The organism is Vibrio sp. Vb1755 (assembly GCF_033338635.1).
Lineage (GTDB): Bacteria > Pseudomonadota > Gammaproteobacteria > Enterobacterales > Vibrionaceae > Vibrio > Vibrio alginolyticus.
Genome location: NZ_JAWOTA010000028.1, coordinates 1 through 55,674 on the forward strand (window position 1 = coordinate 1; position 55,674 = coordinate 55,674).

The 55,674-nt window shown below is 45.3% G+C and carries 55 protein-coding genes; 18 read left to right on the forward strand and 37 right to left on the reverse strand.

Annotated features, from left to right (window positions below):
- The first annotated feature begins 37 nt into the window (after positions 1-37).
- The 4 genes from R7E00_RS18845 (at position 38) to R7E00_RS18860 (ending at position 2,146) form a co-directional block, all read left to right on the forward strand.
- Positions 38-133 (forward strand): hypothetical protein, encoded by a 96-nt coding sequence (locus R7E00_RS18845; protein WP_005381084.1) that lies wholly within the window; start codon positions 38-40, stop codon positions 131-133.
- Between the two features lie 86 nt (positions 134-219).
- Complete coding sequence (gene pyrB, locus R7E00_RS18850; RefSeq protein WP_005381085.1) at positions 220-1,149, forward strand: aspartate carbamoyltransferase; 930 nt, start codon at positions 220-222, stop codon at positions 1,147-1,149.
- 15 nt (positions 1,150-1,164) lie between these two features.
- Entirely contained in the window at positions 1,165-1,626 is a 462-nt protein-coding gene (gene pyrI / locus R7E00_RS18855) for an aspartate carbamoyltransferase regulatory subunit (protein WP_005381086.1), read from the forward strand.
- Between the two features lie 130 nt (positions 1,627-1,756).
- The gene (locus R7E00_RS18860) at positions 1,757-2,146 is read left to right on the forward strand and encodes a RidA family protein (protein ID WP_005381087.1); all 390 of its coding nucleotides are present in this window, start codon (positions 1,757-1,759) and stop codon (positions 2,144-2,146) included.
- Positions 2,147-2,231: 85 nt separating this feature from the next.
- Here R7E00_RS18860 and R7E00_RS18865 read toward each other — a convergent pair whose 3' ends face one another.
- The 8 genes from R7E00_RS18865 to mlaF all read right to left on the reverse strand — a co-directional run bounded on the left by R7E00_RS18865 (position 2,232) and on the right by mlaF (position 7,673).
- On the reverse strand, positions 2,232-2,957 hold the full coding sequence (locus tag R7E00_RS18865) for a 1-acylglycerol-3-phosphate O-acyltransferase (protein ID WP_005381088.1): 726 nt from the start codon (positions 2,955-2,957) through the stop codon (positions 2,232-2,234).
- A 155-nt stretch (positions 2,958-3,112) separates the two neighbouring features.
- Positions 3,113-4,369 (reverse strand): UDP-N-acetylglucosamine 1-carboxyvinyltransferase, encoded by a 1,257-nt coding sequence (gene murA / locus R7E00_RS18870; protein WP_005388419.1) that lies wholly within the window; start codon positions 4,367-4,369, stop codon positions 3,113-3,115.
- A 9-nt stretch (positions 4,370-4,378) separates the two neighbouring features.
- Positions 4,379-4,633 (reverse strand): BolA family iron metabolism protein IbaG, encoded by a 255-nt coding sequence (ibaG, locus tag R7E00_RS18875; protein ID WP_005381092.1) that lies wholly within the window; start codon positions 4,631-4,633, stop codon positions 4,379-4,381.
- A gap of 3 nt (positions 4,634-4,636) precedes the next feature.
- Positions 4,637-4,957, reverse strand: coding sequence for a lipid asymmetry maintenance protein MlaB (locus R7E00_RS18880; protein ID WP_005381093.1), 321 nt, complete (start codon positions 4,955-4,957; stop codon positions 4,637-4,639).
- The gene (gene mlaC, locus R7E00_RS18885) at positions 4,957-5,595 is read right to left on the reverse strand and encodes a phospholipid-binding protein MlaC (protein WP_005381098.1); all 639 of its coding nucleotides are present in this window, start codon (positions 5,593-5,595) and stop codon (positions 4,957-4,959) included. The genes R7E00_RS18880 and mlaC overlap by 1 nt, the downstream gene beginning before the upstream one ends.
- Before the next feature lie 2 nt (positions 5,596-5,597).
- Complete coding sequence (gene mlaD, locus R7E00_RS18890; RefSeq protein ID WP_005381099.1) at positions 5,598-6,086, reverse strand: outer membrane lipid asymmetry maintenance protein MlaD; 489 nt, start codon at positions 6,084-6,086, stop codon at positions 5,598-5,600.
- 2 nt (positions 6,087-6,088) lie between these two features.
- A complete protein-coding gene (gene mlaE, locus R7E00_RS18895; protein WP_005381100.1) occupies positions 6,089-6,880 on the reverse strand; it encodes a lipid asymmetry maintenance ABC transporter permease subunit MlaE in 792 nt (263 codons plus the stop codon).
- Positions 6,870-7,673 carry a phospholipid ABC transporter ATP-binding protein MlaF gene (gene mlaF / locus R7E00_RS18900; RefSeq protein WP_005388422.1) on the reverse strand — a complete coding sequence of 268 codons (804 nt, stop codon included), beginning with the start codon at positions 7,671-7,673 and terminating at the stop codon, positions 6,870-6,872. Before mlaF ends, mlaE begins: the two co-directional genes overlap by 11 nt.
- A 374-nt stretch (positions 7,674-8,047) precedes the next feature.
- Here mlaF and R7E00_RS18905 point away from each other — a divergent pair, with 374 nt between their 5' ends.
- The 11 genes from R7E00_RS18905 (at position 8,048) to mgtE (ending at position 16,810) form a co-directional block, all read left to right on the forward strand.
- On the forward strand, positions 8,048-9,013 hold the full coding sequence (locus tag R7E00_RS18905) for a calcium/sodium antiporter (protein WP_005381102.1): 966 nt from the start codon (positions 8,048-8,050) through the stop codon (positions 9,011-9,013).
- 29 nt (positions 9,014-9,042) lie between these two features.
- Entirely contained in the window at positions 9,043-10,014 is a 972-nt protein-coding gene (gene kdsD, locus R7E00_RS18910; RefSeq protein ID WP_005381104.1) for an arabinose-5-phosphate isomerase KdsD, read from the forward strand.
- A gap of 86 nt (positions 10,015-10,100) precedes the next feature.
- On the forward strand, positions 10,101-10,664 hold the full coding sequence (gene lptC / locus R7E00_RS18915; RefSeq protein WP_005381106.1) for an LPS export ABC transporter periplasmic protein LptC: 564 nt from the start codon (positions 10,101-10,103) through the stop codon (positions 10,662-10,664).
- Entirely contained in the window at positions 10,645-11,139 is a 495-nt protein-coding gene (gene lptA / locus R7E00_RS18920; RefSeq protein ID WP_005381109.1) for a lipopolysaccharide transport periplasmic protein LptA, read from the forward strand. The genes lptC and lptA overlap by 20 nt, the downstream gene beginning before the upstream one ends.
- A gap of 1 nt (position 11,140) precedes the next feature.
- Positions 11,141-11,866, forward strand: a complete 726-nt coding sequence (gene lptB / locus R7E00_RS18925) for an LPS export ABC transporter ATP-binding protein (RefSeq protein WP_005381111.1) — start codon at positions 11,141-11,143, stop codon at positions 11,864-11,866.
- Positions 11,867-11,916: 50 nt separating this feature from the next.
- Entirely contained in the window at positions 11,917-13,386 is a 1,470-nt protein-coding gene (locus tag R7E00_RS18930) for an RNA polymerase factor sigma-54 (protein ID WP_005381112.1), read from the forward strand.
- A gap of 24 nt (positions 13,387-13,410) precedes the next feature.
- Positions 13,411-13,698 carry a ribosome hibernation promoting factor gene (hpf, locus tag R7E00_RS18935; protein WP_005381114.1) on the forward strand — a complete coding sequence of 96 codons (288 nt, stop codon included), beginning with the start codon at positions 13,411-13,413 and terminating at the stop codon, positions 13,696-13,698.
- 2 nt (positions 13,699-13,700) lie between these two features.
- A complete protein-coding gene (gene ptsN / locus R7E00_RS18940; RefSeq protein ID WP_005381116.1) occupies positions 13,701-14,147 on the forward strand; it encodes a PTS IIA-like nitrogen regulatory protein PtsN in 447 nt (148 codons plus the stop codon).
- A 14-nt stretch (positions 14,148-14,161) separates the two neighbouring features.
- A complete protein-coding gene (rapZ, locus tag R7E00_RS18945; RefSeq protein ID WP_054577138.1) occupies positions 14,162-15,025 on the forward strand; it encodes an RNase adapter RapZ in 864 nt (287 codons plus the stop codon).
- Between the two features lie 2 nt (positions 15,026-15,027).
- Positions 15,028-15,303, forward strand: coding sequence for an HPr family phosphocarrier protein (locus tag R7E00_RS18950; RefSeq protein ID WP_005381120.1), 276 nt, complete (start codon positions 15,028-15,030; stop codon positions 15,301-15,303).
- Positions 15,304-15,451: 148 nt separating this feature from the next.
- On the forward strand, positions 15,452-16,810 hold the full coding sequence (gene mgtE / locus R7E00_RS18955) for a magnesium transporter (RefSeq protein WP_005381121.1): 1,359 nt from the start codon (positions 15,452-15,454) through the stop codon (positions 16,808-16,810).
- A gap of 64 nt (positions 16,811-16,874) precedes the next feature.
- On the opposite strand, the gene pmbA is transcribed toward mgtE, so the two are convergent.
- The gene (pmbA, locus tag R7E00_RS18960) at positions 16,875-18,218 is read right to left on the reverse strand and encodes a metalloprotease PmbA (RefSeq protein ID WP_005381122.1); all 1,344 of its coding nucleotides are present in this window, start codon (positions 18,216-18,218) and stop codon (positions 16,875-16,877) included.
- Positions 18,219-18,328: 110 nt separating this feature from the next.
- Here pmbA and yjgA point away from each other — a divergent pair, with 110 nt between their 5' ends.
- The gene (yjgA, locus tag R7E00_RS18965) at positions 18,329-18,856 is read left to right on the forward strand and encodes a ribosome biogenesis factor YjgA (protein ID WP_025767614.1); all 528 of its coding nucleotides are present in this window, start codon (positions 18,329-18,331) and stop codon (positions 18,854-18,856) included.
- Between the two features lie 89 nt (positions 18,857-18,945).
- On the opposite strand, the gene R7E00_RS18970 is transcribed toward yjgA, so the two are convergent.
- On the reverse strand, positions 18,946-19,908 hold the full coding sequence (locus tag R7E00_RS18970; protein WP_170894148.1) for a D-2-hydroxyacid dehydrogenase: 963 nt from the start codon (positions 19,906-19,908) through the stop codon (positions 18,946-18,948).
- Between the two features lie 103 nt (positions 19,909-20,011).
- The gene (gene rluA / locus R7E00_RS18975) at positions 20,012-20,764 is read right to left on the reverse strand and encodes a bifunctional tRNA pseudouridine(32) synthase/23S rRNA pseudouridine(746) synthase RluA (RefSeq protein WP_054575320.1); all 753 of its coding nucleotides are present in this window, start codon (positions 20,762-20,764) and stop codon (positions 20,012-20,014) included.
- A gap of 342 nt (positions 20,765-21,106) precedes the next feature.
- On the opposite strand from rluA, the gene R7E00_RS18980 reads away from it, so the two are divergent.
- Positions 21,107-22,372 carry an NRAMP family divalent metal transporter gene (locus R7E00_RS18980; RefSeq protein WP_054575321.1) on the forward strand — a complete coding sequence of 422 codons (1,266 nt, stop codon included), beginning with the start codon at positions 21,107-21,109 and terminating at the stop codon, positions 22,370-22,372.
- 107 nt (positions 22,373-22,479) lie between these two features.
- Here the strand turns inward: R7E00_RS18980 and rapA are convergent, their stop codons facing one another.
- On the reverse strand, positions 22,480-25,389 hold the full coding sequence (gene rapA / locus R7E00_RS18985) for an RNA polymerase-associated protein RapA (protein ID WP_025767610.1): 2,910 nt from the start codon (positions 25,387-25,389) through the stop codon (positions 22,480-22,482).
- Positions 25,390-25,950: 561 nt separating this feature from the next.
- On the opposite strand from rapA, the gene R7E00_RS18990 reads away from it, so the two are divergent.
- A complete protein-coding gene (locus tag R7E00_RS18990; RefSeq protein WP_005381133.1) occupies positions 25,951-27,327 on the forward strand; it encodes a PhoH family protein in 1,377 nt (458 codons plus the stop codon).
- Between the two features lie 66 nt (positions 27,328-27,393).
- On the opposite strand, the gene tldD is transcribed toward R7E00_RS18990, so the two are convergent.
- The 25 genes from tldD to R7E00_RS19115 all read right to left on the reverse strand — a co-directional run.
- Positions 27,394-28,839, reverse strand: coding sequence for a metalloprotease TldD (gene tldD / locus R7E00_RS18995; protein WP_206949688.1), 1,446 nt, complete (start codon positions 28,837-28,839; stop codon positions 27,394-27,396).
- Positions 28,840-28,850: 11 nt separating this feature from the next.
- On the reverse strand, positions 28,851-29,672 hold the full coding sequence (locus R7E00_RS19000) for a carbon-nitrogen hydrolase family protein (protein ID WP_104979749.1): 822 nt from the start codon (positions 29,670-29,672) through the stop codon (positions 28,851-28,853).
- Between the two features lie 33 nt (positions 29,673-29,705).
- Positions 29,706-33,587, reverse strand: coding sequence for a YhdP family protein (locus tag R7E00_RS19005; RefSeq protein WP_225455786.1), 3,882 nt, complete (start codon positions 33,585-33,587; stop codon positions 29,706-29,708).
- Between the two features lie 12 nt (positions 33,588-33,599).
- A complete protein-coding gene (rng, locus tag R7E00_RS19010; RefSeq protein WP_005381138.1) occupies positions 33,600-35,069 on the reverse strand; it encodes a ribonuclease G in 1,470 nt (489 codons plus the stop codon).
- Positions 35,070-35,087: 18 nt separating this feature from the next.
- Complete coding sequence (locus R7E00_RS19015) at positions 35,088-35,657, reverse strand: Maf family protein (protein WP_170894152.1); 570 nt, start codon at positions 35,655-35,657, stop codon at positions 35,088-35,090.
- A 4-nt stretch (positions 35,658-35,661) separates the two neighbouring features.
- Positions 35,662-36,150, reverse strand: a complete 489-nt coding sequence (gene mreD, locus R7E00_RS19020; protein WP_005381141.1) for a rod shape-determining protein MreD — start codon at positions 36,148-36,150, stop codon at positions 35,662-35,664.
- On the reverse strand, positions 36,140-37,036 hold the full coding sequence (mreC, locus tag R7E00_RS19025) for a rod shape-determining protein MreC (RefSeq protein ID WP_005381142.1): 897 nt from the start codon (positions 37,034-37,036) through the stop codon (positions 36,140-36,142). The genes mreD and mreC overlap by 11 nt, the downstream gene beginning before the upstream one ends.
- 149 nt (positions 37,037-37,185) lie before the next feature.
- A complete protein-coding gene (locus R7E00_RS19030; protein ID WP_005381144.1) occupies positions 37,186-38,229 on the reverse strand; it encodes a rod shape-determining protein in 1,044 nt (347 codons plus the stop codon).
- 151 nt (positions 38,230-38,380) lie between these two features.
- Positions 38,381-42,304 carry a DUF6701 domain-containing protein gene (locus tag R7E00_RS19035; RefSeq protein WP_262606367.1) on the reverse strand — a complete coding sequence of 1,308 codons (3,924 nt, stop codon included), beginning with the start codon at positions 42,302-42,304 and terminating at the stop codon, positions 38,381-38,383.
- 6 nt (positions 42,305-42,310) lie between these two features.
- A complete protein-coding gene (locus R7E00_RS19040) occupies positions 42,311-42,748 on the reverse strand; it encodes an MSHA biogenesis protein MshP (RefSeq protein WP_213877784.1) in 438 nt (145 codons plus the stop codon).
- On the reverse strand, positions 42,738-43,466 hold the full coding sequence (locus R7E00_RS19045) for a PilW family protein (protein ID WP_213987487.1): 729 nt from the start codon (positions 43,464-43,466) through the stop codon (positions 42,738-42,740). The genes R7E00_RS19040 and R7E00_RS19045 overlap by 11 nt, the downstream gene beginning before the upstream one ends.
- Complete coding sequence (locus R7E00_RS19050) at positions 43,466-44,050, reverse strand: type II secretion system GspH family protein (protein WP_262606368.1); 585 nt, start codon at positions 44,048-44,050, stop codon at positions 43,466-43,468. The genes R7E00_RS19045 and R7E00_RS19050 overlap by 1 nt, the downstream gene beginning before the upstream one ends.
- Positions 44,047-44,526: a type II secretion system protein gene (locus R7E00_RS19055; RefSeq protein WP_017636197.1), complete on the reverse strand. Its 480-nt coding sequence runs from the start codon at positions 44,524-44,526 to the stop codon at positions 44,047-44,049. The genes R7E00_RS19050 and R7E00_RS19055 overlap by 4 nt, the downstream gene beginning before the upstream one ends.
- 115 nt (positions 44,527-44,641) lie before the next feature.
- Complete coding sequence (locus R7E00_RS19060) at positions 44,642-44,875, reverse strand: hypothetical protein (RefSeq protein WP_017821316.1); 234 nt, start codon at positions 44,873-44,875, stop codon at positions 44,642-44,644.
- A 74-nt stretch (positions 44,876-44,949) separates the two neighbouring features.
- A complete protein-coding gene (locus R7E00_RS19065; RefSeq protein ID WP_130545228.1) occupies positions 44,950-45,432 on the reverse strand; it encodes a type II secretion system protein in 483 nt (160 codons plus the stop codon).
- Positions 45,433-45,723: 291 nt separating this feature from the next.
- Positions 45,724-46,185: an MSHA biogenesis protein MshF gene (locus R7E00_RS19070; RefSeq protein ID WP_171343297.1), complete on the reverse strand. Its 462-nt coding sequence runs from the start codon at positions 46,183-46,185 to the stop codon at positions 45,724-45,726.
- 3 nt (positions 46,186-46,188) lie between these two features.
- Positions 46,189-47,412, reverse strand: a complete 1,224-nt coding sequence (locus R7E00_RS19075; protein ID WP_005381186.1) for a type II secretion system F family protein — start codon at positions 47,410-47,412, stop codon at positions 46,189-46,191.
- Positions 47,413-47,420: 8 nt separating this feature from the next.
- Positions 47,421-49,145, reverse strand: a complete 1,725-nt coding sequence (locus tag R7E00_RS19080) for a GspE/PulE family protein (protein WP_005381188.1) — start codon at positions 49,143-49,145, stop codon at positions 47,421-47,423.
- On the reverse strand, positions 49,142-50,236 hold the full coding sequence (locus tag R7E00_RS19085) for a tetratricopeptide repeat protein (RefSeq protein ID WP_262606369.1): 1,095 nt from the start codon (positions 50,234-50,236) through the stop codon (positions 49,142-49,144). Before R7E00_RS19085 ends, R7E00_RS19080 begins: the two co-directional genes overlap by 4 nt.
- On the reverse strand, positions 50,233-51,078 hold the full coding sequence (locus tag R7E00_RS19090) for an ExeA family protein (RefSeq protein ID WP_053303467.1): 846 nt from the start codon (positions 51,076-51,078) through the stop codon (positions 50,233-50,235). The genes R7E00_RS19085 and R7E00_RS19090 overlap by 4 nt, the downstream gene beginning before the upstream one ends.
- 44 nt (positions 51,079-51,122) lie before the next feature.
- Complete coding sequence (gene mshL / locus R7E00_RS19095) at positions 51,123-52,763, reverse strand: pilus (MSHA type) biogenesis protein MshL (RefSeq protein ID WP_258513925.1); 1,641 nt, start codon at positions 52,761-52,763, stop codon at positions 51,123-51,125.
- Positions 52,764-52,783: 20 nt separating this feature from the next.
- Positions 52,784-53,116: a hypothetical protein gene (locus R7E00_RS19100; protein WP_005381196.1), complete on the reverse strand. Its 333-nt coding sequence runs from the start codon at positions 53,114-53,116 to the stop codon at positions 52,784-52,786.
- On the reverse strand, positions 53,109-53,759 hold the full coding sequence (gene gspM / locus R7E00_RS19105; protein WP_005381197.1) for a type II secretion system protein GspM: 651 nt from the start codon (positions 53,757-53,759) through the stop codon (positions 53,109-53,111). Before gspM ends, R7E00_RS19100 begins: the two co-directional genes overlap by 8 nt.
- Positions 53,756-55,201 carry an MSHA biogenesis protein MshI gene (locus tag R7E00_RS19110; RefSeq protein ID WP_167415479.1) on the reverse strand — a complete coding sequence of 482 codons (1,446 nt, stop codon included), beginning with the start codon at positions 55,199-55,201 and terminating at the stop codon, positions 53,756-53,758. Before R7E00_RS19110 ends, gspM begins: the two co-directional genes overlap by 4 nt.
- Before the next feature lie 11 nt (positions 55,202-55,212).
- Positions 55,213-55,674: EAL domain-containing protein (locus R7E00_RS19115; protein WP_318124459.1), on the reverse strand; the 462-nt coding region annotated here is incomplete at its 5' end.

The following is a 55,674-nucleotide window of genomic DNA, read 5'->3' on the forward strand; positions in this document are numbered from 1 at the left end:
GCGTATAATGCTCGGCAATTTGTCTGAGGATTAAGAAATGACCACGCTGATTGCTGACGTAAAAACGCGATTTGCTCTCGCTAAGCGACTACGCTTACGTGGTGTTATTTTCGTTAATTCTATTGAATTTTAAAACCTCCCCATTGGGGAGGTTTTTTTATGTCCAAAATTCCTTTCGGTTATTTGGATGTAGTCATCAATGTTATAGGGAAGAAGATCATGGCGAACTCGCTTTACCAGAAGCACATCATCTCTATTCCAGAGCTTTCACGCGAAGAACTGGAACTTATCGTAGAAACAGCAGGTAGCCTTAAAAAAGCACCTCGACCAGAACTGATTAAAAACAAAGTCGTTGCAAGTTGTTTCTTTGAACCATCAACACGTACACGTTTATCGTTTGAAACAGCGATTCAGCGCATTGGTGGTGACGTGATTGGCTTTGATAATGATGGTAATACCTCTCTGGCGAAAAAAGGCGAAACACTCGCAGATTCAGTACAAGTCATCTCTTCTTACGTCGATGCCTTTGTGATGCGTCATCCACAAGAAGGCGCCGCTCGCTTGGCCTCTGAATTTTCAAATGGCGTGCCAGTGATCAACGCGGGCGACGGTGCAAACCAACACCCAACTCAAACGCTACTCGACCTATACACCATCGCGGAAACACAAGGGCGTCTAGACAACCTGAACGTCGCATTCGTAGGTGATCTAAAATATGGCCGCACAGTGCACTCACTGACTCAAGCCTTAGCAAAGTTTAACAACATCCGCTTCTTCTTTGTTGCACCAGATGCGCTAGCAATGCCAGATTACATCTGCGAAGAACTAGACGAAGCTGGCATTCAATATAGCCTACACACAGACATGGAAAGTGTGATTCCTGAACTGGATATTCTGTACATGACACGCGTACAGAAAGAACGCTTTGACGAATCGGAATACGCACATATTAAGTCGGCTTACATCCTAACGGCGGCACTACTAGAAGGCGCACGTGAGAACTTGAAAGTACTGCACCCACTACCACGTGTGGATGAAATCACAACTGATGTTGATAAAACGCCTCATGCTTACTTCTTCCAGCAAGCTCAAAATGGCGTGTATGCTCGCCAAGCACTGCTGGCGCTTGTTCTAAACGAAACACTGTAATCGAGGGGAAAAATCATGGCTAAAGAAACTCAATTGCAGGTAGAAGCAATCAAAAATGGTACGGTCATCGACCACATCCCTGCGCAAATCGGCATCAAAGTATTAAGACTGTTCGATATGCACAATTCATCACAACGCGTAACGATTGGACTGAACTTGCCATCATCAGCACTCGGTCATAAAGATCTACTCAAAATCGAAAATGTGTTTATCAATGAAGAGCAAGCGAGCAAGCTAGCGTTGTATGCTCCTCACGCGACCGTGAATCAAATCGAGAACTATGAAGTGGTGAAAAAGCTCGCGTTAGAGCTTCCTGAGCGCATCAATGATGTATTTGAATGCCCGAATTCAAACTGTATTTCTCATAATGAACCAGTAGAAAGCAGCTTTAGCGTGTTCGAGAAGAAACAAGAAATCCGCCTAAAGTGTAAATACTGCGAGAAAGTGTTCTCACGCGAGATCGTAACCGAGCGATAAACACGCCGCACGACTAGGCTGTGATACGTTTAAAATACCCTGCAATGTCAGGGTATTTTGCTCTTTACCTACCGAGGGTTTAGAGGCAAACTGAGAATCTTTATTCCCTACAACTGATGGAAAAAATCAAATGACGAAAGTACTTCACACTGAGTCTGCACCAGCAGCAATCGGTCCTTACGTTCAAGGCGTAGATCTAGGTAACATGGTTCTTACTTCAGGCCAAATCCCAGTAAACCCAGCGACAGGTGAAGTGTCTGCTGATATCGCAGAACAAGCTCGTCAGTCTCTAGAAAACGTAAAGGCTGTAGTTGAATCTTCAGGTCTTAAAGTATCTGATATTGTAAAGCTAACGGTTTTTGTTAAAGACCTAAATGACTTTGGCACAGTGAACGAAGTTTACGGCAAGTTCTTTGATGAGCACGGCGTAGCAAACTACCCTGCACGCTCTTGTGTAGAAGTGGCTCGCCTACCAAAAGATGTTGGCATCGAGATTGAAGCAATCGCTGTTCGCAAATAATTGCACTTGCTGACAAACATAAAAAAACGGGTAGCTCAGGCTACCCGTTTTTTATTGTCTTTTCGTGATGATATCGCAGTAAAACTTAAGCAGCGTTGCGCTGTTTGACTTCTTCATCTAACGATTCAAGCTTCTCTTTCATCTGTTCACGACAGATATTCGCTAACTCGCGAATGCCCTCTTTACCATAGCCTTCAGTGCTGATTGGAGGTAGCATTTCAACAATCACATGACCATTGTTCCAACGGTTCAGCTTAATTTTATTCGTCGAGCTACATACGATAGGAATGATTGGCACACCTGCACCAATTGCCGCATGAAAAGCACCTGTTTTGAATGGCAGCAAACCACGTCCACGAGAACGCGTGCCTTCTGGGAACATCCACACCGAAACATCACTTTCTTTCATGCTGCTCACGACCTGATCGATAGTACCTTTTGCTTTAGAACGATTCGCTCGGTCAATCAGAATGTTACCCGTAAGCCAGTAAAGCTGACCAAACAGTGGCATCCAAGCCAAGCTCTTTTTACCTACTGTCACAACTTTCGGAGTCACAGCCGCAGAAACAGTAAACATGTCCCAGTTGTTCTGGTGGTTAGCAATGTAAACATGTTGGCCGCGTGAATACGCATCTTCAGGGATACGCAACTCTAACTTAATCCCAAACACACGAGACATCTTGGCAAACAAACGGCCAAAAGTGAAAACGTGCTTAGGGTTTCTAGGGCTTAATAGGCAGTAACCACAACCACCAATAAACATAACAATCGCAAAGATAGCGACAGCAAATACACGTAACAGTGCAATCATTCTTGTTCTCCAGGAACCGGCTTTTGCCAGATACAGCTATTAATATCTCTCTTTCCATAAAGGGAAAATATGGTCATGAGAGTGATATAAAAAAGCCGAAACTCAGGTTTCGGCTCTCTTGATATCCAAGTTACCTGCGGTGCAGTTTAACTTGCCTAGCTCACTCGCTCAATATTTGCGCCAAGTGCAGCCAGTTTATTTTCGATTTTGTCGTAACCACGGTCGATATGGTAAATACGATCAACGACGGTTTCGCCTTTAGCAATGCAACCTGCAATAACCAAACTAGCCGAAGCTCGTAGATCGGTTGCCATCACTTGCGCACCGCTAAGTGACTCAACATCACCACAGATAACCGTATTGCCTTCGATCTCAGCTTTAGCGCCCATACGCATGAGTTCTGGTACGTGCATAAAGCGGTTTTCAAAGATAGTCTCAGTGATTACGCCGCCACCTTTCGCCATCATGTTCAGTAGCGTAAATTGAGCTTGCATATCCGTCGGGAAACCAGGATGTGGCGCAGTACGTACACTTACCGCTTTTAGCTCGCGGTCGGTCATATCAACGGAGATCCAATCTTCACCCGTTTCGACAAGCGCGCCAGCTTCTTCCAGCTTGGCGAGAACCGCTTCAAGCAAATGAGCATTAGTGTTGCGACATACCACTTTACCGCCAGATACTGCTGCTGCGACAAGGAATGTTCCCGTCTCAATACGGTCAGCAACCACGTTGTGTTTACAACCGCCTAAGCGCTCAACACCTTCAATCGTAATGGTATCTGTGCCAGCGCCAGAGATTTTTGCGCCAAGCTTATTTAGGAAATCAGCGGTATCGACGATTTCAGGCTCACGCGCAGCGTTATCTAGTGTTGTTGTGCCTTCCGCCAGCGCTGCGGCACACATGATGGTGATCGTCGCGCCTACGCTGACTTTATCCATCACGATGTGCGCGCCTTTTAGACGACCATCCACTTCTGCTTTCACATAACCATCTTCTAATGTAATGGTTGCGCCAAGCTGCTCTAAACCAGAAATATGCAGATCCACAGGACGGGCACCGATGGCACAACCGCCTGGTAAAGAAACCTGACCTTGACCAAAGCGCGCCACCAAAGGACCTAAAGCCCAAATAGAAGCACGCATGGTTTTCACTAAATCATAAGGCGCGCAGTATTCTGTAATACTGCTTGGATCAACATGAACAGAGCCATTGCGGCTTACTTTCGCGCCTAAACGCTTAAGCAATTCCATAGTTGTGTCGATATCACGAAGGTGTGGTACGTTTGCCACTTCTACTGGCTCTTCCGCCAAGATAGACGCAAATAAAATCGGCAGTGCTGCGTTTTTTGCACCTGAAATGGTCACTTCACCAACTAGTGGTTTATCTGACCCAATAACTCGAAACTTTTCCATCAATAAACCTTAAAGCGACATCAATTTCTTATCACGAGCCCACTCTTCTGGTGTGAACGCTTTGATTGATAATGCGTGAATGTCGTTACGCTGGATGTATTCCATCAGAGGAGCATAAATTAGCTGCTGCTTCTTAACGCGGCTCATTCCATCGAAACAAGCATCAACAGCAACCACTTCATAGTGGCTACCTTCACCTTTCACATGCACTTCTTGAAGGTTTAGTGCTTCTTCTAATAACTGTTGTACTTTTGCGCTATCCACAATTTACCCCTGATAATTCTGTATGTGTTTGGCCACTAAAGATTCAACATTGCTCAGTTGAAACAAAGTGCGCAGTTGCGCCGGCACGAAACTGAGCATTATATGACAGTTTTGCTTTTTTGCATGCTCTAATAAGTGGATTAACATCACCATTCCTGCAGAGTCGACGCGCTCTATCTCTTTTAGCGAGCATTCCAGCTCCGATTGAGCAGGTTGCCATTGCTGTGCATACGCCCACAATGAAGGCACTGTATCTCTATCAAGTGCCCCTGTTAGCTTAAGAATGTTTTGATCCAATTGCCACTGAGCGGGAGTCTGGGCCATTATTTCTTCGCCTCGAAGCGGATCGGTTCTGCGGCCAATTTTTCTAGGTCTTTAGCAACAGATAGAATACCTTCTTGACGAATTTTACTGTTCCATTCGGATTGTTTACTAGAAAGCAAACTAATGCCCTCTGCAATCATATCGAATGCTTCCCACTCACCAGACTGGTTGTCTTTACGCAGTTTAAACTCAAGTTTGATGTTTGGACGCGGAGTATCGATGATATCAACTTTAATGCTTGTAATACGCTTAGAGTCATCAATGCTAGGCTCAGGACCAAACTCAATTTTTTGGTCAGAGTATTGCGTCAACACTTGTGCATAAGACGCAATCAGGTAAGCACGAAATGCATCGATAAACTCAAGTACATCTTCACGCTTAGCACCTTTTAAGTTTGGACCAAGAAGTTTTAACCCTGCATAGCGGTAGTTGACGTAAGGCATTAGCTCTTCTTCAACGATCACTTTAAGTAAATTTGGATCTTGTTTGATTTTCGGCTGTTCGGCTTTCAATCTTTCGAACGTGACTTCAGCTACCTGCTTCATCATCTTATAAGGTTCAGTTTTATCCACCTCTGCTGCTGTTGCTCCAAAGACGCTAAACACAGCACAAACTGAAAGTAGTAATCTCGCTAACATAGTTATTCCTTACTTGAGTCGTCTGAACCACCTACGCTGTATAGTACTTGACCAATTAAGTCTTCAAGCACAAGCGCCGATTTGGTGTCTTCGATGGTATCACCATCCACCAGCATGACTTCATCATCAAAAACGAAGCCAGGTACTAAACCAATGTATTGCTCACCAATCAGGCCAGATGTCAAAATTTGTACGCTCGACGTTTCTGGGAACTGATTGTATTTGCTATTGATAGATAGTGTTACAACTGGCAATAAGTTGTCTGGGTTAAGCGAAATACTACTTACTCGACCAATCACAACGCCCCCCACTTTTACGGGAGAACGAACTTTTAAACTGCCAATATTATCGAACTCGGCTTTGAGGGTATAAGTATCACCAGAGCCAATGCTTTTTACGTCAGCAACTTGAAAAATCATCACAAGAATCGCGCAAATTCCCGCTAATACAAAGCTGCCAACCCATAATTCAGTTTTACGTGTTTGTTGCATGATTAATTCCCAAACATCAATGCGGTCAGTACAAAGTCTAATCCTAGTACTGCTAAAGAAGAATGCACAACAGTGCGCGTAGTTGCTCGGCTGATCCCTTCCGATGTTGGAATAGCATCATAACCGTTAAATAGAGCGACCCAAGTAACCGTAATTGCAAACGCAAAACATTTGATCATACTGTTACCAATGTCTTGCCCTAGCTCAACAGAGGACTGCATCGCTGACCAAAAACTGCCGTGATCAACGCCTTTCCAGTCAACACCAACAAGCTGAGCGCCCCAAATTCCCACAGCCATGAAAATCATAGCCAGTAAAGGCATTGAGATAACCCCAGCCCAAAACCGTGGTGCAATCACTCGTTTCAATGGGTCTACCGCCATCATTTCAAGGCTAGACAGTTGTTCCGTTGCTTTCATTAGACCTATCTCTGCGGTTAACGCAGAACCGGCACGACCAGCAAACAAAAGTGCAGTAACAACGGGTCCTAATTCACGGAGTAACGAAAGCGCTACCATTTGCCCCAAACTGCCTTCTGCGCCGTAATCCACCAACACAACATAGCCTTGTAGACTCAAAACCATTCCAATGAACAGACCAGATACGACGATGATCGCTAGCGACTGAACACCAACAGAATAAAGTTGCTTAACAAGCAGAGGAAAGCTTCTGATCGGTTGTGGCTTAGAAAATAGCGCCCCAATCAACATGAAAGTCGCACGACCAAATGCTCCGCAAATAGAAAGCGTGCGTCGACCCAGCGAGGCGACAAAGTGAATGAAGTTATCGACCATCAAATAAGTCCTTTTCGATACTTTGAGAAGGGAAACGAAACGGTACAGGACCGTCGGCATCACCTTGTAAGAACTGCTGGACACGAGGATCAGAGTTTTGAGTCAGCTCTTCTGGCGTACCATAGGCGATGATTTTTCCATCGGCCATCAGGTATACCCAGTCAGCAATACTCATGACTTCAGGTACGTCGTGAGAAACCACAATAGAGGTCAAACCTAACGCTTGGTTTAGATTGCTAATTAGCTCAACCAAAACGCCCATAGTGATTGGGTCTTGCCCCACAAACGGCTCATCGTACATGATCAGGTCAGGGTCAAGTGCGATTGCACGAGCCAAAGCAGCGCGTCTTGCCATACCACCTGAAAGCTCACTCGGCATTAATTGCGCCGCGCCGCGTAGACCGACAGCTTCGAGCTTGAGTAACACCATGGTGCGAATCAAATCTTCCGATAAATCGGTATGCTCTCTCAATGGAAAGGCGACATTATCAAAAACATTCAAATCAGTGAATAAAGCCCCTGACTGGAACAACATGCTCATTTTCTTTCGAGCATGGTAGAGTTTTTTACGCGAGAGAGAGGGAATATTGTCTCCATCAAACCAGATCTCTCCTTGCTCGGGATACAACTGACCACCAATCAAACGCAGCAGTGTTGTTTTACCAATTCCCGATGGTCCCATAATGGCCGTCACTTTGCCCTCAGGAACATGCAGATCAATATCATCAAAGATCATGCGTTCTCCCCGTGAAAAAGTGAGGTTGTTCACGGTGACTAAATCGTTGTTCGACATATCATCTCTTCTACTGTAGGAGCGTTGCAACTCACGGAATCATCAAGCAGATACTCATCGGAGTTGAATTCTACGTTTAATAAAGTAACGTCGGTACATTTATTAGGCTGCAATCATAAGCACATTGGCGTTGAATTTAAAGCACTGTTCAATTAAATAAAGTCGACTATATCCCTGCAATTTCTCATGGTTTATGACCTAATTAGCACGAAGTGTTTAAATCCTAGACCAGAATTGCTCATTTAAATGAGTGAGATTTACATACATTTTCGTTACTAACCTTTAATTTATTCTTCGTTTATCTTCCATTTTAGGCCGCAAAAGGTCAAAATTAGCGGTTATTCATTTTACTTATTTAATACTTAGGAATTCTCATGCTCGAAGCCGTTGCGTTGCTTATAGTCGGTCTTGTTTTGCTTGTTTGGAGTGCAGATAAACTTGTTTTTGGCTCTGCAGCGATAGCCCGCAACGTCGGTATTTCCCCGCTTGTCATCGGCATGACAATCCTTGCGATGGGCTCATCTGCCCCTGAGATGATGGTATCTGCAACCGCTGCTTGGGATGGTAAAACAGATACAGCGGTGGGTAACGTATTAGGCTCAAACATAGCGAACATTGCGTTAATCCTAGGTATTACAGCGCTGATCAAGCCTTTGTCGATTAGCTCCGCCGTCATCCGCCGAGAGCTTCCACTCATGATAGCCGTAACCGTACTCGCTGGTATTCTGCTTTGGAATAGCCATCTCGGTTTTTATGAGGGTGTCTTATTGTTTGTACTCTTTGGGGCATTTTTATTTGCTATGTTGCAAATCAGCCGCAAAGAGCAAAAATCAGGTGATGTTTTTCTTGATGACCAAGAGTCAGAGATCCCTGAAGGCGTCAGTAACCCTAAAGCAATCATGTGGGTGGTTATTGGCTTGATACTGCTTCCTTTGGCAGCCAGCATGCTGGTTGATAACGCGGTAATTATTGCTAAACACTTTGGTATGAGCGACCTTGTTATCGGTCTAACTATTATCGCCATTGGCACTAGCCTGCCTGAACTGGCCGCATCACTTGCGGGAGTTTTAAAGGGTGAAGACGACATGGCTGTCGGTAACATTATCGGTTCGAATGTGTTTAACATTCTGGCGGTAATGGGGATTCCTGGCATCATTAATCCATCGGTGCTCAGTGAGTACGCGATGGGACGTGACTTCTGGGTCATGTTAGGCGTTTCATTGTTACTTGTCGCGATGTGTTTGGGTAAATCACGCAGTATTAACCGTATTGAAGGTGCCATCTTGTTTGTGTGCTTCTTAGGTTACCAAGTGTACTTATTCGCAAACATGACCGCTTAATTACCACGATCAATAAGTAGAGATCTGATATGTCCAATCAATTTGATTTTCGCGCTGCTGCTAAACAAGTTCTTGATATCGAAGTTGCTGCTCTGCAAGAGCTAGATACCTACTTTGATGATCAATTTGAAAAAGCGTGTGAACTTATCCTTTCCAACAACGGCAAAGTTGTCGTTATGGGTATTGGCAAGTCAGGCCATATTGGTAACAAGATTGCCGCCACTCTGGCAAGCACTGGGACTTCGGCGTTTTTCGTTCATCCAGGCGAAGCCGCACATGGTGACTTGGGTATGATTAGCCCTGGTGACATTGTGCTGGCAATTTCTAACTCTGGTGAATCAAACGAAATTCTGTCTCTATTTCCAGTATTAAAGCGCCTGAATATTAAGATCATCAGCATGACAGGTAAGCCAGAATCAAATATGGCCAAGCTGTCTGACTTACACCTGCAAATTACGGTACCTCAAGAAGCTTGTCCGTTAGGCCTGGCGCCAACTAGCAGTACGACGGCCACATTAGTGATGGGAGATGCATTAGCCGTAGCTCTGCTTCAAGCTCGTGGTTTTTCTGCCGAAGATTTTGCCCTATCTCACCCAGGTGGTGCACTGGGGAGAAAACTGCTACTTAAGTTGTCTGATATTATGCACTTTGGAGAAGCGTTACCTAAAGTTTCTCCTGACGCATTAATTCGCGATGCCCTGCTTGAAATTTCAGAAAAGGGGTTAGGCATGACAGCCATCGTCGATGAGCACGATGCTATGCTTGGTATATTCACCGATGGTGATTTACGTCGTACCTTAGACAAGCGTATCGATATTCATACGACGGCAATTGGCGAGGTCATGACGACAAACCCAACCACAGCACACCCTGATATGCTGGCGGTTGAAGGTTTGAACTTGATGCAGAATAAAAACATTAATGCTCTGATTTTATGTAAAGACGAAAAAATTGTGGGTGCACTGAACATGCACGATTTACTAAAAGCTGGCGTGATGTAATATCAGCACAAACATTTAAATCATTTATTAGACGAATAAAGGCAATGGTCAGGGAAGTACTGAGCTAAACGATAGGCCTTCATTATATGAGTTTTACTCGCCTTATTTATTTGCTCTTGATCTTCGTTGTAGCGTGGTGCGGTTATTACCTACTAACCCCTAAAGGCAACGATGCAATTCAAGTAGCACCAGATTCTGAACTGCCCATGTTCAGTGGTTCTGGATTAGAAAACATCACCTACGGTGAAGATGGTGTCCGCAGTTACATCATTCGCTCCACTAACTTAGACCATTATGCTAAGAGTGGAGATACTATTTTTAATAACCCGACTTTGATGGTTTACCGTGAAGGAAGCGTCATTGAATGGAAGGTGACTGCCACAAGAGCAGTGTTAGATGAAGACCAAGTTTTGACTTTATATGACAAAGTCTTAATGCAAAATCTTCTGCCTGGTGCGAGTTTTGATACCATGGCAACAGACAAATTGGTCATTAATCTAACCAATCGTGATTTTAAAGCTGACCAACAAGTAATGTTGGTTGGACCACAATTTGAAACTACTGGAGGCGCAATGCAAGGTAACCTAAAACAGCATACTGCGACTCTGACAGATGAAGTTCAAGGTCGATATGAAACCGTTACACCTTAGCCTACTGGCACTGGTATTGGCGGCGCCTCAAGCGCTGGCACTCAAGTCGGATACTCAACAGCCGGTTTACATAAACTCTGACACCCAACAGGTTGATATGAAGAGTAACCAGGTTGTTTTTGAAGGCGATGTATCTCTTAAGCAAGGGAGCATCAATATCGATGCTGATAGAATCGTGGTAACTCGCGATCCTAAAACCGAAGCAATTAAACAGATTCAAGCATTTGGTAAACCTGCGAAGTTTTCTCAGCTGATGGACGATGGTAAAACACTTAGTGGTCAAGCTACGGAGTTGGATTACCGTATTTCTACAGACGAACTGACCATGAAAGGTCAAGCGCAGCTGGCGCAAGACAACAACACCATCAAAGGTTCTTCGATTCGTTACCAAATTGGTAAACAAAAGCTAGTCGCAGATAGCTCTAAGGAAGAGCGCGTTACGACCATTTTGCAACCCAATCAGATAGAGAACTAATATGGCAGTACTGAGTGCGAAAAACTTGGCGAAAAGCTACAAAAAACGCAAAGTCGTCACTGATGTTAGCTTAGAAGTTGAATCTGGTCAGATTGTTGGGCTGCTCGGTCCAAACGGTGCGGGTAAAACCACCTCGTTTTACATGATTGTCGGCTTAGTACCTCGCGATGAAGGCACCATTACCATTGACGACAATGACATCAGTATTTTGCCGATGCATAGCCGTTCACGACTTGGCATTGGCTATCTTCCGCAAGAAGCGTCGATTTTCCGTAAGCTTTCAGTAGAAGATAACATCATGGCCGTACTTGAAACTCGTCAAGAAATGACGAGGGAAGAGCGCCAAGATAAACTGGAAGATTTGTTGGAAGAATTCCACATCCAGCACATCAGAACCAGTGCTGGTATGGCACTATCAGGGGGTGAACGACGCAGGGTGGAAATCGCTCGAGCTTTAGCGGCTAACCCTCAGTTCATTTTATTGGATGAACCTTTCGCTGGTGTTGACCCAATTTCGGTTAATGACATCAAGAAAATCATTGAGCATCTGCGCGATCGTGGTCTCGGAGTGTTAATCACTGACCATAATGTACGTGAAACACTGGACGTATGTGAAAAAGCCTATATCGTGAGCCAAGGGCACCTAATTGCATCGGGAACTCCGGCAGAAGTTCTCAATAATGAACAGGTGAAACAAGTTTATCTCGGCGAACAATTCCGTCTATGATTATATTAGGAACGGTAAGATTCTGAGCATTACAAGGTAAGTAACACTGAATGAAACCTTCATTACAACTCAAGCTAGGTCAGCAGTTAGCCATGACGCCACAGTTGCAGCAAGCGATTCGCTTATTGCAATTGTCGACACTCGATCTTCAACAAGAAATCCAAGAAGCGTTGGACTCAAACCCATTATTGGAAGTTGAAGAAGGCCAAGACGAGCCTCTAGCAAACGGTGAAGATAAGTCAGCGGTCGAGGCTGCTGATAGCAACAGTGCTAGCGAACCAACAGAAATTGACGTTCCAGATAGCTCCGATGTGATAGAGAAATCAGAAATTAGCTCTGAACTTGAAATCGACACGACTTGGGATGACGTCTACAGCGCGAATACTGGTAGCACTGGCTTAGCTCTTGATGATGATATGCCCGTCTACCAGGGCGAAACCACTGAATCATTACATGATTACCTCATGTGGCAGCTTGACCTAACACCATTCAGTGAAACCGACCGCACGATTGCATTAGCGATTATTGACGCTGTTGACGACTACGGCTATTTAACTTTGTCGCCTGAAGAGATTCATGAGAGCTTCGATAATGAAGAGATAGAGTTAGACGAAGTAGAAGCTGTTCGTAAACGCATTCAACAATTCGATCCTCTTGGCGTTGCATCGCGTAACTTACAAGAATGTTTGTTACTGCAACTGACGACCTTCCCAGAAGACACGCCGTGGCTTGCTGAAGCCAAAATGATACTTGCGGATCATATTGATCACCTAGGCAACCGAGACTACAAGCTCGTCATCAAAGAGACTAAGCTGAAAGAAGCCGATCTTCGTGAAGTCTTAAAGCTTATCCAACAGTTAGATCCTCGTCCAGGTAGTCGCATCACTCCTGATGATACCGAGTACGTAATTCCAGACGTATCCGTTTTTAAAGACAATGGCAAATGGACCGTTTCTATAAACCCGGATAGCGTGCCAAAATTAAAAGTAAATCAACAATATGCTCAATTAGGCAAAGGTAATAGCGCGGATAGCCAGTACATCCGCAGCAATTTGCAAGAGGCAAAATGGTTAATTAAGAGCTTAGAGAGTAGAAACGAGACGCTACTCAAAGTTGCAAGATGTATTGTTGAACATCAACAAGATTTCTTCGAGTATGGTGAGGAAGCCATGAAGCCAATGGTACTCAATGATGTCGCTTTGGCTGTGGACATGCATGAATCCACGATTTCTCGTGTAACAACGCAAAAGTTTATGCATACACCACGTGGTATTTTTGAATTGAAGTACTTCTTCTCTAGCCATGTTAGTACTGACAACGGCGGAGAATGTTCGTCAACAGCAATTCGTGCACTCATTAAAAAACTGGTCGCAGCAGAGAATACTGCCAAACCACTGAGTGATAGCAAGATTGCTGCTCTTCTGGCTGACCAAGGGATTCAGGTGGCAAGACGTACGATAGCCAAATATCGCGAATCCTTGGGAATTGCCCCTTCAAGTCAGCGTAAACGCCTATTATAAGGCACTAACTGAAAAGGAAAGTCTATGCAAATCAATATTCAAGGCCATCACGTTGATCTTACCGATTCAATGCAAGACTATGTAAATTCTAAGTTTCAGAAGCTCGAAAGGTTCTTCGACCATATCAATCAAGTGCATGTTGTACTAAAAGTTGAAAAAATTACTCAAATCGCGGAAGCTACGCTTCACATAAATCAAGGCGAAATCCACGCATCAGCCGATGACGAAAATATGTATGCCGCGATCGATTCGCTGGTAGATAAATTGGTTCGCCAACTTAATAAGCACAAAGAAAAACTAAACAGTCATTAATCATGCAACTGAGCGAAATACTGTCATTGGACTGCACCAAAAGTGCGGTCCACTGCACGAGTAAAAAACGCGCCCTTGAAATGATCAGCCGTATCGTGGCTGATCAAACGGGCCAAGATTCTACCGAGCTGTTCGAATGCATGCTCAATAGAGAAAAAATGGGCAGTACCGGTATCGGAAACGGTATTGCGATCCCTCACGCGAGAATGCAATCAAGCGACAAGGCCATTGCTGTCTTACTGCAATGTGATGAAGCAATCGAATTTGATGCGATTGACAATCGACCTGTCGATCTTCTTTTTGCGCTCCTTGTACCAGAAGAACAGTGCAAAGAGCACCTCAAGACTCTATCCTCTATGGCAGAACGTCTGAGCGATAAGCAAGTATTGAAACTACTGCGTAATGCTCAGAGTGATGAAGAACTTTACGACATCATGATTCACCAATAAGCAGGACTAACTCCATGCGACTAATCGTTGTTAGCGGGCACTCAGGTGCCGGTAAAAGTATTGCGCTTCGTGTACTGGAAGACTTAGGTTACTACTGTGTTGATAACCTGCCAGTTAACTTGCTGGACGCATTTGTTCATTCTGTTGCTGACAGCAAACAGAATGTTGCAGTCAGCATTGATATTCGTAATATTCCTAAAAAGCTAAAAGAACTGACGAGTACACTAGAACAGTTAAAAACTGAGCTTGATGTGACCGTGCTTTTCTTGGACGCTAATAAAGAAACGCTACTCAAACGCTACAGCGAAACACGCCGAATTCACCCGTTATCTTTAGGTGGCACCTCCCTCTCGCTCGATCAAGCCATCGAGCGTGAGAAGCAAATTTTGACGCCACTCAAAGCGCATGCAGATCTGGTCCTAAATAGTAGTGGGCAGTCTTTGCATGAATTGAGTGAAACCGTGCGTATGCGCGTTGAAGGCAGAGATCGCAAAGGGCTCGTTATGGTATTTGAGTCTTTTGGTTTTAAATACGGCCTGCCTTCCGATGCCGATTACGTATTTGACGTTCGCTTCTTACCTAACCCACATTGGGAACCAGCACTACGCCCGCTTACAGGTCTGGATGCTCCTATCGCCGCATTTTTAGAGCAACACCAATCGGTGTTAAGTTTGAAATATCAAATTGAAAGCTTTATAGAGAATTGGTTACCTCTGCTTGAGAAAAACAACCGCAGCTACCTGACCGTTGCAATCGGTTGTACTGGTGGTAAGCACCGCTCGGTGTACTTAACTCAGCAAATCGGTGAATACTTCTCCAACAAAGGACACCAAGTACAAATTCGCCATACCTCACTAGAGAAAAACGCTAAGGAGTAGCCGTGGAGTTAAGTCGTAAAGTATTGATTCAAAACCGCCTTGGCTTACATGCTCGTGCAGCAGTCAAACTGGTCGAACTGGCACAGAGCTTTGAAGCGGTCATCACCATCGACAATGAAGAAGACAAAACCGCCACAGCAGACAGCGTAATGGGCCTGTTAATGCTAGAGTCCGCTCAAGGACAATACGTCACGATCCACGCAACGGGTGGGCAAGCGGAAGAAGCACTGGATGCCGTTTGCCATTTGATCGAAGATAAATTTGATGAAGGCGAGTAGTTTACTCGCTTTTTTCTTACCTCCCATTATCTTTCTCTTCCCTGACCTAATAAATAAATTTGCTTAGTATCATAAGTTGTTATTAAAAGGCGCCTAGAATTAAGTTATTATTCAACGCATTGTAAATATCAGGAATTGGGAGGAATGAATGGCAGAGCAAATTGAATTCGACCAAGCTCACCAAGCCCTCCAAGAAGTCACAGAAGCGCTAGAAAATGGTCGCTTCGTCCATGTTCGTCGTCAATTACAGGACATGGAACCAGAGGATATCGCTCACCTTTTAGAAGCCTCCCCACGGAAGAGCCGTGAAGTTCTTTGGCAACTCACCGACCCTGAAGATTATGGTGAAATCCTTGACGAGCTGAACGAAGACGTCAAAGACAGCCTCGTATCCAAAATGGCACCAGAAGCGCTTGCAGAAGCGACAGAAGGCATGGATACCGATGACGTGGCTTACGTACTGCGTAGCTTGCCTGACAACCTGTCACGCGAAGTCCTGTCGCAAATGGACTCCTCTGACCGTCTACGGGTCGAAACCGCCCTATCCTACCCAGAAGACACTGCGGGTGGACTGATGAACACCGACGTCATCACAATTCGTGGTGACGTCGATGTGGACGTAGTTTTGCGTTATCTACGTATGAAAGGCGAGCTTCCAGAAGCTACGGATGCCCTGTATGTGATCGATGAAGAGAGTAAGCTCATCGGTGAACTGCCGATCACGACGCTTATTACCACTCAGCCAGACGTAAAAATCATTGATGTAATGGAAGACGCGGACGAGGCCATCACCGTCGATACTAGCGACTCAGATGTTGCGAGTCTGTTCGAACGCCGTAATTGGGTATCTGCACCTGTTGTTGATGAAAACTTGCATTTGGTCGGTCGTATCACCATCGATGACGTGGTTGACGTTATTCGTGAAGACGCGGAACACTCGATGATGAGTATGGCGGGTATGGACGATGACGAAGATACTTTCGCGCCTGTTGTAAAATCAGCTCGCAAACGCAGTATCTGGCTTGGCGCTAACGTATTAGCCGCCCTTGCTGCTGCTTCCGTTTCTAACATGTTTGAGGCCACATTAGACCAAATGGCCGCCATTGCGGTATTGATGACGATTGTTCCGTCCATGGGTGGTGTCGCTGGTAACCAAACCGTCGCACTAGTGATTCGTGGTCTTGCTCTTGGTCATATCGGTGACTCAAACAAACGCGAACTGTTAATGAAAGAAGCCTCGATCGGCTTACTCAACGGTATCATGTGGGCGCTGATTATTGGTGGTATTGTTGTTGCTTGGAAAGGTAACTGGATGCTCGGAGGAATCATTTCCGCCGCCATGCTGACCAACTTATTGGTCGCAGGTATTGCAGGAGTAACAATTCCAATCCTATTGAAAAAAATGAACATCGATCCTGCTTTAGCTGGTGGTATGGCATTAACAACGGTGACGGATGTGATTGGTTTATCTGTCTTCTTAGGGCTTGCCACAATACTGATTACCTAACAGAAAAAACGAAAAAGCCTGATGAACACATCAGGCTTTTTTGATTCTGAATTGCTAGAAAAGCTTATTCACCCGCCACTTTCATGGTATCCAGTAGGATAGAGCCCGTTTGGATTTGTGAGCGCGTTTCAATATCACTACCAACCGCCACAATCTTGGTGAACATGTCTTTTAGATTACCTGCGATGGTAATTTCTGATACTGGGTATTGGATTTCGCCATTCTCAACCCAGAAGCCTGCGGCACCGCGAGAGTAATCCCCCGTTACCACGTTCACACCTTGTCCCATGACTTCTGTCACTAGAAGACCAGTACCGAGCTCTTTAAGCATTTGTTCGAAGTTTTGGCCTGTCGACTTCACGTACCAGTTATGAATCCCACCAGCGTGACCTGTCGGCGTCATCTTCATTTTACGTGCGGCATAACTGGTTAACAGATAAGTTGCTAGCACACCGTCGGTAATGATCTCACGGTCTTGAGTGTACACACCTTCACTATCGAATGGACTTGATGCCAAACCACGCAATACATGCGGACGTTCTGAGATATTGAACCATTCAGGAAGCACTTGTTTGCCTAGATGGTCAAGTAAGAAAGAAGATTTTCGGTACAGGTTACCACCGCTGATCGCCATAACGAGATGGCCAATCAAGCCTGTCGCAACATCAGCCGCAAACATGATTGGGTATTGACCTGTTTTTAGACGCTGCGCATCTAAGCGGTTAACCGTATTCTCTGCCGCCTTACGACCCACCGTTTCTGGGGTCCATAAGTCATCACGATGACGTGCCACGGTGTAGCTGTAATCACGTTCCATCTCGCCGTTTTGACCAACGCCAATTACACAACAGCTAGTACTATGGCGGCTAGACGCATAACTAGCTAATAAGCCATGGCTATTGCCATACACTTTCACGCCGTAATGACTATCATAACTCGCGCCATCACTTTGTTTGATTGCACTGTTATAACTTAGCGCCTCTTTTTCTGCTGCAATCGCCACATTGGCAGCATAGTCTGGATCGGGTGCGTCAGGGTGGAAAAGATCAAGCTCAGGGATATCTTGCACCATGTATTCTTTTGCTGCAGGGCCTGCAAATGGGTCTTCAGATGTGTAATGTGCAATATCTAGCGCCGCTATAACGGTTTGCTCGATTGCCGCTTCACTTAAATCAGACGTGGAAGCACTGCCTTTGCGTTGACCTCGGTAAACGGTAATGCCCAGCGCACCATCGCTGTTGAACTCGACATTCTCTACTTCACCCATACGAGTTGAAACACTTAAACCAGTGCTTTTAGTAATTGCGACTTCGGCGGCGTCAGATTTTGCCGATGCAAGCTTTAAGGCTCTTGCGACGGCTTGCTCTAGCTCGGTACGTTGCTCAGCAACCTGCTGTTTAATATCCATTGTCTTTCACATCTTGTCTTTGATGAACAATAGGATAACAAGAATTTCGCTTTCTCCCCATGATTCTTGTTAAAATAGTCATAATATTAATCAAAACACAGGCAACTGAAATGGCACGTAAGAATCAAAAAGCGCCATGGGAACCAGAAGAAGAGATCATCTGGGTAAGTAAATCCGAGATGAAGCGAGACATGGAAGAACTGCAAAAGCTAGGTGAGGAGCTTGTCGGCCTCAAACCTTCAGTTCTAGAAAAGTTTCCATTGAGCGAAGATTTGCGAGAAGCAATTGCTGACGCGCAACGCTTTAAAAATGAAGCGCGTCGTCGCCAATTACAACGTATTGGTAAATTGATGCGTTACGAAGATCCAGAGCCAATCCAAGCCGCACTGGATAAAATTCGTAATAAGCACTCTCAATTAACGGCGGTATTCCACAAACTTGAAGCGTTGCGTGATCGCGTAGTGGAAGAAGGTGACAAAGCCATTGATGACGTAATGGAAATGTACCCAGAAGCGGATCGTCAGCGTCTACGCCAACTTGCTCGCCAAGCAGCGAAAGAGAGAAAAGCTGGGAAACCAGCAAAAGCGTACCGCGAAATCTTTCAGATCCTTAAAGGTCTAAACGAAGAAGAGTTTTAATTCGACGGCTCAAGCAATGAGCATTCGATTTAAACGCAAAAAGCAGACGTCAATGTCTGCTTTTTTTATCTTTGGTTTTACAGTCAGCGTTACACTAAGCGATTAACGCGGTCTCCGCGCTCGAAAGCGTTAATGTTCTCAATCAAGATTTCCGCTAAACGTTGGATAGATGAGTCGCTGCCCCATGCAACATGCGGTGTCAGTAACAAATTAGGTAAACTCATATTGGCAATCAGCGGATTGCTCTCATCAGCCGGTTCTTGTGTAAAAACATCAAAACCAGCCGCTGCAATTTCTTGCTGTTTTAAGGCATCCACCAGTGCGCTCTCATCCACCAAACCTCCACGCCCTGTATTAATCAAAATGGCGTTGGACTTCATTTGTTGCAACTCTGCTTGACCAATTAAATTCTGAGTATGATCGTTGAGCGAGCAATGCAAGGTCAGCGCATCGGAGCGTTTTAATACTTCCTCAAACGACACATAACCTGGTCTACATTCTGCCGCCCCTTTACGCTCAGAAAACAAGACGGTCATTCCTAACGCTTGAGCCAGATTCGCCGTCGCTTGCCCTAGTGCCCCACTACCAACAACACCTAACGTGCTACCACCAATATCCCCGATTGGGTGAGTAAAAAAACAAAACTGCTGGTTACGCTGCCACTCACCTGCGGCAATATCTTGGTGGTACCCAAATAAATTCCGTCTTAAAGCGAATAACATTGCCATCACGTGCTCGGGCACCGAACGCGTCGCGTAACCACGTACATTAGCAACCGCAATATCATGATTAGCACAGTAGTTCACATCGACGTTGTTAAAACCAGTTGCGGCAACCGCGATCATCCGTAATTTTGGTAGTTGCTCTAATACATGTTGGTCAAGCAGGACTTTATTGCTAATCACGATATCGGCATCGGCTAACCTTTCTATTACCTGCCCAGGCGCAGTTAGGTCGTACTCACGCCAGTGGTGCGGAAAGCTAGGTCGTGGGATCTCAATATGTTCTGGGATGGTCGCTCGGTCTAAAAATACGATGCTTGGCAAAGACATAACAACTCCTTGTTCACGGCTGAAAGACAGGATACATCAACCACAGTAACGAAATAGCCAAAAATAGCGAACTAGAAAGAACCGTTGTTGAGTGCAATTGGCATTAAGGGTGTGGCAACGTTTTATAATCAGGCAATGTACGCTCTGGCGAAAAATAGTTAAAGATCATCGCCTCGGCTTCAGAATAAAAGTCACAGGGTACAAAAATACTGCTCAGCTGACCCGTAGCTGGATGATAAAAACTTAGCTCCGCAGCGTGCAACTCTAAACGTTCTGAAAACTGATACGCCTCTTCGCTTGCATAAAACTCATCACCCACAATCGCATGACCAATCGCCATCAAATGCACGCGTAACTGATGCGATCGACCAGTAATGGGCAGTAGTCGCACAACGGTCGTATGGGTGCCATCAGGGTGCACTTCACGCTTCACTACTTGGAATAAAGTTTGAGATGGTTTGCCGTCGTCAAAACATACTTTTTGTCGTGGACGATTTGGCCAATCACAAATTAATGGAAGATCAATATTCCCTTCTTGCGGCTCAACATGCCCCCACACACGTGCGTAATACACCTTGTGAGTGAGGCGATATTGGAACTGCTTTTTTAATGCTCGCTCCGCGGGTTTGTTTTTCGCCAGCAACATCAACCCTGATGTCGACATATCCAAGCGATGCACAACTTGAATTTCTGGATGCAACTCTTTGAGGCGGCTCCACATGCTGTCGTAATGCTCTGCAAGGCGACCAGGGACAGACAGCAGCCCTGATGGCTTATTCACTGCCAGAATGTCGTCATCCTCAAAAACGATATCAACCCAAGGGTCGGTGGGAGGGGTATATTCAAGCATTGCCATGGGAGATCTCTACAAAATAAAAACGCCGCGATTATATACCCAAATAGCACCCAGATGCAGGATTCTGAAGAAAAGTTCAACCCAATAAAACAAAGTCAATCCTTTAGCATAAAAACTAAAAATAGCACGTTGTAAATTTAGTTTGACAACAAGACGCATAACTGAATAGAGTGCTAGATGCACACAGCATGGTATTCGCAAAGAATACTTAAAATAAATACACCAAAACACAGCATTTAAAAGACATTACCGTTGCGCAGTATAGGGCGATCGCTCAGCTTGTCATGTACTGCGGTATGTATCTCTTTAGAAAGATACATAAGATAAAAAGGACAATAAGCAATGGACTCCGCCGTTATAGATAAACCCCAATCCAAACTTTCCTTATTTTTTCGTTCGCTAGGCCCCGGCATATTAATGGCATCTGCTGCGGTCGGTGGCTCTCACCTCGTGGCATCAACCAAGGCTGGTGCGATTTATGGTTGGCAATTGGCTGCACTGATTCTGCTCGTAAACCTGTTTAAATACCCTTTTTTCCGAGCGGGCGTACAGTACACCATGGGGACAGGGCTGACCTTGGTTGAGGGCTACGCGAAATTAGGTCGGCCTTATCTATGGCTATTTCTATTTCTGAGCGTGGTATCGGCCGTCATCAATACCGCCGCTTTGTTGATGTTTAGCGCTAGCTTGCTGGGCTACTTCATTCCGTTTTCACTATCAATGGCATCACTCAGTATCATTGTGATTGTCACCTGCCTGATTATATTATTTGCTGGCCATTACAAAGCGCTCGATACGCTATCTAAGGTGATCATGTCGGTGTTAACCATCGCGACTTTACTCGCTGTTTCTATCGCCGTTGGTAACCCTGTTGAGCAAGTAGCCAACTTCGAGCCGCCATCACCTTGGTCTATTGCGGCTATTGGTTTTATCGTCGTGACAATGGGGTGGATGCCTGCACCGATTGAGATCTCCTGTTTAACCTCAGCGTGGCTAAAACGCCAATCAAGCCAGCAAGAAGTAACATACCGCTCTGCTCTATTTGACTTTAATGTCGGTTATATTGGCACGGCGTTTCTTGCCATTATCTTTGTATCGCTAGGCTCTTTGATGCTTTATGGATCTGGCGTTGCGCTTGAAAGTTCTGGTGTTGGCTTCTCCCACCAATTGGTTGGCTTATATGCGGCAACGATTGGCGAATGGTCTCGTTACTTGATCGCGGTAATTGCGTTTTTCTGTATCTTTGGCAGCACGATTACCGTTATTGATGGCTATTCGCGCGTTATTTCGGATTCTCAACGCCTACTGCGCTCGCAACCAGACACTAACCCTAAAACCACTTCAGCGATCATGCTGGTAGTCTCCTTACTTGCATTGGGTATTGTGGTTTTCTGGGCTTCTGCGTTATTGCCTATGCTGAACTTTGCGATGATCCTCGCCTTTATGACCACGCCATTCTTTGCTCTGCTAAATTACACCTTAGTGAGCAAAACTGAGTTACCGGAGCCTTTGGCTGTTGGACCTAAACTAAAGTGGTTATCGATTGCGGGCCTGATTTACTTGTTTGGCTTCTTGGCTGTGTTTATCTGGTGGAAGTGGTTGATGTAAATGAGGTAGCTATCAGTGATTAATGCATTCCGCATAAAGAAACTAAACCGTAAATAAAGAAAAAGGTCTTCAACTGAAGACCTTTTTAATGAGCAATAAATACTTACTTAGTTGTGGCTCACCACAATCAAACGCAGCGAGTCGAGCTGAACCTGAGCTTGGTTGATGTAACCAGTGAGCTCTTTAATTTGTGCGTCGATAGCTTCAATTTCTTCGTCACGAATATTTGGGTTCACCGCTTTCAGTGCTTGCAAACGCTCAAGCTCTGCATTCAAACTGTGCTGCATATCTTGATGAGCTTGTTTGCGTACTTCTTCAACCTTCTCTTCAATAAGAACATCACCGGCTTCAATTAAGCGGTGTACATCTTTCTGTACCGACGTAACCAACTTGCTACCTAAGTGACGGTTTACAGGGCTGAGCTGGCGGTTAAAGCTTTCAAACTCCACTTGAGCAGACAAATCATTACCACGCGAGTCCATCATTAAACGGATTGGCGTTTTCGGTAAGAAGCGCGCGATACCACTGCGTTTTGGCGCTTGCGCATCTACCGCGTAAATCAACTCAAGAAGAATAGTCCCGACTGGTAACGCTTTGTTTTTCAATAGAGATACCGCAGACGTCCCCACCCCTTCACTCATAAGAAGATCGATACCACCCTGGATCATTGGGTGTTCCCAACTGATAAAGTGCATATCTTCACGAGATAACGCTGTATCACGATCAAACGTGATCGTCGCTCCTTCGTATGGCAGACCTGGGTAGCTTGGCACCATCATGTGCTCAGATGGGGTCACAATCAGGGCGTTTTCACCTTTATCGTCTTGATTCAAGCCAATCGTGTCAAAAAGAGAAAGTGCGAAGGTGACCAGATTGGTATCGCCGTCAGTTGATTCAATTTTCTCAACGATTTGTTGTGCTTTTTCTCCGCCATTCGAATGCATTTCTAATAGGCGATCACGGCCTTGCTCCAATTGGGATTTCAGCTCTTTATTCATTTTTGCTGACGCTTCAATGATCTCATCTAGCGTGCTGGTATCACCAGAGGCAAGAATTTCAATCAGATCATCGGAGTACTTATCGTAAACAGCACGGCCTGTTGGGCAGGTTTCCGAAAAAGCGTTCAGGCCTTCATCGAACCAACGTGCTAGGATCGCTTGCGATGTGCCTTTCAGGTAAGGAACATGAATGTCGATATCGCGATTTTGACCGATACGGTCCAAACGACCAATACGTTGCTCAAGCAAGTCTGGGTTAAATGGCAAGTCGAACATGACAAGTTGGTTGGCAAACTGGAAGTTACGACCTTCAGAGCCGATTTCGCTACAGATAAGAACTTGTGCTCCACCTTCTTCTTGCGCAAAGTAAGCCGCCGCTTTATCACGTTCAAGAATCGACATACCTTCGTGGAAAACAGTGGCGCGGATACCTTCACGCTCACGCAGTGCTTGCTCCAATTGCAGCGCGGTACTCGCACGAGAAGCAATCACGAGGATTTTCTCGCTGCGCTTCTCTTTTACTTTTTCAAGCAACCAATTCACACGCGAGTCAAACTGCCACCAGCTCGCGTCATCGCCTTCAAATTCTTGGAAAATTTCTTCCGGGTAAAGGTTCTTCATCGCACGTGCTTCAGAACTCATCTTACCGCCAATCATCCCAGCAACACGCATTGATGTAGTGTATTGCGGTGGAATATCCATTGGCATCAGATGCACGTTACGCGTAGGGAAGCCTTTGATGGCCGCGCGCGTGTTACGGAACAGAACACGCCCTGTACCATGGCGATCCATCAAGTTATCGATCAGCTCTTGGCGTGCCGACGCTTTAGCTTCTTCGTCCGCTTCACTTTCGATAATGCGGAAAAGTGGTTCTACGTCTTGTTCAGACAATAACTCAGTGATCTGGTTTTTTGCTTCATTAGGTAGCTTTTCACCGGAAAAGAGTGAAGTAATCGCATCAGCTACGGGCGCGTATTGCTCTTCTTCCTCAACGAATGCTTCGTAATCATAGAAGCGGTCTGGATCCAACAAACGCAGACGAGCAAAGTGACTCTCACGACCAAGCTGCTCTGGCGTTGCAGTCAGTAGCAACACACCTGGAGTACGTTCAGCCAAGCCTTCTACCACTTGGTATTCACGGCTCGGTTTATCTTGGCTCCATTCAAGGTGATGCGCTTCATCAACAACCAGTAGGTCCCATTCACCTTCCAGTGCTTGTTCAAAACGCTTGCGGCTCTTGCGTAGGAAATCCAAAGAACACAGCACATATTGCTGAGTATCAAATGGGTTTTCTGCATCCGCAAAAGCTTCGATACAGCGCTCTTCGTCAAAGATAGAGAAATGCAGATTGAAACGACGCATCATCTCAACCAGCCATTGATGCTGCAGTGTTTCAGGCACCACAATCAAAATGCGTTCGGCACGACCAGACAGAACTTGTTGGTGGATGATCATGCCCGCTTCGATGGTTTTACCCAAACCTACCTCATCCGCCAACAAGACGCGTGGCGCGTGACGACGGCCAACTTCGTGCGCGATGTAAAGCTGATGAGGGATCAAACCTGCACGCATACCACATAGGCCACGCATTGGGCTCTTATGCTGCTCAAACTGGTTGGTTAGCGCACGGTAACGCAGAACAAAGTTGTCCATACGGTCGATTTGACCGGCGTACAACTTATCTTGAGGTTTGTTAAAACGAATTTGGTTGCTAAGGAAAATCTCACGCAGAACAACAGCGGTTTCTTGCGTGTCTTCACGAGTACCGAAATAGGTGTAAAGACCTTCATCTTCCAGTACTTCTTCTACTTTTAGAGACCAACCTTCTTGGCAATCGATGACATCCCCAACATTAAAGGTGACTCGGGTAACAGGTGCATCGTTACGTGCGTAAACTCGGTTTTCCTCTGACGCTGCAAACATCAATGTCACAGTACGAGCATCCATTGCTACAACGGTACCTAAACCTAAATCGCTTTCCGTATCGCTAATCCAGCGCTGCCCCAAAGCAAATGTCATGAATTGACTACCTCGTTATTAGTTCTTGATTCGTATTTCTTGTTGGTCTACTCATGCCCGTAGGCATGGATAATAGTTTAGATCTGATTCTGGCTTCTGCTATGCCGATAGCATTCGTCATTCCAGTATGAACTGAGTATTTTTTAAGCCAGCTCAACATGATAAATCGGACGTAGCCTATACGCAGAAAAAGGCCGCTAATCTTACTTGAAGCTGTGATTTAGGTCACGCCGAAACCGCACCAAGCAGAAACTTTTTTTCCCAAACTCTAAATGCAATCAAATTGTAAAATACTCATGCCAATTATTAAGTTGTAGAACGTAAATATTACGTATACTTCTAATGAGGGGCGTTTAAAACCATTGCATATGATTTAAGCGCGTTAGTACACGATTAGGATCAACACGGGTTTGCAGTAAGTTGTCTTGCTACTCGGTTGCACACTAGCCGACATCAGCCCGACAACCTCTATTGCAAGCAATCAGAGTTAGGTCACTTCACACCTATTTGGAAACGACCTAACAACTCGCATGCAGAGCCGTACTACGGCAAGGAGACGCTATGGGCGATACCGATCGGAAACTGTTTGTACTCGATACCAACATTCTTCTTCATGAACCCTTTGCCATCTTCTCTTTCCAAGAACACGATGTCGTTATCCCCATGACCGTGTTGGAAGAACTCGACCGAATCAAAGACAGTAAGCGCGACGTTGCAAGAGATGCGCGCGTGGCTATTCGCACCTTGGAAGATTTGTTTAAAGAAGCAACGCCAGATGAAATCTCTGAAGGCATTCCTGTTTCTAAAGACAACCCCGACCAGGGTACTATTTCCATTTTGGCGGATTTTGAACTGCAGGAAACCGTCAAAGCCTTCGCCGACAAAGCCGGTGACAACCGTATTCTCAACGCGGTGCTTTATCTGCAAAATAAACGTGCACCACGTGAAGTGGTACTGATCACGAAAGACATCAACATGCGTCTGCGAGCCAAAGGGGCTGGTGTACGCTTTGTTGAGGACTATAGAACCGACCAACTGATTGACGACATTCAATACCTAACCAAAGGCTTTCAATTGCGTGAAGGTGATTTCTGGAGCGGTATTGAGGAAGTAGAAAGCTATGCTCTGGGCGGAAAAACTTACCACAAACTCAGTCGCGAACCCTTCGACCCAACCTTTATCAACCAATACGTTATTGATGAAGACAGTGACTTTGCTGGTCGCGTAGAAACCATCAATGAAGACAAGCTAACACTTCTCGACCTGAGCCGCGAACGTCTAATGCATCGTAAGGCTTGGGACATCACACCTAAAAATATCTACCAGGGAATGGCGTTAGATGCCTTACTCGATCCAGAAATTGACTTGGTGATTCTAACGGGTGCGGCGGGTAGTGGTAAGACATTACTGGCAATGGCAGCAGCATTGGAGCAAACCATTGAAAAAAGCATGTTCGATAAAATTATCGTAACACGTAACACGCCAGATATCGGTGAATCCATCGGCTTCTTACCCGGCTCCGAAGAGGAGAAAATGATGCCGTGGTTAGCGGCGGTGACCGATACCTTGGAAGCACTACATAAACACGATCACTGCACTGAAGGCTCATTGAAGTACATCTGCGATAAAGCCAACATTCAATTTAAATCGATCAACTTTATGCGTGGCCGTTCGATTCAAAATGCGTTTGTACTGCTTGATGAGTGTCAAAACCTCACTGCATCACAAATCAAAACCATCATTACCCGCTGTGGCGAAGGAACCAAAATCGTCTGCTCCGGTAACTTGGCGCAGATTGACTCTCATTACCTCACCCCAGTGACATCAGGGTTGACGTACATGGTTGAGCGCTTCAAGAACTTTGAAGGCAGCGCAAATATTCACCTCAACGGCGTGGTTCGTAGCCGCTTGGCGGAATTTGCTGAAGAAAACCTGTAATTGACACCGACTCGCAAAGCAAAAGAGCGCTCTAATGAGCGCTCTTTTTATAACGATTCGACTGAGTTACTCAGTGCCACCCACTGTCAGTGAGTCCAGCTTCAAGGTCGGCTGACCAACACCAACTGGCACACTTTGACCTGCTTTACCACATACGCCAACGCCCTTGTCGATACTTAGGTCGTTACCGACCATAGAGACTTGCTGCATTGCTTCGATACCTGAGCCAATCAACGTCGCACCTTTAACAGGGCGCGTAATTTTACCGTTTTCAATCAAGTATGCTTCGGATGCAGAGAACACAAACTTACCCGAAGTAATGTCCACCTGGCCGCCACCAAAGTTTGGCGCATACAACCCTTTCTCGACCGTCGAGATTATTTCTTCTGGCGTATGTTCACCTGGTAGCATGTAGGTGTTGGTCATACGCGGCATTGGTAAATGTGCATAAGACTCACGACGACCGTTACCTGTTGGGTTCACACCCATTAACCGCGCGTTTAGCTTGTCTTGCATGTAACCTTTCAGCACACCATTTTCGATAAGCGTGTTGTACTGGCCGTTTACCCCTTCATCATCCACATTCAGTGAACCACGAAGGTCTTTTAACGTGCCATCATCGACGATGGTACACAGCGAAGACGTCACTTGTTGACCCATTTTGCCAGAGAAAACCGAAGATTCCTTCCGGTTAAAATCACCTTCTAGGCCATGACCTACCGCTTCGTGTAGCAACACGCCAGGCCAGCCAGAACCCAATACCACTGGCATCATGCCCGCTGGTGCTGCTTCTGCTTCAAGGTTGATTAACGCCATGCGAATCGCTTCGTCTGCGTAATGGAAAGCTTGTTTCACACCATTGCTTTCCGTTAAAAAGAAATCGTAACCGAAACGGCCTCCGCCCCCCGCACTACCGCGTTCACGTCGTTCACCTTTTTGTGCAAGCACACTAATAGACAAACGCACCAAAGGACGAATGTCGCCTGCATAAGTACCGTCTGTTGCCGCAACAAGCATCTGCTCATGCACACCGCTGATGCTAATCGAAACTTCTTTAATCAATGGTTCTTTAGTGCGGATGTAAGCATCTAGAGATTTGAGCAATTCTGTTTTTTGCTGCTTTTCCCATTCAGCTAGTGGATTCACAGCCGCGTAGTACGCTTGGTTTTCGGTGCGTTTAAACGCTTGGACTTTGCCATTTTTCCCTTGCTGAGCAATACCGCGCGCCGCCATTGCACTCTGCTTCAGGCCTTCAGGCTGGATTTGATCAGAGTAGGCAAAGCCTGTTTTCTCGCCAGTTACTGCACGGACACCAACACCACAATCAATGTTAAAAGAGCCATCTTTGATGATGCTATCTTCTAGAACCAGAGACTCATGCCAGCTGGACTGAAAGTAAATGTCCGCATAATCGATCTGGCGCGTCGCAATGCTGGCAAGCGTGTCAGCAATGTCTTGTTCTGTCAGACCATTTGGGGCAAGGAGTGCCTGTTCTATTTGGTTTGTGCTCATAGTTAGCTCTTTTATTTCCGTCTCAATTCATTTTGAAAGCGACTGTGTTGAGTCAGCGGCATATTCTGCCTTACTTGTTGGCTTTGTGACAAATCTATCTCTGTCACCAATAAGCCTACTTCATCCTGAAGCTGTTTATGGATACGTCCCCAAGGGTCAACGACCATTGAGTGTCCCCATGTTTTTCGTCCACATGGATGCGTTCCAGTTTGTCCGCTTGCCAAAATCCAACATTGTGTCTCAATCGCTCTAGCTCGCAATAATACTTCCCAGTGAGCTTGCCCCGTCACAGCGGTAAACGCAGCAGGCACCACAATGATATCCGCCCCTTCTTGACGTAATACTTTATAAAGTTCTGGGAAACGTAAATCATAACAAATGCTCAATCCAACACTGCCGATATCAGTTTCCGCAACGACTATTTGATTACCCGCCATAAACGTATCCGACTCACGATAACTACCATAACCATCGGCTACGTCGACATCAAACATATGCAGTTTGTCATAGTGAGCAATGCATTTACCGTGCGGCGGCAATACAAGTGTTGTTGTCGTGACACCTTTTGCGGTTTGAATGGGCATGCTTCCGACAATCAGTGTTAACTGGTTCTTTCTTGCGATTTCACAGAGCCGCTGTTGAATCATGCCACTGCCAAGTGGCTCTGCATGTTGATGATAAGCTTCGCGACTGGCAAATAGCACTGTATTTTCAGGAGTAAGGACAAGTTTGGCACCTTGCTTGCTCGCTAAAGCACACTGTTTTTCGATGAAGTCCAAATTCGCGTTAATATCCGGACCAGAAGTCATTTGAATAATGCCAACACGTTCCATGTGTTTCCTCCCTATTCCATTATATTCGGTGAATTATTTGGCCTGTTCACGCAGTTTTTCTGGTAGCTTGTATTCACCTTTACTTCGCGAAATTTCTTTCACCGTTGGTGAATCTAGTGGGCCTTTCACTTCATAATTGACTTGAGTGAAGACCTCAACCACCGGAGATATCACCGTAGAGATGGCCAAGACATACAAAGCAGTTTGAGGCGCAACGGCAAACGCGGTCAGCATTGGTAGGCCTGATGTGATGTCTGGTGTGAATTTCACTTCCGCATCAACCATTCTGCTGTTCATATTAGCGATGCCGCGGATTTGCATTTCCCCTGCTAACGCATCCATTACGATATCATTGGTGATAAACACACCGTCTTGGATTTTGCCCGTTCCCGTGATCGAGTTGAATGCCATGCCTTTATCGAATACGTCGGTAAAGTCGAGCTGCATCTTACGGATGATAGAATCCAAGCTAAACAAGCCTAACAAGCGTGCCGCACCACTAACTTCACTGATCACGCCTTTACCAAATTCCGTTGAGACGTTTCCTTGCAAGGTTTGTGTCTTCATTGACCAAGGTGCGCCGTCCCATTCCATATTGGCATTGATCTCAAATGGTGCTTGTTGAATGCCTGATGTAATACCAAAGCGCTCCATAAGATCGGTGTTGTTATCACCTTTCATTTTCATGGTTAAGTTGGAATGACTACTCTCTTTCGTCAGGTCCCACCAACCACTCATATCAATGCGGTTTTTGCCGCTACTAAAGGTGATATTTTTCCACTCCAAGCGGTTCTCGCGACGCTGCAAATCAACATTAACTTTGCCCACTTTGTAACCTTGCAGCCAAAAATCATCGATGTTCAAAGTTAAGTTTGGCATCTCTGCGTGAAACTTGCGGTCAAAATTGGTAATCAAAGGTGCGTTTTGATCTTCACTCGCAAAGATTGAACTGCGCTCTTTGGTCATCTCTTCAAACCCTGGGATGTACAGATGCAAGTGCTCTAGAGAGACCGATAGATCATAGGGTTTCAGATAGTTAGCTTTCCCTTTAACCTCTTGACTGTCCACATCGAGTTGCCAACTCAAATTTTTCTTGCTTGCTGAAAAACCCACATCATGAAACTCAATCCCACCGAGCTGTAAGTTTGGCGTTTCAACTTCAATGCGTGTCGGCAATGGAATGGTCGGCGTTTTCATGCTTGCCAAAACAGACGATGAAGGCTTGCTCTCAGAGACCTGCGCAAGCTCCGCCCATTGGTCTAAATTCAGTTCTTCGACACGCACCGAAGCATCGTGCCCGACAATAGGACTAATCCGGAAGCCACCTTTGCCAACCATTAAATGAGTCGCAGTCAGAACCGGGACATCGCCAGCGATATCTATCTCAGTTTGATACTTCACATTTGGGATCTGTAGTCGTGCTGAAATACTCTCTTGGTTGCCGGATGCTTGCAGTTTCGCTTGCCCAGACTCACCAATTTTTTTCGCTAAAGGATAAGGATATTGACTAGCCAGACGATTTAGCTGCGCCAGCACTTCAAGCTGATAAGTGAAACCAACATCATTGAGTTGCAAGTCAATATCCATTTGCCACGGCGCATGGCCAGAAACAAGGTTTAACCAACGCTCACCGACATAGGGTTTGAGCGGCTCGACATCCCAATCTCCTAGTGTATTAATTGTCACGTTGTAGCCTTGCTCCGCACTCTCTCCATGGAAATCAAGAGAGATAGGCTGTTGTAATAATTCGGCCGACAAACCCGATGTGGTAACCACATCATTGTCGAAGGTGATACGTCCTGTGGCGTTTTCAAGCGTCATTGGCGGCGCTTCAATATCAACACGATTTTCTGTTAAATCGGCATAACCCCAAGCGCGAGAGTCTTTCTCAAAATCAAACGGTATGTTGAGTTGAAACTCAGAGTAAACGGGCCCACTCACTTGCAGCGCTGTCAATGCGGCACCGACTGAATCCACTAATGGCGTCGCCATCATGTAGTCACGGACTTCATTACCCGGCGCGCTTGCTTTCGCTTCAATCTCGATGTGTCCACCTTCTGCCAACTCAGGGATTCGCCCAGTGATACGCTTGGCATGAACGCCATTTAGTGTGGCTGATTTTGAATCCAAATACATGGCATCATTTTCAAACAGCAAGTCTAGCTGCAAATCCGTGATGGTTGGCCATGCCGTATCAAAGCTAAATTTCGCGTCTTTTAATCCAACCCAAGCTTGGAACATGCCATTATGTTCTTTGTAAGGAAAATCACCTAACTCGCCATACCACAACAATTTCGCTGTGTTCACTTTACCGCCCTGAATCGCGGTCGAAAGATAGTCGGTCAAGTCTTGTCCAAGTGCCAGAGTCGGTAGATAGCGCCATGTCTCACCCGCGTTGTAGAGATCCGCTTCGGCATAGAACGATAAAAATGGGCTTTGTTCTTTTGGAAAATCAAGACGGAATGCCCCCAAGACTTGAAGATCAGGCGTTGCTGCCGTCACTTTATCCGCCCACAAGCGCCAACCCGCATCATCTTGCTGCCAGATAATATCGACTTCACCTTGTTTGATATTCAGCGGAGCTTGGAATACATCGCCGTACGGAAAGACATCATCAATGACGGTGACTTTTGCTTTAGCTTGATTCACATCCCCCGATACGCTGCCCTGTACGTGATGAAACCCGGGTAGGAGCTCCCATTGTGTCATCGCGAGTTCATCCAGTTCAGCCGAGTAGCGTAAGGTGTCTAAACCACCGTTCATTGACAATCGGACATCTTCGACCCGACCTTTCGGTGCTAGTTTGTTAATAAGGTCACTGGTCGACTCTGACTCTGGAGCCAGCTTAATGAGCGGAATGAGTGCTTCAATGTCGAGTTGAGAGAGATTAAGCATCCAGCCGTTTGGTTGCCAATCAAACGCGACGTCTAGCTCTGGCCAAGGGGTATTATCGGTTCTGATCTGAAGTGAGTGGCCATTTACTTTCCAGCCTTGTTTATCTGGTCGAAGATTGAAAATTCCAGACTCAATAAACAGCTCATGATGTCCATCTTCATTCCACACCAACTCGGAAGGCAGCAATTCAACATAAGCATCATGCGGTTGGCTATGTTTGAGCGTTAGCCAAGTATTTAAGCTGACTTTACCCGACTCTGCTCCTGACTCTTCTTGCATGTAAGTGGTCAGCCAAGGTGTGACCGAGACATCTTGAGCACTCACGTAAAACTCACCAGATACATCGCGCAACGAGCCATGATCTTTAAAGTTAGCGCTTACTAACAATGAGTTCAGGCGAACATCGGCAATGCTAACCGTGCCTTCGGCTACGTGACGTTTCCCTTGATTGCTCCAACGAAGCTGCTCAATATCTAAACGGCGAGTTTCACCAGACACCGACTTATACCAAATCCGTGAATCGCTAATAGTGAAGTCTTCGAACTGACGTAAAAGAAGTGAGTCGAGTTGGTCAATGAGTTTCACTTCGCTCTTATCCACTTCAGGCTTCGGATCTTGACGATGAGAAGTCGGCAGAATGTCTACCGTGTGAATGTCTAAAGCGAGGTTATGAATGGTAAGGTCTGCAACTACAGGTTTAAGTTGAAAAAGAGATTGAATAAGGTCGAACTCAATTTGGACTTCTTCAACAGCGAAGCGTGCATCTTGCACGTTTGGTAGATTTGCCTCTAAACCCAGTAACGCAATTGAGGGATGATTATTGCGCCACGTCCCTGCGACATTAGCAATAGAAACGTCAAAACCTGTGCCTTGTTTGACCCAGGTTTTGATCTCATCTTGGAAATGGTTAAGTTGCGGCAGTGTGACGCGAAGCGTGGTTACTAATATGGCTAATAACACCAATACAGTAACTAAACTCCACGCACAAAAACGCCCAAAACGGTTAACACCAGAATTCACAAATGTTCCAAATTACATCATTACGACGTCAAACTGTTCCTGAATGTACAGGGGTTCAGCCTGAACTCGCACTTGCTTGCCAATAAATACTTCGAGCTCTGCCAACGCATGAGACTCATCGCCCAATAGCGCTTCAGCAACAAACGGCGATGCGTACACGACAAAATTATCGGCGTCGTAAGCACGGTTCACACGAGTAATCTCGCGTAATATCTCAAAGCATACGGTTTCGACCGTTTTCACGCTGCCACGGCCTTCACAAGTAGGACAGCCAGAACACAAGATATGTTCAATACTTTCTCGTGTGCGCTTGCGCGTCATTTCAACTAAGCCAAGCTGGGTAAAGCCGTTGATGTTGGTTTTTACTCGGTCTTTCGCCAGCGCCGTTTCCAGTGAGGTAAGTACTCGCTGACGATGCTCTTCGGATGCCATATCGATAAAATCAATAATGATGATACCGCCGAGGTTACGTAAACGTAGCTGACGCGCAATAGCTTGCGTTGCCTCTATATTGGTATTGAAGATAGTCTCTTCGAGATTACGACGACCAACAAATGCACCCGTGTTGATGTCGATGGTGGTCATGGCTTCGGTTTGATCGATGATCAAATAGCCGCCCGATTTTAGCTCGACCTTGCGCTCTAAAGAACGCTGAATTTCGTTTTCGGTGTCGTACATGTCAAAGATTGGCTTGTCACCTTCGTAAAGCTCAAGCTTATCTGTTAACTCCGGTACATACTCAGAAGTGAATTCTTTCAGGTTCTCGTATTCAAGGCGGGAGTCGACCATGATCTTATCGAGCTCTGTGCCAACAAAGTCACGCAGAATGCGTTGAGCTAAGCCGAGTTCACCGTAAAGTGTTGAACGCGTTTTGTATTTTGAGCGACGCTCCATGACTTTTAGCCACAAACGCTTTAGAAATGCCGCATCTTGAGATAGCTCTTTTTCATCAGCGCCTTCTGCCGCGGTACGAATGATAAAACCACCGTGCTCATCGCAGTAATGGTTCACCACCTTTTTCAAACGCTCGCGCTCTTTTTCACTTTCAATACGCTGCGAAACACCGACATGGCTGGCCCCCGGCATAAAAACAAGATAACGCGAAGGTAAGGTGATATCCGTCGTTAAACGCGCACCTTTTGTGCCGAGCGGATCTTTGACCACTTGCACAACAATGTCTTGTCCCTGGCGTACCAGCTCAGAGATATCACGGACTTGAAACTGCTGTTTTTCGTTTTCTGCCACACATTCGGTATGAGGAACAATATCTGACGCATGTAAAAATGCCGCTTTATCTAAACCAATGTCGACGAAAGCCGCCTGCATACCTGGTAACACTCGGCTTACTTTGCCTTTGTATATATTGCCCACAATACCGCGACGCGATTCGCGCTCGATATGTATTTCTTGTAGTACTCCACCTTCAATCATGGCCACACGAGTTTCACTCGGGGTCACGTTAAGCAGCAATTCTGCACTCATGTGCACACCTCAAAACAATTATAAAAATTCTTGAATTAGCTGATCGGTTTCGAACAAAGGTAAGCCTACTACAGCGTGATAACTGCCTTCGATTCGGGTGACAAATCGCCCTCCGAGTCCCTGAATACCATAACTTCCAGCTTTATCGCATGGCTCTCCTGACTGCCAATATTGTTCGATTTCTTCGTGAGTCAGTGGTTTGAACCACACGTCAGTGGTAACGACCACTGAATGTTGTTGTTCCGATGATACAACGCTCACCGCAGTCATCACTTGATGACGACGACCCGATAAGTCAGTAAGCATACGCTTTGAATCTTCAAAACTTTTTGGTTTTTCTAGCACACGGTCATCGCATACTACGACCGTATCAGAGCCCAATACAACGGAATCAGGCTTAGCCAACGCTAAGCCTGCCTGAGCTTTTTCCAAAGAAAGACGCAACACGTAATCTCGTACTTGCTCATGAGCCTGTTTGGCTTCCTCAACATCAGGCAATACGATCTCAAAATCATAACCCAGTTGAGCAAGCAGCTCTTTTCTTCTCGGAGAACCCGATGCGAGAACGAGAGATAAGCTTTTCTTCACCGCTTTACCTTACGTGCCATGCACGACGAACTCGTCGCATTAATAAAAACATCCATGGCCAAAGTATACAGTTTATTGCCGCCGTCCACAGAGATAATGGATTAAATACTACGTCCTGGTTCAAATATTCCCCACAGAATATCAGAACTTCCAATAACGCAGTAAAAAAGGCAATTAAAATCGACTGTTGCCACAAAGCCATGTTGCGAATCAACAGGAAATTCAGCGCCACGAGGTAGATAACGATCGACATCATCATGCCACGAATTCCAAGCGTTGAGCCGATCAAGATATCCCACAATAAGCCCAACACTAGCGCAGTTCCGACGTTCACTCGGTGTGGTAGTGCCAACACCCAATAACACGTGACAAGGAACAACCATGACGGACGTAACACATCTAACACACCTGGCCATGGAATGGTTTGCAGTACCAGCGCAACGAAGAAACTGACGCCAATCACCATTCGGCTACTCAATACATTATTGGCCATCGGTTACCTCTTGTTCTTGCTCTAACCCTTCATCTACATTGGACCGCAGTACTTTGTGTTGACGGTCTTCATTCGGCCAAATCAGCAGTAGGTAGCGTAAGCGATCAAACTCCACAACCGGCTCAGCCTTGATTGAAGCGAACTCTTGACGCGTATCGTGATCCACATTGGTAACCGTCGCGACTGGGTATCCCTCAGGGTAAATACCACCTAAACCGGATGTCACCAATAAATCACCAACCTGAATATCTGTGCTGGTTGGAATGTGCTCCAGTTGGATTTCATCCATTTCACCATTGCCCGATGCGATCACTCGGATATCATTGCGGATCACCTGGACAGGAATTGCATTTTTCGCGTCCGTTAGCAGCAGAACACGTGCGTTGTGCGCTGCGACAAACGTAACCTGACCAACGATGCCTTTCTCGTTGATAACAGGCTGACCAACGTAAACACCATCAATACGGCCTTTATCGATCACCACTTGATGACGATAAGGTGAAGTATCCACCGCCATTACTTCTGTCACGACTTTCTTTTCATCACGGACAAATGAAGATCCTAACAACTTACGTAGGCGTTGGTTTTCTTCTTTATATTGGTCGAGCAAGATAAGCTCGCTTTTCAGGCGTAGCACTTCTCGCTTTAAGCTGCGATTGCCTTCAACCAATGCCTGATGAGAATTAAAACGTTCAAATACGCCATCGAACATACTACGAGGCAAATTCGCTGCGTACTGAATCGGTGCAACCATACTGTTTAGTAGGTATCGAACGTTGGAAAACGTATCTAGACGACTATCGGCCAGCATTAAGCTCGCCGACACGATGACAGCAAAAAACAGACGTAATTGCAGAGACGGACCTCTGCCGAAAATCGGTTTCATCTTGTTTTTGACCTGATTGCTTCCATGATTATTGAGCCTTACTTGGCACCTAAAAATACTTAACTAAATACTTTTAGGTATGGAGCATGTTTGAATTACAGAGAGAGCAGAAATGAAGGTGAAGCCCGACATGAGCTTCACCTAAACCTTTATTCTTCAGAGAACAGATCGCCACCGTGCATGTCGATCATTTCTAGAGCTTTACCGCCACCACGAGCCACACACGTTAGTGGATCTTCCGCGATAACCACAGGAATACCAGTTTCTTCCATTAGCAGACGGTCTAGGTCTTTAAGTAGTGCACCACCACCGGTTAGTACCATACCGTTTTCAGAAATGTCTGAAGCAAGCTCTGGTGGGCACTGTTCTAGTGCAACCATGACTGCTGATACGATGCCAGATAGCGGCTCTTGAAGCGCTTCTAGGATCTCGTTTGAGTTCAAGCTAAAGCTTCGTGGCACACCCTCTGCAAGGTTACGACCGCGAACTTCAATCTCTTGAACTTCATCACCTGGGTAAGCAGAACCGATTTCGTGTTTGATCTTTTCAGCCGTTGCTTCACCAATCAAGCTGCCGTAGTTACGACGTACGTAGTTGATCACAGCTTCATCAAAGCGGTCACCACCGATACGTACAGACGATGAGTAAACCACACCGTTTAGAGAGATAACGGCAACTTCAGTTGTACCACCACCGATATCGACCACCATTGAACCTGTCGGCTCAGATACGCGTAAACCAGCACCAATTGCCGCCGCCATTGGCTCGTCGATTAGGTAAACTTCACGGGCACCAGCACCAAGTGCTGATTCACGAATTGCGCGACGCTCAACTTGGGTAGAACCACAAGGAACACAAACAAGAACACGTGGGCTTGGCTTTAGGATGCTGTTATCGTGCACTTGCTTGATAAAGTGCTGAAGCATTTTTTCGGTTACGTAGAAGTCAGCGATTACGCCGTCTTTCATTGGGCGGATAGCGGAAATGTTGCCAGGTGTACGACCAAGCATCTGTTTTGCTGCGTGACCGACTGCAGCAACGCTTTTTGCAGAACCTACACGATCTTGACGAATAGCAACTACAGAAGGTTCATCAAGGACAATTCCTTGCCCTTTTACGTAAATTAGAGTGTTGGCTGTACCTAAATCGATAGATAGATCGTTAGAAAACATGCCACGAAGTTTCTTAAACATACTCTTCGCTCATCCTGCAAAAATATAGAAGACAAAAATTGCTCTAAATGTACCAATGCCTCGCTGTCACAGCAAGGTATTGGTACACAAACATGAGCAGAAAGCCTCAATTTCTTGCAGTTTCCTAACTTAAGGGCAAAAACCTAAGTTGTTACTGTCCGGTTAACCCTGGCTCACCACGGTAAATCACACGGTCATTACCACGGTGAATACCGAAGGTGACGACGGAGGATGGGTTTTCTTCACCAGCTTTCTTATTGTCCCAGTTGTACTTGAGCCAAGGTAAGCCATTTTTTGAATCATCAAGATCTAACCAAACGCGCGTTTGCTGGCGATATGGTTCAGCTTGAGTTGCGGTGACAGAACGAGAAGAACCAGAAGCAACTTCTCCACCAGCTCCTAACGTGACTGCTTTGGGAGTGGCTCCAGCACCTGTTGGCCAAATATGCGTTTCAGCGGCAGTGACACCTTTCACATCGGTTTGATTGTCATTAGGGTTGGCGATAAAGCGGCTACCATTCCAGTACTCAACTCGAAGTGGCACATGCAATGTCGAACCTTGGTTACCACCTACATCATCTAGGTCAACACGACCAAAGCGGATGTCGGGTTGCCTAACTAAGCGGGAGTTGAAATCTCCGTCAGTAATGTACTCAACAGGGTCAGCATTGTTGGTATATATCAAACCTATCTCTGATTTGGCAGTACCAGTCACAGAGTTAAATGGTCCATCAGGGTAGCTACCACCAAGATCTTTGTTCCAACAAGCACTGCCGATACACTGACCACTATTACCGACTGAGAAGTCTCCGATACTTTTATCAGATTCGTTACTCCAGTCTCCTGCGCCAAAATCAGGCGCATCGAATCGATCAGAGTAATGGTCAATATCGTCTAGGTTGAACTCCGCTTTTGTAACAAAGTCTGCATAGTTCTTAATCGCAGATTTGTTAGCATTCAATGCCTCCACGCTAAACTCGACCCCATCAAAAGGCTGATTCATATAAGCAAAACTTTGTGAACCAGGGTAATTCCAATCGCTGGCGATGACTTGGAAGTATTTAGGATAGAAACGACCAACGGTGACGTCATATTCATCTAATTTCTCTCCCAAATACGTTGCTTTAGTTTTAAGGTTTAAAGAGCCAACTTCATCCCAAACGTATTCAACTGTTTTACCCGATTTAGCTTCTTCAGAGCTAAAGTCTAAGCTTGAACCTTTACTTGGGTCTAAGTTGGCGATATCACTACCCAATGGATACAAGACAGAAAACTCAGCATCAAGTGGTGCAGCCGTATTTGAATCAGAGAAATAGTTTTGTGTCAGTGGGTATTCACAAACATTGGTAGCATTACCACGTGAGTCGCTATGAACGACTGGTTTATAGGTCACATTAAAGCTTTCAGCAGAGGCAATAAAGCCATCACCAGTAGCTTGTGTCTCAGGGTTAGCTTTTCCACCATTTTTCGCCACAATATTACATGCGGCAATTTTCCATGGTCGAGACTTAACGCTGAATGAGCCATTGAGAACCACTGATTCTTGCTCACCTTTCTCTTCATCCGGAGCGATTGGACACCCATCTGAGTACTGAGGATCACACGTGAAATTCGCATCTTCGAGTTTGATTGTGTACAAGCCCGACTCCATTAGCTTAAAGGTATCAGATGTCTTACCTTGCTCTGAGTCAATAAATTTAGGCTCATATGTTAATAAGCTCGCGTCACTGCGCCCGTCAGCTGGTGTTTCGATTTCCAACTGAACACTTGGTGAGCCCGTGTAACTTTTCACTACCGTTTGCTGGCCATCGCTACAAGCTAATACTCTTGTTTCTATTTGATAATTTTTACCAGCTACGATTGCTTGGTCATCTACGTCAAACTTGAATGGTACAAATTTGAAGGTAGACGTCTGCGTTTTTGATGGATCATTGTCCACCGTAACCTTTAACGTATATTCGTCATTAAGCTCAATACCATTTTGATCTGTAACGGTAACTTGTAGCTTCAACTTACCAAGCTTCGAAGACACATTGCTTGTAGTAAAGCTTGGGTAAGTGCCTGTACCAGTGCTATCAGCGACTTCTACAGAGAACTTATCGGCATCAGGATAAACCTGCACAGTAACCCCTGTACTTTCCGCATAGCCATCATTCTTGGTTTCTATTTCAAAGCTAGGTTGCTCTGTCCCGCACATCAGCGCATATTGTGTTGCTGGAGATAGCGTTACTTCATAGTTGTCAGAAGGCGTAAAACAGTGGTTGTCGGTCGCTATAATTTGCGCATCCTCTGTCATATAGATTTGACGCGCAGTTACCGCACCACGGACGATACTGTTATTATCCACTTTAACATCTGACTCGCTATATAGCAGACCGACAAACTCACTATCTTCACTTAGTAGAACATTAGAATCTTGACTACCGTGAACAAGAACGACAAGTTCTCCAGATTTAGTCGTGGTATTCTCTTCTTTAAACCAACTTTTCTTACCGTCTTCCTTCTTACCGCTCATCGAAAGCTTTTTGATATGAATAGTAACTTTTTCACCAGCAGGTATCGAAATCACACCACCATTATTAATGTCGATGCTGGCAACCCAGTAAGTACCCGTTTTAAAAGTTACTGTGCCTTTACCGACTGAAAGGTTTCCAATAACTTCATTATTCGAAAATTCACGCTCACTCTCCCAAACATTGACATTATTCAAGTTAGGGTCATCCGGACTCCTAAAGCTCTCGAGCTCTTGTTTTGTAACCATTAACCCGGAATCACCCAAACAACTTTGCCCATCACAGCTTGCTTCATTTCTTATATCAATCGAGCTTGGAGAAAAACCAACATACCTCTTGCCATTACTGAGTTGAGCTCCCGTTATTTTGGTTCTATTGCTCATCTGTAACAAAGCATTTGTGTTGCTAGACCATGTTTGAGCTGGCGAAGGGAAAAGTTCACAAACCCCATCAACTGGAGGTTTATCGAAAAGGAAGTAGGAGAATGGTTCGACAACATGACCACGTTCCGAGTCTCTCTGCATATCTTCTTCATTGATAAGAGCTACACCTGTTTTTGTCACTGAGCAGCGACGTAGCCAACCACCATTGTTACCATTACGCGTTCTTTTAGACGCAAGTAATACAGGTGCAGACTTAAAGCCAGAAACAGGAAAATTACTCACTTGTAAGCAACCCTCTGTAATTGGTTTAATGACGTTGTCGTCCAATGCTCCCAACGTATTTCGTGTAGAGCCATCCCCTAACCAGAACTTACGACCATTCACAAAGCCTTGCCCGAGACCAGCAACAAAAGCTACGTCCTCAGATTTAGCTAGCACAGCATTCTTCGTAACTTCTGAACGATCTAAAATCAATGAGAAGCCTTGTACTGTAGGATTAAGTGCAATTGAACTCAGCCACAAAGGTTGCCCATTAATGTAGTTATTCTTAGTTTGTAATTGAACTAAGACGCCAGGGGCAGACGCAAAAGAAGTATTTAGACCAAAGTCCCTAAATAGCACATTTTTACTTTTGTAGGTTGTACCACCAATATTCGAATAAGTAAGGTCGGAGCTTACCTTACCCGCAACAATCATGGCATCCCCATCAAACTTGATAACACCAGGTTCGATAACGAGGTAGTCTATGTCTTCCATGGGAGCATCAACGAAAGTCACCCTCTCACCTTGATTATTGTTGTCCGTGCATCGCCACTTCCCGTTATTGTTTTGCTTCAATCGCTTACATGCCGCGCTATGTGGCGGAAACAACTGCTTTACTGTGGCCTGAGTTTTGGACTTTGACCATATACGTAAATTTGAAGGATACTCCGTCCTCTTATCCGCGAAGTTAGACATTGACGCATCAATCGTCGACATCACAAAGACAAGCGGCTCTTCATCGTAGGTGTTCTGAAACTCGATATCACATGTAACACCACGTTCATTATTCAATACCTTACAATTTTCAGCAGGGATGGTGCCAAATTCAAACTGAGGGTTGTTATTTACTGCAGCAAAACTGATTGACGAAAAAAGGAAAAGAGCTACCGTAAGTAACGATGTTATTATTTTTTTCATTGTAATTTACTCCCTTACCCAAACTTCTTGCTGACGTTGAACTTTAGACACTCCAGAACCACAAACAGCCACACTTTTAACCACATATAGCACCACTTCTTCACCAGGAAAGTCCCCTGGTAGCTTACCTGCCTCCTGACATTCAATCGTTGTAACTTTGCATGCTTTATCAAACAAGCCACTGTCAGGCTTAACGCTTTTAGCCTTAATATCATCGCAACGAGTTTCAACAGCAGCGGAACCACCTAAAGGAAAAAACTGAGTTAACACCCAGTCATTACTCGATTGAGCTGTAAACCATGCCTTTGTACCCAAAAACTCACGCGTTAAACCACTTTGATTAGACCAAGTCACTTTCATTAGTGATGCAGCCAAGTACCCCATTACGATAATGACAAAGAGCGTCACAATTAACACATTGCCTTTTTGCTTATTATGGAACATTCAGCACCTGCACATCTTGTTGGTACACACTACTTTCACCGGACTGTTCAAACACGAACCTCAGATGCACCAGCCCGCCTCGGTGAAGCGATGTATCGTCATATTTGAAATAGCTCTGAGATTGATCATCAACATAAACAAGATTGTCGGCAATTATTTCGCCGTTACGCTGTATCTGTGCGCCTACAAAGCAATATTTCACTGACTTAGATGAATCATAGAGATAATGTCGATTAGAAACGGAGCGACTAGTTACTGAACTAGCGCCGTTAATGATCTTGTATGATTTATTCGAATCTGGAGAAAGCGCTCCAACATCAACACTATGAGTGGATGAGGTTAAATCACTTAACCGTGTTGGGTTAATCACCATTTTCAAGCCACTATCAAATTCGGGAGCATTATTACCAAAAAAACCCACCACAAACTGTATATCATTACCAGAAATCGCATAAAAACCAGAGTGCTCTATAGGCATAAACATCAGGCAGTTTTTCTCTTTCTCATCGATAAAAAAACTATTCGGCACCGCATGACGAATCTCTCGAGATATTTTCTCAATAACGAATTGCGCCTGAGTTTGTAGTCTCTGCCTATCAATAGTATCAGCATAGCCCTTTGCTCCTAACTGCAAATAACCAGCAATTCCGAGCATGATAAAACTACCAATCACAATAGTGATGACCATTTCTATTAAAGTGAAACCACAATTTTTCATTAGTAATTTCCCCTTATCGCAGACAGTGTTAAAGGCTGTGTTTGTCCGGCGTAAATAGTCATAGTGACTCGTTTGTAAGGCGTGATATCTTCCTGTGAAGGATTATTGACACCCGTTCCATCTGATTCAACGTATTGCACTTTCACTTCAACTCGAAAGTTCTTGTAATCATTTGCCATAGACGTGCCAAGAACGTTACTCAGCTCGTATAACGGCGTAGAGTTACATTTAGCCTTTGTGCTTTTCGTATACCAGCAACCGATATAGTCATCGACATCATTAAAACTAGTTGGATTGGATTCACCACTATCCGCCCCAAGACTTGTGGAACAATCCGTACCACCAAGGACAGTCTCACCACAGCGTACCAAACCACCATCAAAGTCGCTGTTTTCATCGAAGCCTCGCGCCAATATCTGAGACATGAAACCTTGGCCTAATGCGGCCGCGCGGGTTTGATAATGAGGGATGGCGGAATCTCGAATCTGAGGGACAAGAAAAGAAGTAAACGCCACCATCGCAATGCCCATTAAAACAATCGCGATGATCATTTCTATCAAAGTCATGCCACTAGATTTCTTCATGAGCATGTACCTTTTGAAACATAACCTTGAGTATTAATTTCAACTTGGCATCGGCTTCGACCATGTTTATCTTCAATTAAGATGTTTACAGCACCACTTACAGGATTGCCGAGAAGGTTAAAATTAATTGTATTTGCGGCACCGCTGATAACGGAAAACCTTGCGGACTTATCGATAACCACGTCACTACGGGCATCTTGTGCACTGCCTGTTAGAGCACAGGCAGTAACCGAACCAACACATGAGCTAGAAACTTGTAAACGAAAGTTGTTATCAGGACTTGTAGCATTCGACTGCATACGATTCACCTGCACTTGGCGAATCACAGAAATCACGCGTTCTTGTAATGCATATGCAGAGAAACTGCCAGATCCCATAAAACGGCTGGCTGCAAAAAGTGAAAGGATAGAGAGGAGAACAATCACGAGGATTAACTCCATTAACGTGAACCCTAATGCAGAGCTGCGAATTTTCATAACCCAACCTTAGGCTTAGAACAAGCGAGATAAGTATACGATGAAATTATGAGATTAATGATAGGTTTATAATTTTTCGATTCGAAGTGTGAACAGACGAACAAATAACCAATGTCTAGTTATTTTGCCCTTTTGAACGACCAATTTCTTCTTCAATTCGATCGTAGGTTTCTTTGTTGCTTAGCGTCTCAGAAACGTGCTCAGCGGTTTGCTTGGTTTGCTCCCACTTGGCTTCATAAGTTTCTGGTTCAAAGCTGATAAATCTTGGTAATACCACATAACCGATCACACCTAAGATAACCAGCACAACTACAAACTCTATTGCACTAAGACCCGATGATTTACGCATATGAACTATTCCGAAATTAATCAAAATAAAGAGATAAAGGCCAGACTAGCTGGCCTTTGTACACAAAAATAAGGTTAACAGCCAGTGTCTACAATTGATGTTGAAGCACCCGAAGCTGTACCAGTACCACTCGCCTGTGTATAACTTACGTAACAGTTACCTTTAACAAGCTCTGCAGCTTTGGGCGCATCTGCATCGGCAACTGTAGCATTCTTAAATGTGGCAATTAGTTGTGTACTACCACTAACTGCGCTGTACCAGTCTTCTGATAACCCATTGACTGCATCGTCTAAAGAGTCTGCTTTTGGGAAACCATAAAGTGTCGTTACTCCCTCAACGTCCACATCACTAGCACTAGCTTCAACACCTTCAATTGCTGCTTTACCATATACAATACCAGCAGCTCCATCCATGGCACCTTTCAGGCCTTGAAGTGCAGATTCACGAGCATCAGATTGCAGGTTCAAAAAACGTGGTGCTGCAGTGACCGCTAGAATACCTAGGATTACAATTACCACTACCAATTCGATAAGGGTGAAACCACCTTGTCTTTTCATTGTTTACTCTCTCTATGTAAGCATGCAGTACAACTGCAAAGTTTCGTTTAGGTCACGCGACCATTTTGGATATTGTCAAAACGGTTTGGGGCAGCAACGTTCACTAAAACTGACCGTGAAGTGGATACTGTATCTACCGCTTGAGCAGAATGACGATTCGCCATTATTCAGTTCATGCTGCAATGAGAAAAACACATTATTGTTTACCCTCTATTACAGCTTCTTACTTATGGTAATGATTGCATTATACCGACTTTCAATACCAATTATAGTGATTAGGTGTCAAAAAATTCACTCCGCCGACATTTCGACGTCTATTTTCAGTTGATTAGCTGTTGAAATAACTACAATCGACTGACCATTTTCATAAGTGTATTGACAGACATAACGATCAGTTTTGATGGCTCCACTGATATCTATTAACTTGTTGGTCATTATTTTACGTTGGGGGTAATGCACCGCTAGCCAATAACCACAATCTAATACACCTTGCTGAGTAAAGGGAGACACTAACCCGCCCTCTGTCATAGTAAGGTTAAAACCATCCATCAGCATATGTTCTGGCTCGCCTTGTACTAGCCAAGCTTGACGATAACGCTGAACACTGTCTTGCATCCAAACTCTCGCCAACTTCGCTCCAGTTACTTGTGCTTGCTCAGTGATAGGACGTAATTTGACCGACAAACCCACCGCCATAATCGTAGCAATAACCCCAAACACAATAAGCGTTGCTCGGCTTTGATTTTCAACCACCTATTAGCCGCCTTTGATGATGTCGAGCATTCCCCACATTGGTAAGAAGATACCCAATGCCAGCACCATGACCATGCCTGCGACAATCACCAAAAGTAATGGTTCTATTCTTGCGGTTAGCGTTTTTAGATCGTAATCGACTTCTCGATCGTAAAAGTCCGACACCTCCAGCAGCAACTCATCAATACGACCAGTTTCTTCACCTACTGCAATCATCTGAATCACCAATGGGGTAAATATTTTACTGTTGATGGCCGTCACTGAAATGGTGCTACCCGCTTCAATTGCGGACTTCATCTCAAGAATTCGGTTTTCTAAAAAACGGTTCCCTAAGGCTTCCCCGGCCAAAGCCAAAGACTGGTTAAGTGGCACCCCTGATTTCAGCATCAACGAGAAGGTTCTGGCAAAACGAGAAAGCTGCGCACGATTAACGATATCGCCTACAATTGGCAGCCGAAGCCGAAACTTATCGAACTTCTCCCGACCATCAGCCGTCGCCACCCACGCTCTGAATACAGTAAACGCGCCAATCATTGCCACAACCAGCAACACCCAATAATTTACAAAGAAATTAGAAGTCGCGATCAAAATACGCGTCGGCAATGGTAGCTCAACCCCAAAGCGCGTGAACATCGATGCAAACTCAGGGATCACCAAGATATTCAATACAAACATGGCGATGGTGATAAAGATAATGACAAACGTCGGATAACGCATCGCCGCTTTAATGCGTTTGCGAGTCTCAAGTTCCTGTTCGTAGTAATTCGCCAGTTGCAATAGCGCTTGGTCAAGCCGACCCGTATTCTCACCGACGTTGATCATAGAAACGAACAGTGGGCTGAATACTTTGCTGTGTTGCTGCATCGCAGAAGACAAACCTCGGCCATTACTCAGTTCAGAAACGACATCTTCTAGCGCCTCTTTGAGCTGTTTGTTTTCGCAATTTTGCAACAAGCCACGCATAGAGCGCAGCAAAGGTACGCCAGCTTTAGTCAAACTAAACAACTGGCGAGAGAAAAGAATAATTACTTCCAACGGAATAGCAGGCACAAACAGCTTAGATAAGCTCACTTGGCTTTTTGCCGACTCTTTCTCTAACCGTACATTGAGCGGGATGACCCCTTTATTCATCAAAGCTTCCGCCGCAGCTTCTGAGTTCACTGCTTCGATTTTGCCGTTAGTGGATGAGCCGTCTAGCGTGCGGCCTTGATAACGAAAAGTTGGCATTCACTTACCTATATGAAAATGGGATCAGTCTTACCAGAAGCATCACCCTCACCTAGGGTCATCACTTCATCCAAACTGACGGTGCCTTGTAGCGCCAGTTCCATTGCAGAAGCAAGCAGTGGCTTATAGTTTTCTGAGCGGCGCGCGGCTTGCGCAAAGCCAACCGCATCATTGGCGCGCAATTTATCCATCATCTCTTGCTCAAGTTCGAGCATTTCAAACACACCGATTCGGCCTCGATAACCAGTCAAGTTACAGTTTTGGCAACCTGCGCCTTTATAAAAAATGGTGCTAACTTGATTTGGGAAACGCCCAGCTAACCACTGCTGGCGAGACTCATCTAAGTGGTCTTCTGTTTTACAATCTGGGCAAACTCGGCGCACAAGACGCTGCGCCACCACGGCTCTGACTGCACTAGCAACCAAGTAACCCGGCGCTCCCATATCGATCATACGTAACGCACTGTCGACAGCATCGTTGGTGTGGAGAGTACTCAATACTAAGTGACCCGTTAGTGCAGCTCGCAGACCAATTTCTACCGTCTCTTGGTCACGCATCTCACCAACAAGAATGATGTCTGGGTCTTGACGTAAAAAGGTTCTAAGAACACGCGAGAAAGTTAGATCGATCTTACTGTTAACCTGTACCTGAGTGATACGAGGCAGACGATATTCAACCGGGTCCTCTGCTGTAATGATCTTTTTCCCAGGTTCGTTGAGCTCACTCAATGCGCCGTAAAGCGTGGTGGTTTTACCGGAACCTGTCGGCCCGGTAACCAAAATCATGCCATGCGGACGCGCCAACTGTCGACGTAAGCGAGCAAGCAAGTCTGGCGGCAAGCCCGACTCTTCTAACGGACGCAAACCAGCGGACTGGTTAAGCAGACGCATTACTACAGATTCTCCGTACTGCGTTGGTAACGTCGACATACGAATATCAATTGATTGGCCACGAACTTTGATATTGAATCGGCCATCTTGCGGCAAGCGCTTTTCAGAAATATCTAGGTGTGCCATCAACTTCAGTCGAAGAACCAAAGCCGATGCAATATTCACTTCATTTAAGAGCGTTTCATGCAATACGCCATCAATACGCTGGCGCAAACGCAATACTTGATCGTCTGGCTCAATATGAATATCCGAAGCTCCAACCTGTACCGCATCTTCAAACATGGAATTAACCAGCTTTACAACGGTAACCTCTTCACTATCGGCTTCATCAATACCGTAATCAAAGCTTTGTACATCTTTATGCTCTTCATGCAGCTGTTCAGCAAAGGAGGCTATCTCTTTAGTACGGCGGTAATAACGGTCAAAGCTTGAAATAAGCTGACGCTCTGAAGCCACAATGAACTCAAGGTTGTATTGACCTAACAAGTTCATCAATGATTCTTGGATGAACAAGTCCGCAGGGTCACTCATAGCAACGCGCAGTGTGTCCCCATTTCGAGCAACGACCATCGCACGTAAGCGACGTGCGTGTACCTCAGGTAAAATCTGCACGGCTTCGGCATCCACAGGCGCACGACCAAGATCGATCAGTGGCAAACCAAGCTGCTGAGACAAGAAGTCCAACATTTGCTTTTCGGTAATAAAGCCAAGGTCAATTAACGCATCCCCTAGCTTCTGCCCGGTACTGCGTTGTGCGTTTAGTGCTTGCTGGATTTGTTCTTCAGAGACGATACCTTCCTCTACCAGAAGATCGCCCAAGCGTTTTCTCAACTGAATTTTCATTGTGCGCTCTCCAACTCTTTCAAGATGCTCAAACGGTCACGGATAAATGCTTGCGATTGATTCGAAATGCCAACTTTACCCAGAGCTTGGTTGTAAGAGTGAATCGCGGCAGTAAAAGCCAGGGCGCGCTCTTGTTGAATAGCCAAACCTAACCACCAGCGCGCGTTTTCCGGCTCACGCTGAGTTAGGAGTTGATAGCTCTCAAGCGCAATGTCATTTTGCTTGTGTTTTTGTGCCAATGCCGCACGCATCGCCAAGTAATCTCGACTTGGTACTGGAGGCAAATGAACAAGCGGGCTCAGCGCCGCTTCAGGTTGATTAGCTTTCACTAACAACTTAGACAAGGCCAAGCGGAGTACTTGGTTGTTCGTATCTAGGTTGATACCTTCTTGAATAATCTCATATGCTTTACGCGTGTCACCTTTACCAAAGTACAACGCTGATAACTTTTGACGCGTGTCTGCATTCATTGGCTCATAACGTAACGCCTCGGCATAAGCCGATAACGCCGTTTGCATATCGTTAGCATCCAGTGCTTTTTCCGCTCGGCTAACCGCTTTAAGAGATAATTGGCGGTGAGTAAGCTCAACCTGCTCAATGCGCATTGAACTGTTTTCTGATGTTGTGTGGGTTACGTGATCGTATTGCTCCTCGCTCGGCATCGTTGCTAACTGCGCGAGTAAAACTGCATCATCAGAGGCGATATTTATCTCAGATCTTGGCGTGAACCTATCAGTCTCTTGCATGTGAGGCTGTTGCGCCACCGGCTGTGTGGCTGGTTTAGTGTAAACCACTTGAGTTGTATCGGGCGTCATTTTACTCGTTGGCGAGTGAGTGCGCTCCGATGAAACAATTGGTGAGACATTCACAGACGACAGTGGCATAGCGTCGGTTTGAAACTGTGATAGCTCGCCTGAAGGGACAGGACCGCGAGAGACCGCCCAGCTACCAACCGCAAGGCTTAACGAAAAACCGGCGACAAGCCAAAGCCAAGGTTTACTGCGTGAGACACTTGGAATCTCCGCACGAGTAAGCTCTGACGGCGATGTTTTTTCAGCAAGTTCTGATAATGCTTTATTGATGGCACTCAAGGTTGACTCCATCCCCAAAATACGGGTGTTTTAAACTTAGGTTTACGGGCATCAAACGTATCGTGCATAGCGGCGTAAACGTGATGATTTTTCAATAGTGTGCAACGCTCATTAAATGCAGCAAGCAACGACTTGTGGCTAATTTGGTTTATCAAGCGCGGAATCCCCATGGATGAACGCCAAATCGCTTTTTTCTGTTCAATAGAAAAAATGTGCGCCCCATTGCCTGCTTTATCTAAACGATTATTGATGTAAGCCACGCCTTCATCGATAGAGAGAGGACGTAACTGGCAACTAAACGTAATGCGTTGACGAAATTGCCTTAGCTCATGGTTAGCCAATCTTTCATCCAACTCAGGTTGTCCGAATAACACCAATTGAATGAGCTTATCTTGTTCCGTTTCTAAGTTGCCAAATAGACGTAATGTTTCTAAAGCTTGTGGGGAAAGAGCTTGCGCTTCATCAACGATCAAGACGGTTTTCTTTCCCAAGTAATGTACTTGAATCAAGTGCTCTTGAATGAGGGAAACGATACGCAGCGGATCATCGTTCTCGATACCCAACTCTCTGGCGACAGCAAACTGCAACTGTTCCCCATTCAACACTGGATTGGGTAAGTAAATAAGCTCAACTTCAGATTCAATCTGCTCGATCAGCTTACGGCATACCATGGTTTTTCCAGTGCCTACTTCTCCCGTCACCTTAATCACCCCTTCTCCCATTTGCACGGCAGCTAGGATGGTTTGGATCGCCTCATAGTGAGGGACTAACCCCAAGAACATTTCTGTATTTGGGGTTAACGAAAAAGGCTGAACTCGGAATCCAAAGTGTGACAAGTACATACTCGAATCACAAACCTATTGAAAAACAGAACCTTTCCCAGCGCTTATTGCGCATCTGGGAACCACTCTTGCAGCAGATCACGAGAGCGCTCTAGCTCTTTCTGCCAAGAGTTCACGCCAACTACGGTCGGTTTTAGCAAGATGACCAATTCTGTTTTCTCAGTTACGTTATTCACGTTGCGGAACAAATGCCCCAATGCTGGTACATCGCCCAAAAATGGGACTTTAGAAACAAGCTCACGATTTTGCTGTTTCATCAACCCGCCGATAACCACAACATCGCCATCTTTAGCACGAATAACCGAGTCTGATTCACGAATAGAGCTTTTCGCTAATGGCAGTTGGATGTTTTGGAAATCTCCGCCCAAGTTCAATTGCTTCACTTCTTCTGTAACTTCAATAACTGCGGGGTGAACATGCAGGAACACATTGCCTTTGTTATCAATTTGCGGAGTCACATCGAGGGAAATACCCGAGAAGAATGGCGTCAGTTCCACTTCAGGAACTGCATTTGAGTTTTCACCGTTGCCTGCATTACTCGATAGCTCGGTAACAAAGTACTCATCGGTACCGACTTTGATGACAGATTTTTGGTTGTTGGCAGCGGTAATACGAGGGCTCGAAAGGACGTTCAAGTCACCTTGCGTAGACATAAAGCTCAACACTGCATTGAAGTTACCATCCGAAATAGTCACGTTGGTTTGACCGCCCAAGAGCGTGCCAATCGCATCCAATGGTGGTAATGCCGATGCAGGGCGGTTGACTACGATACTACCCGAGTTACCAATTGACGCCGATAAGTTTGACCAGTTGATGCCTTGTTGGTAGCCATCATTCAACGTCACTTCTAGGATTTTAGCTTCAAGAATGACCTGGCGCTGCATGCGCTCCTGCGATACACCTAAGAACTCGCGTACTTCGCGAATATCATCTGGAAATGCTCGAACCGTAATAACTCCCGCTTGTGGCGTTACAACCACACTTTGCCCTTTGCCTGAACCAATTAGATTCGCAACAGCTTGCTGCAGCATAGGCCAGAAGTCACTCTCAGTGATGGTTTCAATGCGTGTACCACCCGTAGATGTGGTCGAGCTATCGTTGTTGTTTCCATTGTTAGAGTCTGACGAGTCAGAACTGTCTGAGCTACCACCAGAATTAGACGTACCAGCCGAGGTTACAGAGCCCGTAACAATGCTGGTTAATGAGCGACCAGAACGCTTGAACTGCAGGTAATCGACTGGAATGGTCACAGTACGCATACCTGCTGGGTAGATTTGAATAACTTTGCCAGACTTCACCACGTCATAGCCATACATATTCTGTACGACATTCAGAACTTCATCCAATGTCACATCTGACAAGTTGACGGTGATATTACCTTGTACCGATGGGTGAATCGCCACGCTGTACTCAGTGCCTTTCACTAATGAGGCGAAAAAGCTTCTTGCATCGACCGAATTCGCCTGAATACGAAAACGCTTCGAGGTGCCTTGCTCTGATGCAACGTTCGAGTCTAAATTTGGCATCAAGTCTGCCTCAACAGAAGAAGGGATTTCTTCCAATGTGCGGCTGTTCGCTTGATTGATCGATTCATTGAGCGCTTCTTTAACTTCCACTGGATTCCGATGACCCATTGAACATCCCATTAAAGAAGCAATCGTTATTCCTACAACTAATTTGCGCATATCTGATCGGGCTCTGGTTATTATTGTTTTACGTTTAAATCAAAAAGCTCTAGGTCCCACTGACGGTTACCACGCTTTAAAGTTACAAATTCACTATTAATGCTCGCGACGCGATAACCCTTAAATAGCTCGCCTTTTTCGACAAGTTTGTTATCCATAATCGCGATACAATCAGTACTTGGCTTACACACAATACTGTTGAGCTTAGGCAGTCGGTACCGTTTAACTTTTGGTTTCGCTGACGTTTCAACCGCTGGCTTTTCCCAACCAAGTGGGGCCGTTGGGTCTTGGTTTGCCCAAGCGGTTCCTGCCGCTGCCATAACAAGCAATGAGATGATGAGTTTGTTAACCACCAATAAACTCCTCTCTAGATCCTAGTGTGTAGACTTCTAACACAAGCTTCGCTTTCGGGTACTCTTCGACTTTATAACTAAAGCTTCGCCAGTAATAACTCGCAGGAAGGCTCTCCAATTTATTCAGATAATTAGCAATAGAAAAATAGTCACCAGTCAGTTCCATACGAACAGGATGCACGTAGTAACCAGAGTATTGCGATGCTTCTTTATCTTCCGTTATTGGCTCAGATGGCAAGGTTTGCAGAGACAAAAGGTGAATGCCACTTTGCTGCTCCAACACATTTTCAAGCAGCTCAGCCATTTGCGAAGGTGTAATAAGATGCTCGATGATCTCCGCTAATTGCATCGAAAGATGCTGACTCTCAGCTAACAGATTAGATATCGCGCGATCAATCTCAGCATTTGGATCTTTCTTAAGTTGCGCCTGAATACGTAGCGTATCGATTTCAATCTTTTGATTTGCTTGCTTTAAATTACTTAGTTGCCTCTCATTACTGATGATCTCGTTAAGCTTTGGCTCCAATACCAGCGTAAAGAGCAACATGATTACGACAACTAAACCGCACAATGCAGTGAGCACCTTTTCACGCGTACTCATTTCGCCAAAGCGCCCTTCTAATGAGAGCCAGAATTCGTTCATTTCTCTTTATCCTCGCGCGTTTTTAGTTCAAACGTCACAATATCCTTATCATTTCGACCTATTTTGACGTCGTCAAACGTTCGACCAACCAAGCTAATTTCGTTTTTAAATTGGCTAACCCAATTTGGCACTGAGCTCGGTTTTTTCGCTAGTCCCTTCAGGTCTAAGGTATGGGTATTGATTCGAATTTCGGACAAAGAAATTTCTTGGTTTCCTAGCTTCGCTAATGATTGCATCACGCCAGAGTAACCCGTGCGTTGCGAGTCATCGTATTTCCCGACAGCTTTAAGCGAGTCTCGCTTCGCCTTGACTTCACGTTCTAAGCGGGCTTTAGCTGCCAGCTTATTATTGTCAGGTTGATGCTTACGTAGCTTGACTTGATAACGTTCAAGCTCTGACTTCATGATATCGCCTTTACTTTTTACAATAGCAATCTCATCTTCCAAACCGCTGCTCTGCCAAGTGACATAACCGTAAGAAAATAGAATTGCAGCCGCCGCAACGCCCCAAGATAACGCGATATTTTTTAGCGTCAGGAGCTCTTTTTTCGGTTTTAAGTAATCGGGATATAAGTTGACGCGTCGAGTATTTGAAGTAGCCGCAGTGTCAGCCAAAACATGTCCTGATAGCTCATGTTCTGGTGGTAATAACGGTGAAACCTTAGTACTTAAACGGTAGTTCAGAGCCTGAACAAGCTCGCTCTCATCCTCTTCATCACAGCACACTTTCAATTGATGTAATTGCACGTGGCGTAACTGAGATGAAAGATAGTCAATCGAACGTTGCAGTTCTAACGACAGACTGTCCATCTGTAAATCGCTAGACGGAACCCCCGTTAACGGTGGCGTCACACTGCGAATAGAGCGGTGGAACGCAATAGTATTTTCGACAAAAGCGCTTATACGGAAATGACCACGCACACTGCGTTGTAATAATAGGAAGTTTCCTAGTTCACCCGCAGTCTCTCCCCAAATATCGTCTTCAGGAAGAATGGCTTCTAATGGTAACTGGGCTCGACTGGCCAGTAACACAATCTTATCCAATATTTTTCGCGATAAGACGTATGCTTGCACTTTGGTTGAATTCGGTAACTCGACCGCATCGGCAATAATGTCGATAGCACGCTCAGAGATCAGTTCTTTCAACAAAAACGGTAATGCGGCTGGCCATTCTTGACGCGGCATGACCGGTTTGTCGATTTGGTACATCTGGTAATAGTTATGAGAAAGAACAACCGTTAATGAATCATACGCACTCGCTGCAACGCTCAATGCTTGCTCAACGGCTTTTTCCCAATTGGACTCAGAAATATCAAATTGGTATGGACGACTACTTTTGATTGAAGATGATAAATAAACGGCGTCTGGCTGAATAACCAAAAAGCAGGAGCGACCACCACTAGATGATCGCTTAAGCTTGTCGAATAGTGCTTTGAAATCCATGATTATTATCTTTATTTTTTCCGCCAGCGATTTCGTCTTCCCAATTTAACTTGGGATTCTGATTGAGAATTCGGCAACGCTTGGGGACGAGGAAGAAACTGCTGCTCCGCAGAAAAGTAACGCCCTTGCCCACCATAAACCCCGAGCTCAATTAATGTGTTGAGCTCGTTCTGATTCTCAATTCCCACTGCTATAATTTTAGTTTTACTGTTTGCCGCCGCACCTAGCATACTGCGAACAAATAGCTGGTTTTCATGACGTTGGTCGATTTTTGCTACTAAACTGCGATGAAGTTTAAGGTAACGAATGTCCACTTCTTTTAAATAGTGAGTGCTGACAATGGTACGCCCAGCCTGCCCAACCATTAAGTGGCACCCTAAACCGGCCAGCATTTTAGCGACTGGTCGCATAAAGTCTAAGTGTCTTACAAATTGTGCTTCAACAAACTCAAAACTGAGACACTTTCTCTGCTC

What these genes read in the sequence shown, in the direction of transcription:
- R7E00_RS18845 (WP_005381084.1), top strand. Translation starts at nt 38, where the DNA reads ATGACCACGCTGATTGCTGACGTAAAAACGCGATTTGCTCTCGCTAAG.
- pyrB (WP_005381085.1), top strand. Translation starts at nt 220, where the DNA reads ATGGCGAACTCGCTTTACCAGAAGCACATCATCTCTATTCCAGAGCTT.
- pyrI (WP_005381086.1), top strand. Translation starts at nt 1,165, where the DNA reads ATGGCTAAAGAAACTCAATTGCAGGTAGAAGCAATCAAAAATGGTACG.
- R7E00_RS18860 (WP_005381087.1), top strand. Translation starts at nt 1,757, where the DNA reads ATGACGAAAGTACTTCACACTGAGTCTGCACCAGCAGCAATCGGTCCT.
- R7E00_RS18865 (WP_005381088.1), bottom strand. Translation starts at nt 2,957, where the DNA reads ATGATTGCACTGTTACGTGTATTTGCTGTCGCTATCTTTGCGATTGTT.
- murA (WP_005388419.1), bottom strand. Translation starts at nt 4,369, where the DNA reads ATGGAAAAGTTTCGAGTTATTGGGTCAGATAAACCACTAGTTGGTGAA.
- R7E00_RS18880 (WP_005381093.1), bottom strand. Translation starts at nt 4,957, where the DNA reads ATGGCCCAGACTCCCGCTCAGTGGCAATTGGATCAAAACATTCTTAAG.
- mlaC (WP_005381098.1), bottom strand. Translation starts at nt 5,595, where the DNA reads ATGTTAGCGAGATTACTACTTTCAGTTTGTGCTGTGTTTAGCGTCTTT.
- mlaD (WP_005381099.1), bottom strand. Translation starts at nt 6,086, where the DNA reads ATGCAACAAACACGTAAAACTGAATTATGGGTTGGCAGCTTTGTATTA.
- mlaE (WP_005381100.1), bottom strand. Translation starts at nt 6,880, where the DNA reads ATGGTCGATAACTTCATTCACTTTGTCGCCTCGCTGGGTCGACGCACG.
- mlaF (WP_005388422.1), bottom strand. Translation starts at nt 7,673, where the DNA reads ATGTCGAACAACGATTTAGTCACCGTGAACAACCTCACTTTTTCACGG.
- R7E00_RS18905 (WP_005381102.1), top strand. Translation starts at nt 8,048, where the DNA reads ATGCTCGAAGCCGTTGCGTTGCTTATAGTCGGTCTTGTTTTGCTTGTT.
- kdsD (WP_005381104.1), top strand. Translation starts at nt 9,043, where the DNA reads ATGTCCAATCAATTTGATTTTCGCGCTGCTGCTAAACAAGTTCTTGAT.
- lptC (WP_005381106.1), top strand. Translation starts at nt 10,101, where the DNA reads ATGAGTTTTACTCGCCTTATTTATTTGCTCTTGATCTTCGTTGTAGCG.
- lptA (WP_005381109.1), top strand. Translation starts at nt 10,645, where the DNA reads ATGAAACCGTTACACCTTAGCCTACTGGCACTGGTATTGGCGGCGCCT.
- lptB (WP_005381111.1), top strand. Translation starts at nt 11,141, where the DNA reads ATGGCAGTACTGAGTGCGAAAAACTTGGCGAAAAGCTACAAAAAACGC.
- R7E00_RS18930 (WP_005381112.1), top strand. Translation starts at nt 11,917, where the DNA reads ATGAAACCTTCATTACAACTCAAGCTAGGTCAGCAGTTAGCCATGACG.
- hpf (WP_005381114.1), top strand. Translation starts at nt 13,411, where the DNA reads ATGCAAATCAATATTCAAGGCCATCACGTTGATCTTACCGATTCAATG.
- ptsN (WP_005381116.1), top strand. Translation starts at nt 13,701, where the DNA reads ATGCAACTGAGCGAAATACTGTCATTGGACTGCACCAAAAGTGCGGTC.
- rapZ (WP_054577138.1), top strand. Translation starts at nt 14,162, where the DNA reads ATGCGACTAATCGTTGTTAGCGGGCACTCAGGTGCCGGTAAAAGTATT.
- mgtE (WP_005381121.1), top strand. Translation starts at nt 15,452, where the DNA reads ATGGCAGAGCAAATTGAATTCGACCAAGCTCACCAAGCCCTCCAAGAA.
- pmbA (WP_005381122.1), bottom strand. Translation starts at nt 18,218, where the DNA reads ATGGATATTAAACAGCAGGTTGCTGAGCAACGTACCGAGCTAGAGCAA.
- yjgA (WP_025767614.1), top strand. Translation starts at nt 18,329, where the DNA reads ATGGCACGTAAGAATCAAAAAGCGCCATGGGAACCAGAAGAAGAGATC.
- R7E00_RS18970 (WP_170894148.1), bottom strand. Translation starts at nt 19,908, where the DNA reads ATGTCTTTGCCAAGCATCGTATTTTTAGACCGAGCGACCATCCCAGAA.
- rluA (WP_054575320.1), bottom strand. Translation starts at nt 20,764, where the DNA reads ATGGCAATGCTTGAATATACCCCTCCCACCGACCCTTGGGTTGATATC.
- R7E00_RS18980 (WP_054575321.1), top strand. Translation starts at nt 21,107, where the DNA reads ATGGACTCCGCCGTTATAGATAAACCCCAATCCAAACTTTCCTTATTT.
- rapA (WP_025767610.1), bottom strand. Translation starts at nt 25,389, where the DNA reads ATGACATTTGCTTTGGGGCAGCGCTGGATTAGCGATACGGAAAGCGAT.
- R7E00_RS18990 (WP_005381133.1), top strand. Translation starts at nt 25,951, where the DNA reads ATGGGCGATACCGATCGGAAACTGTTTGTACTCGATACCAACATTCTT.
- tldD (WP_206949688.1), bottom strand. Translation starts at nt 28,839, where the DNA reads ATGAGCACAAACCAAATAGAACAGGCACTCCTTGCCCCAAATGGTCTG.
- R7E00_RS19000 (WP_104979749.1), bottom strand. Translation starts at nt 29,672, where the DNA reads ATGGAACGTGTTGGCATTATTCAAATGACTTCTGGTCCGGATATTAAC.
- rng (WP_005381138.1), bottom strand. Translation starts at nt 35,069, where the DNA reads ATGAGTGCAGAATTGCTGCTTAACGTGACCCCGAGTGAAACTCGTGTG.
- mreD (WP_005381141.1), bottom strand. Translation starts at nt 36,150, where the DNA reads ATGGCCAATAATGTATTGAGTAGCCGAATGGTGATTGGCGTCAGTTTC.
- mreC (WP_005381142.1), bottom strand. Translation starts at nt 37,036, where the DNA reads ATGAAACCGATTTTCGGCAGAGGTCCGTCTCTGCAATTACGTCTGTTT.
- R7E00_RS19030 (WP_005381144.1), bottom strand. Translation starts at nt 38,229, where the DNA reads ATGTTTAAGAAACTTCGTGGCATGTTTTCTAACGATCTATCTATCGAT.
- R7E00_RS19035 (WP_262606367.1), bottom strand. Translation starts at nt 42,304, where the DNA reads ATGAAAAAAATAATAACATCGTTACTTACGGTAGCTCTTTTCCTTTTT.
- R7E00_RS19040 (WP_213877784.1), bottom strand. Translation starts at nt 42,748, where the DNA reads ATGTTCCATAATAAGCAAAAAGGCAATGTGTTAATTGTGACGCTCTTT.
- R7E00_RS19045 (WP_213987487.1), bottom strand. Translation starts at nt 43,466, where the DNA reads ATGAAAAATTGTGGTTTCACTTTAATAGAAATGGTCATCACTATTGTG.
- R7E00_RS19050 (WP_262606368.1), bottom strand. Translation starts at nt 44,050, where the DNA reads ATGAAGAAATCTAGTGGCATGACTTTGATAGAAATGATCATCGCGATT.
- R7E00_RS19055 (WP_017636197.1), bottom strand. Translation starts at nt 44,526, where the DNA reads ATGAAAATTCGCAGCTCTGCATTAGGGTTCACGTTAATGGAGTTAATC.
- R7E00_RS19060 (WP_017821316.1), bottom strand. Translation starts at nt 44,875, where the DNA reads ATGCGTAAATCATCGGGTCTTAGTGCAATAGAGTTTGTAGTTGTGCTG.
- R7E00_RS19065 (WP_130545228.1), bottom strand. Translation starts at nt 45,432, where the DNA reads ATGAAAAGACAAGGTGGTTTCACCCTTATCGAATTGGTAGTGGTAATT.
- R7E00_RS19075 (WP_005381186.1), bottom strand. Translation starts at nt 47,412, where the DNA reads ATGCCAACTTTTCGTTATCAAGGCCGCACGCTAGACGGCTCATCCACT.
- R7E00_RS19080 (WP_005381188.1), bottom strand. Translation starts at nt 49,145, where the DNA reads ATGAAAATTCAGTTGAGAAAACGCTTGGGCGATCTTCTGGTAGAGGAA.
- R7E00_RS19090 (WP_053303467.1), bottom strand. Translation starts at nt 51,078, where the DNA reads ATGTACTTGTCACACTTTGGATTCCGAGTTCAGCCTTTTTCGTTAACC.
- mshL (WP_258513925.1), bottom strand. Translation starts at nt 52,763, where the DNA reads ATGCGCAAATTAGTTGTAGGAATAACGATTGCTTCTTTAATGGGATGT.
- gspM (WP_005381197.1), bottom strand. Translation starts at nt 53,759, where the DNA reads ATGAACGAATTCTGGCTCTCATTAGAAGGGCGCTTTGGCGAAATGAGT.
- R7E00_RS19110 (WP_167415479.1), bottom strand. Translation starts at nt 55,201, where the DNA reads ATGGATTTCAAAGCACTATTCGACAAGCTTAAGCGATCATCTAGTGGT.